Source organism: Luteolibacter sp. Y139 (assembly GCF_038066715.1).
Taxonomy (GTDB): domain Bacteria; phylum Verrucomicrobiota; class Verrucomicrobiia; order Verrucomicrobiales; family Akkermansiaceae; genus Haloferula; species Haloferula soli.
In genome coordinates, this window is record NZ_JBBUKT010000006.1 from 288358 (window position 1) to 344042 (window position 55685).

53 protein-coding genes and 2 tRNA genes (2 of these 55 only partly in view) are annotated in these 55685 nt (G+C 62.0%); 28 read left to right on the forward strand and 27 right to left on the reverse strand.

What is annotated here, in order from left to right:
• Together WKV53_RS16685 and WKV53_RS16690 are read left to right on the forward strand one after the other, a co-directional pair.
• A protein-coding gene (locus tag WKV53_RS16685) for a DEAD/DEAH box helicase (protein WP_341405913.1) crosses the window boundary here: on the forward strand, positions 1 to 1203 show its final stretch. 2292 nt of this gene lie to the left of the window's left edge; 1203 of the gene's 3495 nt are visible here — the last part of the coding sequence; the start codon falls outside the window, past its left edge; the stop codon is at positions 1201 to 1203.
• A gap of 152 nt (positions 1204 to 1355) precedes the next feature.
• On the forward strand, positions 1356 to 1934 hold the full coding sequence (locus tag WKV53_RS16690) for a hypothetical protein (RefSeq protein ID WP_341405914.1): 579 nt from the start codon (positions 1356 to 1358) through the stop codon (positions 1932 to 1934).
• Between the two features lie 35 nt (positions 1935 to 1969).
• Here the strand turns inward: WKV53_RS16690 and WKV53_RS16695 are convergent, their stop codons facing one another.
• A complete protein-coding gene (locus tag WKV53_RS16695) occupies positions 1970 to 2854 on the reverse strand; it encodes a LysR substrate-binding domain-containing protein (RefSeq protein WP_341405915.1) in 885 nt (294 codons plus the stop codon).
• A gap of 71 nt (positions 2855 to 2925) precedes the next feature.
• On the opposite strand from WKV53_RS16695, the gene ilvD reads away from it, so the two are divergent.
• Positions 2926 to 4605 carry a dihydroxy-acid dehydratase gene (gene ilvD / locus WKV53_RS16700; protein ID WP_341405916.1) on the forward strand — a complete coding sequence of 560 codons (1680 nt, stop codon included), beginning with the start codon at positions 2926 to 2928 and terminating at the stop codon, positions 4603 to 4605.
• 1 nt (position 4606) lies between these two features.
• On the opposite strand, the gene WKV53_RS16705 is transcribed toward ilvD, so the two are convergent.
• Positions 4607 to 4885, reverse strand: coding sequence for a beta/alpha barrel domain-containing protein (locus WKV53_RS16705; protein WP_341405917.1), 279 nt, complete (start codon positions 4883 to 4885; stop codon positions 4607 to 4609).
• 99 nt (positions 4886 to 4984) lie between these two features.
• Here WKV53_RS16705 and WKV53_RS16710 point away from each other — a divergent pair, with 99 nt between their 5' ends.
• The 6 genes from WKV53_RS16710 to WKV53_RS16735 all read left to right on the forward strand — a co-directional run bounded on the left by WKV53_RS16710 (position 4985) and on the right by WKV53_RS16735 (position 10253).
• Positions 4985 to 5365, forward strand: a complete 381-nt coding sequence (locus tag WKV53_RS16710) for a YciI family protein (protein WP_341405918.1) — start codon at positions 4985 to 4987, stop codon at positions 5363 to 5365.
• 72 nt (positions 5366 to 5437) lie between these two features.
• Positions 5438 to 6412 carry an alpha/beta hydrolase family protein gene (locus WKV53_RS16715; RefSeq protein WP_341405919.1) on the forward strand — a complete coding sequence of 325 codons (975 nt, stop codon included), beginning with the start codon at positions 5438 to 5440 and terminating at the stop codon, positions 6410 to 6412.
• A gap of 66 nt (positions 6413 to 6478) precedes the next feature.
• Positions 6479 to 6703 carry a hypothetical protein gene (locus tag WKV53_RS16720; RefSeq protein WP_341405920.1) on the forward strand — a complete coding sequence of 75 codons (225 nt, stop codon included), beginning with the start codon at positions 6479 to 6481 and terminating at the stop codon, positions 6701 to 6703.
• Between the two features lie 60 nt (positions 6704 to 6763).
• Positions 6764 to 8371, forward strand: a complete 1608-nt coding sequence (locus WKV53_RS16725) for a c-type cytochrome domain-containing protein (protein WP_341405921.1) — start codon at positions 6764 to 6766, stop codon at positions 8369 to 8371.
• 81 nt (positions 8372 to 8452) lie between these two features.
• Positions 8453 to 9229 carry a hypothetical protein gene (locus WKV53_RS16730; protein WP_341405922.1) on the forward strand — a complete coding sequence of 259 codons (777 nt, stop codon included), beginning with the start codon at positions 8453 to 8455 and terminating at the stop codon, positions 9227 to 9229.
• On the forward strand, positions 9222 to 10253 hold the full coding sequence (locus WKV53_RS16735; protein WP_341405923.1) for a site-2 protease family protein: 1032 nt from the start codon (positions 9222 to 9224) through the stop codon (positions 10251 to 10253). Before WKV53_RS16730 ends, WKV53_RS16735 begins: the two co-directional genes overlap by 8 nt.
• A gap of 4 nt (positions 10254 to 10257) precedes the next feature.
• Here WKV53_RS16735 and ligA read toward each other — a convergent pair whose 3' ends face one another.
• Genes ligA through WKV53_RS16750 form a run of 3 tightly spaced genes read right to left on the reverse strand, consistent with a single transcriptional unit; the run spans position 10258 to position 14169 of the window.
• On the reverse strand, positions 10258 to 12519 hold the full coding sequence (ligA, locus tag WKV53_RS16740) for an NAD-dependent DNA ligase LigA (RefSeq protein WP_341405924.1): 2262 nt from the start codon (positions 12517 to 12519) through the stop codon (positions 10258 to 10260).
• Between the two features lie 55 nt (positions 12520 to 12574).
• Positions 12575 to 13645 (reverse strand): hypothetical protein, encoded by a 1071-nt coding sequence (locus WKV53_RS16745; RefSeq protein ID WP_341405925.1) that lies wholly within the window; start codon positions 13643 to 13645, stop codon positions 12575 to 12577.
• A gap of 26 nt (positions 13646 to 13671) precedes the next feature.
• Positions 13672 to 14169, reverse strand: coding sequence for a hypothetical protein (locus tag WKV53_RS16750; RefSeq protein ID WP_341405926.1), 498 nt, complete (start codon positions 14167 to 14169; stop codon positions 13672 to 13674).
• 158 nt (positions 14170 to 14327) lie between these two features.
• On the opposite strand from WKV53_RS16750, the gene WKV53_RS16755 reads away from it, so the two are divergent.
• Together WKV53_RS16755 and argS are read left to right on the forward strand one after the other, a co-directional pair.
• Positions 14328 to 14807 carry a PTS sugar transporter subunit IIA gene (locus tag WKV53_RS16755; protein ID WP_341405927.1) on the forward strand — a complete coding sequence of 160 codons (480 nt, stop codon included), beginning with the start codon at positions 14328 to 14330 and terminating at the stop codon, positions 14805 to 14807.
• A gap of 156 nt (positions 14808 to 14963) precedes the next feature.
• Positions 14964 to 16706, forward strand: coding sequence for an arginine--tRNA ligase (gene argS, locus WKV53_RS16760; RefSeq protein WP_341405928.1), 1743 nt, complete (start codon positions 14964 to 14966; stop codon positions 16704 to 16706).
• 11 nt (positions 16707 to 16717) lie between these two features.
• Here the strand turns inward: argS and WKV53_RS16765 are convergent, their stop codons facing one another.
• The 4 genes from WKV53_RS16765 to WKV53_RS16780 form a co-directional block, all read right to left on the reverse strand.
• Entirely contained in the window at positions 16718 to 17320 is a 603-nt protein-coding gene (locus WKV53_RS16765; protein ID WP_341405929.1) for a hypothetical protein, read from the reverse strand.
• A gap of 150 nt (positions 17321 to 17470) precedes the next feature.
• Positions 17471 to 17686, reverse strand: coding sequence for a hypothetical protein (locus WKV53_RS16770; protein ID WP_341405930.1), 216 nt, complete (start codon positions 17684 to 17686; stop codon positions 17471 to 17473).
• A gap of 36 nt (positions 17687 to 17722) precedes the next feature.
• On the reverse strand, positions 17723 to 18406 hold the full coding sequence (locus WKV53_RS16775; RefSeq protein WP_341405931.1) for a hypothetical protein: 684 nt from the start codon (positions 18404 to 18406) through the stop codon (positions 17723 to 17725).
• Between the two features lie 81 nt (positions 18407 to 18487).
• Complete coding sequence (locus WKV53_RS16780) at positions 18488 to 18994, reverse strand: hypothetical protein (protein ID WP_341405932.1); 507 nt, start codon at positions 18992 to 18994, stop codon at positions 18488 to 18490.
• A 239-nt stretch (positions 18995 to 19233) separates the two neighbouring features.
• Between WKV53_RS16780 and WKV53_RS16785 the strand changes: the two genes are divergently transcribed.
• Positions 19234 to 20922: a putative manganese-dependent inorganic diphosphatase gene (locus WKV53_RS16785; RefSeq protein ID WP_341405933.1), complete on the forward strand. Its 1689-nt coding sequence runs from the start codon at positions 19234 to 19236 to the stop codon at positions 20920 to 20922.
• A 78-nt stretch (positions 20923 to 21000) separates the two neighbouring features.
• On the opposite strand, the gene WKV53_RS16790 is transcribed toward WKV53_RS16785, so the two are convergent.
• Together WKV53_RS16790 and WKV53_RS16795 are read right to left on the reverse strand one after the other, a co-directional pair.
• Positions 21001 to 21891 carry a metal ABC transporter substrate-binding protein gene (locus WKV53_RS16790; RefSeq protein WP_341405934.1) on the reverse strand — a complete coding sequence of 297 codons (891 nt, stop codon included), beginning with the start codon at positions 21889 to 21891 and terminating at the stop codon, positions 21001 to 21003.
• A 235-nt stretch (positions 21892 to 22126) separates the two neighbouring features.
• Complete coding sequence (locus WKV53_RS16795; RefSeq protein ID WP_341405935.1) at positions 22127 to 22303, reverse strand: hypothetical protein; 177 nt, start codon at positions 22301 to 22303, stop codon at positions 22127 to 22129.
• A gap of 219 nt (positions 22304 to 22522) precedes the next feature.
• Between WKV53_RS16795 and WKV53_RS16800 the strand changes: the two genes are divergently transcribed.
• The 4 genes from WKV53_RS16800 to WKV53_RS16815 all read left to right on the forward strand — a co-directional run bounded on the left by WKV53_RS16800 (position 22523) and on the right by WKV53_RS16815 (position 25966).
• A complete protein-coding gene (locus WKV53_RS16800) occupies positions 22523 to 23692 on the forward strand; it encodes an aminotransferase class I/II-fold pyridoxal phosphate-dependent enzyme (RefSeq protein ID WP_341405936.1) in 1170 nt (389 codons plus the stop codon).
• 26 nt (positions 23693 to 23718) lie between these two features.
• A complete protein-coding gene (locus WKV53_RS16805; protein ID WP_341405937.1) occupies positions 23719 to 24516 on the forward strand; it encodes a CAAX prenyl protease-related protein in 798 nt (265 codons plus the stop codon).
• A 64-nt stretch (positions 24517 to 24580) separates the two neighbouring features.
• Positions 24581 to 25432 (forward strand): rhomboid family intramembrane serine protease, encoded by an 852-nt coding sequence (locus WKV53_RS16810; protein WP_341405938.1) that lies wholly within the window; start codon positions 24581 to 24583, stop codon positions 25430 to 25432.
• 9 nt (positions 25433 to 25441) lie between these two features.
• On the forward strand, positions 25442 to 25966 hold the full coding sequence (locus tag WKV53_RS16815; protein ID WP_341405939.1) for a cob(I)yrinic acid a,c-diamide adenosyltransferase: 525 nt from the start codon (positions 25442 to 25444) through the stop codon (positions 25964 to 25966).
• Here WKV53_RS16815 and WKV53_RS16820 read toward each other — a convergent pair.
• Entirely contained in the window at positions 25920 to 26228 is a 309-nt protein-coding gene (locus WKV53_RS16820) for a Smr/MutS family protein (RefSeq protein WP_341405940.1), read from the reverse strand. The two genes, WKV53_RS16815 and WKV53_RS16820, sit on opposite strands and share 47 nt — an antisense overlap.
• 123 nt (positions 26229 to 26351) lie before the next feature.
• Between WKV53_RS16820 and WKV53_RS16825 the strand changes: the two genes are divergently transcribed.
• Both WKV53_RS16825 and rnc read left to right on the forward strand, forming a co-directional pair.
• Positions 26352 to 26426: transfer RNA gene (locus tag WKV53_RS16825), tRNA-His, on the forward strand.
• 62 nt (positions 26427 to 26488) lie between these two features.
• Positions 26489 to 27175, forward strand: coding sequence for a ribonuclease III (gene rnc, locus WKV53_RS16830; RefSeq protein WP_341405941.1), 687 nt, complete (start codon positions 26489 to 26491; stop codon positions 27173 to 27175).
• A 27-nt stretch (positions 27176 to 27202) separates the two neighbouring features.
• On the opposite strand, the gene WKV53_RS16835 is transcribed toward rnc, so the two are convergent.
• From WKV53_RS16835 to WKV53_RS16865, 7 genes are all read right to left on the reverse strand, one after another.
• The gene (locus WKV53_RS16835) at positions 27203 to 28027 is read right to left on the reverse strand and encodes an LpxI family protein (RefSeq protein ID WP_341405942.1); all 825 of its coding nucleotides are present in this window, start codon (positions 28025 to 28027) and stop codon (positions 27203 to 27205) included.
• Between the two features lie 33 nt (positions 28028 to 28060).
• Positions 28061 to 28140: transfer RNA gene (locus tag WKV53_RS16840), tRNA-Leu, on the reverse strand.
• Positions 28141 to 28196: 56 nt separating this feature from the next.
• Entirely contained in the window at positions 28197 to 29573 is a 1377-nt protein-coding gene (locus WKV53_RS16845) for a DUF1552 domain-containing protein (protein ID WP_341405943.1), read from the reverse strand.
• Between the two features lie 43 nt (positions 29574 to 29616).
• Positions 29617 to 31473: a DUF1592 domain-containing protein gene (locus tag WKV53_RS16850; protein WP_341405944.1), complete on the reverse strand. Its 1857-nt coding sequence runs from the start codon at positions 31471 to 31473 to the stop codon at positions 29617 to 29619.
• A 60-nt stretch (positions 31474 to 31533) separates the two neighbouring features.
• Positions 31534 to 32832, reverse strand: a complete 1299-nt coding sequence (locus tag WKV53_RS16855) for a hypothetical protein (protein WP_341405945.1) — start codon at positions 32830 to 32832, stop codon at positions 31534 to 31536.
• On the reverse strand, positions 32829 to 34877 hold the full coding sequence (locus tag WKV53_RS16860) for an RNA polymerase sigma factor (RefSeq protein ID WP_341405946.1): 2049 nt from the start codon (positions 34875 to 34877) through the stop codon (positions 32829 to 32831). Before WKV53_RS16860 ends, WKV53_RS16855 begins: the two co-directional genes overlap by 4 nt.
• A gap of 66 nt (positions 34878 to 34943) precedes the next feature.
• Entirely contained in the window at positions 34944 to 35768 is an 825-nt protein-coding gene (locus WKV53_RS16865; protein ID WP_341405947.1) for an ABC transporter permease, read from the reverse strand.
• Between the two features lie 138 nt (positions 35769 to 35906).
• Here WKV53_RS16865 and WKV53_RS16870 point away from each other — a divergent pair, with 138 nt between their 5' ends.
• Together WKV53_RS16870 and WKV53_RS16875 are read left to right on the forward strand one after the other, a co-directional pair.
• Positions 35907 to 36749, forward strand: a complete 843-nt coding sequence (locus WKV53_RS16870; RefSeq protein WP_341405948.1) for a sugar phosphate isomerase/epimerase family protein — start codon at positions 35907 to 35909, stop codon at positions 36747 to 36749.
• A gap of 236 nt (positions 36750 to 36985) precedes the next feature.
• Positions 36986 to 39766: a PQQ-dependent sugar dehydrogenase gene (locus WKV53_RS16875; protein WP_341405949.1), complete on the forward strand. Its 2781-nt coding sequence runs from the start codon at positions 36986 to 36988 to the stop codon at positions 39764 to 39766.
• A 9-nt stretch (positions 39767 to 39775) separates the two neighbouring features.
• On the opposite strand, the gene WKV53_RS16880 is transcribed toward WKV53_RS16875, so the two are convergent.
• Positions 39776 to 40525 (reverse strand): ABC transporter ATP-binding protein, encoded by a 750-nt coding sequence (locus WKV53_RS16880; protein ID WP_341405950.1) that lies wholly within the window; start codon positions 40523 to 40525, stop codon positions 39776 to 39778.
• Positions 40526 to 40649: 124 nt separating this feature from the next.
• On the opposite strand from WKV53_RS16880, the gene WKV53_RS16885 reads away from it, so the two are divergent.
• From WKV53_RS16885 to fusA, 5 genes are all read left to right on the forward strand, one after another.
• Complete coding sequence (locus WKV53_RS16885) at positions 40650 to 41480, forward strand: ThuA domain-containing protein (protein WP_341405951.1); 831 nt, start codon at positions 40650 to 40652, stop codon at positions 41478 to 41480.
• An 11-nt stretch (positions 41481 to 41491) separates the two neighbouring features.
• Positions 41492 to 43261 carry a glycoside hydrolase family 9 protein gene (locus WKV53_RS16890; RefSeq protein ID WP_341405952.1) on the forward strand — a complete coding sequence of 590 codons (1770 nt, stop codon included), beginning with the start codon at positions 41492 to 41494 and terminating at the stop codon, positions 43259 to 43261.
• A gap of 16 nt (positions 43262 to 43277) precedes the next feature.
• Positions 43278 to 44042: a ThuA domain-containing protein gene (locus WKV53_RS16895; protein ID WP_341405953.1), complete on the forward strand. Its 765-nt coding sequence runs from the start codon at positions 43278 to 43280 to the stop codon at positions 44040 to 44042.
• A 113-nt stretch (positions 44043 to 44155) separates the two neighbouring features.
• Positions 44156 to 46537: a family 20 glycosylhydrolase gene (locus WKV53_RS16900; RefSeq protein WP_341405954.1), complete on the forward strand. Its 2382-nt coding sequence runs from the start codon at positions 44156 to 44158 to the stop codon at positions 46535 to 46537.
• 131 nt (positions 46538 to 46668) lie between these two features.
• On the forward strand, positions 46669 to 48759 hold the full coding sequence (gene fusA / locus WKV53_RS16905) for an elongation factor G (RefSeq protein ID WP_341405955.1): 2091 nt from the start codon (positions 46669 to 46671) through the stop codon (positions 48757 to 48759).
• 117 nt (positions 48760 to 48876) lie between these two features.
• Here fusA and WKV53_RS16910 read toward each other — a convergent pair whose 3' ends face one another.
• From WKV53_RS16910 to WKV53_RS16940, 7 genes are all read right to left on the reverse strand, one after another.
• Positions 48877 to 49308 (reverse strand): GNAT family N-acetyltransferase, encoded by a 432-nt coding sequence (locus tag WKV53_RS16910; RefSeq protein WP_341405956.1) that lies wholly within the window; start codon positions 49306 to 49308, stop codon positions 48877 to 48879.
• A gap of 15 nt (positions 49309 to 49323) precedes the next feature.
• Positions 49324 to 50370, reverse strand: a complete 1047-nt coding sequence (locus WKV53_RS16915; protein ID WP_341405957.1) for a LacI family DNA-binding transcriptional regulator — start codon at positions 50368 to 50370, stop codon at positions 49324 to 49326.
• Between the two features lie 72 nt (positions 50371 to 50442).
• Positions 50443 to 51009 (reverse strand): PqiC family protein, encoded by a 567-nt coding sequence (locus WKV53_RS16920; protein ID WP_341405958.1) that lies wholly within the window; start codon positions 51007 to 51009, stop codon positions 50443 to 50445.
• Positions 51010 to 51023: 14 nt separating this feature from the next.
• Positions 51024 to 52679, reverse strand: a complete 1656-nt coding sequence (locus WKV53_RS16925; protein ID WP_341405959.1) for a PqiB family protein — start codon at positions 52677 to 52679, stop codon at positions 51024 to 51026.
• Complete coding sequence (locus tag WKV53_RS16930; RefSeq protein WP_341405960.1) at positions 52676 to 53302, reverse strand: paraquat-inducible protein A; 627 nt, start codon at positions 53300 to 53302, stop codon at positions 52676 to 52678. Before WKV53_RS16930 ends, WKV53_RS16925 begins: the two co-directional genes overlap by 4 nt.
• A complete protein-coding gene (locus tag WKV53_RS16935; RefSeq protein WP_341405961.1) occupies positions 53302 to 53961 on the reverse strand; it encodes a paraquat-inducible protein A in 660 nt (219 codons plus the stop codon). Before WKV53_RS16935 ends, WKV53_RS16930 begins: the two co-directional genes overlap by 1 nt.
• Before the next feature lie 26 nt (positions 53962 to 53987).
• Positions 53988 to 54800 carry a hypothetical protein gene (locus WKV53_RS16940; RefSeq protein WP_341405962.1) on the reverse strand — a complete coding sequence of 271 codons (813 nt, stop codon included), beginning with the start codon at positions 54798 to 54800 and terminating at the stop codon, positions 53988 to 53990.
• Here WKV53_RS16940 and WKV53_RS16945 point away from each other — a divergent pair.
• From WKV53_RS16945 to smpB, 3 genes are all read left to right on the forward strand, one after another.
• Complete coding sequence (locus WKV53_RS16945; protein WP_341405963.1) at positions 54781 to 55233, forward strand: DUF3147 family protein; 453 nt, start codon at positions 54781 to 54783, stop codon at positions 55231 to 55233. The two genes, WKV53_RS16940 and WKV53_RS16945, sit on opposite strands and share 20 nt — an antisense overlap.
• Positions 55234 to 55399: 166 nt before the next feature.
• On the forward strand, positions 55400 to 55612 hold the full coding sequence (locus WKV53_RS16950; protein ID WP_341405964.1) for a DNA-directed RNA polymerase subunit omega: 213 nt from the start codon (positions 55400 to 55402) through the stop codon (positions 55610 to 55612).
• 43 nt (positions 55613 to 55655) lie between these two features.
• A protein-coding gene (smpB, locus tag WKV53_RS16955) for an SsrA-binding protein SmpB (RefSeq protein WP_341405965.1) crosses the window boundary here: on the forward strand, positions 55656 to 55685 show its 5' portion. 429 nt of this gene lie beyond the right edge of the window; 30 of the gene's 459 nt are visible here — the first part of the coding sequence; its start codon is at positions 55656 to 55658; the stop codon falls past the right edge of the window.

Below are 55685 nucleotides of genomic sequence, written 5' to 3' on the forward strand. Positions count from 1 at the left end.
GCGAGCGAGGCTCAGAAGTTCGCTCCAGGTGTCCGCGTGAAGGTCCTGCGCAATCGCGAGGATCTCAACGTCAAGGAGACCCAGGAGGACATCGACATGCTGGTGCTGAACTACGCCCAGCTTCGCGTCTGCGGCGACCTGCTCAACGAGATCAAGTGGCTCACCACGATTCTCGACGAAGGCCAGCAGATCAAGAACCCGGACTCGAAGGCAGCCAAGTGCGCCCGCGAGCTGGATTCCGCGAACCGTCTGGTGCTTACCGGTACGCCGATCGAAAACCGCTTGCTCGACATGTGGTCGCTGATGGCTTTCGCCATGCCGGGCGTGCTCGGTAGCCGCGCCTACTTCAAGAAGCGCTTCGACAAGCGGAAAGACCCGCTTTCGCAGAACCGTCTGGCCGCGCGCCTGCGTCCATTCCTGCTCCGCCGCACCAAGCTGCAGGTGGCCCAGGATCTGCCGCCGCGGACGGAAGAGGAGGTCTACTCCAAGATGGAGAATATCCAGCAGGAGCTCTACAAAGCGGAGCTGAAGCGCATCCAGAAGGCCCTGCTCGGCCTCGACTCGGACGAAGCGGTGAAGAAGAACTCCTTCGCCATTCTCCAGGGCCTGATGCGCTTGCGTCAGATCTGCTGTCACCCGGGTCTCATCGATCCGAAGTATTTGAAGGAAGAGTCCGCCAAGATGGAGTCGCTCTTCTACCTCCTGGACCAGCTCCACGAGGAAGGCCACAAGGTGCTCGTCTTCTCGCAGTTCGTCTCGATGCTCGACCTGATCAAGGCTCGCCTCGAACTCGACGCCCGTCCGTTCCACTACCTCACGGGTCAGACGAAGGACCGCAAGGGCGAGATCGAGCGCTTCCAGACGACCAAGGATCCGTCCGTCTTCATGCTCTCGCTGAAGGCCGGTGGTGCCGGTCTGAACCTGACCTCTGCGTCCTATGTTATCCTCTACGATCCGTGGTGGAACCCGGCCGTGGAAAACCAGGCCATCGACCGAACCCACCGTATCGGCCAGAAGAACAAGGTGATCGCGTATCGCCTCCTCACCCGCGACACCGTGGAAGAGAAGATCCGCATCCTGCAGCACCAGAAGACCCAGCTCGTGACGAACGTGCTCGGCGACGAAGGCTTCGCCTCGAACCTGGGACTGGAAGACCTGCAGTTCATCCTCAACCACGGCGGCGAGGACGAGGAGCCGAGCTGATCCTTTCTTTCGTCACAAGACCAAGGTTTCTAACAAGGCGGCTGTCCTGATGGGCAGCCGCCTTTGTCTTTGGTTCCGCGCAGCCGGGTGACATTGCCGTCACGGGGTGCAACTGCCTTGCACCCGTTTGGAGAAGCAGGCTTCCTGAGCCCATGATTGATCCCAGAGAGATCAAGCCGAAAGGCCTGATGATCCTGACCCTTGTTGCCTTGATTGTCATGGCGGTCGTGAGCTATCATTGGCTGACCCAGCCGATCTTGACCGCGGCGGACGTGACGCACTTTACGGGAACGGTGAAGGAAGCGCGGGAGAGCACCGGCAAGCAGCCCTATCTTGAAATTACCTTGGCGGAGCAGCCTCTTCCGTTCCGCTGTTTCTCCTCGCTCTATCCGGAGGCGTTCAAGTTCGATCTACACGGCCGCTTGGGCCCGGGCGATACGGTCACCCTCGGCGTGGCCAGCTCCGAGACCGGCTCTCCCCGGCGCAACTGGCGTCAGAACCAGCAGTTCTTCGAATTCCTCACGATGTCGATCGGCAGCGATGAGGCTCTCGCGCTGGATGCCCACAACAAGGACGTGGAGATGAACCGTCGCATCGGTCCCTGGTTTTGCCTGGCGATGAGCTTTATCTGTGTTCCGATGTTTTTGCTGGGATTCCGTCACCGCGGGTCCTCGGAGCCGATCCTTGAAATCCTGAAGGCAAGGAAGAAGGCCAAGCAGGCCGCCGTTTAAGCAAGCGGTCGTGAGGCTAGCCGTCATTCGCGCCTTCAGCTCTTCTTCAAGACTCCCACGAACGTCCGCATCGTGACGTCGGGCTTGCCTGATCTCCTTGCGAAGTGATGGGTGATCGACGGGCGTTTCTTCAGTGGAATCGCCCGGACTCCGCTGCCTGCCACCTTCGCGAGTGCCGAGGGCAGGATGGCGATGCCGGATCCTGCGGCGACCATCACGGCGACCGCTTGGGCACGCGGCGACTCAAGGATCACGCGTGGACGGAAGCCCGCATCGCCACAGAGACGCCGGACCAGATTCGAGAACGAGGGTGCGGCCCTGTGATCCACAGCGACGAACGGTTCGCCGGCGAGTTCGGCGAGTGCGATACGGCTCCGTTTCGCGAGCGGGTGGTCCTCCGGCACGAAGCACTCGAGTGCCTCCTTGAACCACGGGATGACTTCGATCCCACCTTGGTCGCGTGGTTCCTCGATGCCAACGAAACCTCCATCGAGTTTGCCCTCCATGATGGCCTTCAGCTGGTCGTTCGGTGGCACGTCCTGTAGCAGGATTTGCACTCCGGGCGAGGCGGTGCGGAAGCGGCGGAGCACGGAGAGCACGTCATCACTCATCACCGCACTGACGAAGCCGATGCGCAGCCGAGCGATCTCCCCGGCGGCGGTGCGCTTGGCCGCCTCGCTGGCCCGGGAAAGCTTGCCGGGGATGGTCCGGGTGTCCTCGTAAAATCGATCTCCCGCCGCGGTGAGCGAGACCCCGCGGGTTCCGCGAATGAACAGGTCCGCCCCGATCTTTTCCTCTAGCGTCCGGATGTGCCGGGAAAGGGGGGGCTGGGCGAGATTCAGTCTCTTGGCGGCGCGGGTGAACGACAGCTCCTCCGCAACTGCCAGGAAGCACTCCAGTTCTCGAAATGAGCAATCCATACCGAAAAGGTATCATACTGCGACGAATACAGTCATTCCAATATGAAGTGAAATTGGTGGATCGTTGCTCCATGGCGATCAGCGACACCATCAAGAAGGGAGCCATCCGTGCTCCGCACCGCAGCCTCCTGCGTGCCACCGGGGCAATCCAGTCGGAGGAAGATTGGGACAAGCCGTTCATCGCGGTGGCGAATTCCTTCGTCCAGATCATCCCGGGCCATGCGCATCTGGATGTGGTAGGCCGGAAGGTGAGGGATGCGATCCGGGCGGCTGGGGGCGTGCCGTTCGAGTTCAATTGCATCGGCGTGGATGACGGGATCGCGATGGGTCACGGCGGCATGCGCTACTCGTTGGCATCGCGCGAGATCATCGCGGACAGCATCGAGATCATGCTCCGCGCGCACTGCTTCGATGGGGTGGTGTGCATTCCGAACTGCGACAAGATCGTGCCGGGTATGATGATGGGCGCGGCGCGGGTGAACATCCCGGCGGTATTCGTGTCGGGCGGACCAATGCGCTCCGGCAAGAACCCGCTCACCGGGGACTCGCTCGATCTCGCTTCGGTATTTGAGGCGGTGGGCCGCCTGTCGACGAATGCGATCACCGAGGAGCAACTTGACGCGATCGAACGCAACGCGTGTCCCACCTGTGGCTCGTGCTCCGGGATGTTCACCGCGAATTCGATGAACTGCCTTTGCGAAGCGCTAGGGATCGCATTGCCGGGCAATGCCTCCATCCTCGCGACCGATCCCGCGCGCGACGTTCTCTTCGAGCGAGCCGGCCGGACCATCGTGCGGCTGGTCCGGGATGGGGTGAGGCCGTCCGACATTCTCACGCGTGAGGCCTTCCGGAATGCCATCGCGCTCGACATGGCGATGGGTGGTTCTTCCAACACGATCCTCCACACGCTTGCGGTGGCGAAGGAAGCCGGCGTGCCGCTCAGCATGCGGGACTTCGACGAGATGGCCGGCCAAGTGCCGCATTTGTGCAAGGTGGCACCTTCGGGAAAACACTACATGGAGGATATCGATAGGGCGGGAGGGATCTTTGCGATCCTCAAGACCTTGGCCGGTTTGCCGGGGATTCTTCACGCGGATGCGTTGACCGTGAGCGGGCTGACCATCGGCGAGACACTGTCGGTAGGAGAGGTGAGGGATGCCGACGTCATCCGGCCGCTTGACCGTGCCTATTCATCCAAGGGTGGGCTGGCGGTGCTCCATGGAAACATCGCGCCCAACGGCTGCGTGGTGAAGTCCGCGGGCGTGAGCCCCTCGATGATGAAGTTCACCGGCCCGGCTGTAGTTTTCGAATCCGGCGAAGACGCCACGACAGGCATCCTCACCGGACAAGTGAAGGCCGGGGACGTGGTGGTGATCCGCCACGAAGGGCCGAAGGGTGGTCCGGGCATGCCAGAGATGCTTGCACCCACTTCAGCGATCGTCGGGCGCGGGCTATCCGAATGCGTGGCGCTCATCACCGATGGGCGTTTCTCCGGAGCCACCCGTGGTGGGGCGATTGGCCACGTCTCGCCGGAAGCAGCCGCCGGTGGCCCCATCGCCCTGGTGGAGGCCGGCGACCTCATTGAGATCGATATCCCGAATCGCAGCCTTCAGCTGCTTGTCGCGCACGAGGTGCTCGCGCTACGGCGCCTCCGCTGGCAGCCGCCTGAACCCAAGTCGCGCACTGGCTACCTCGCTCGATACGCAGCCCTCGTCGGCGGTGCAGACCAAGGTGCGGTGTTGTCCGTGTAGCTCAGCAGAACTTCTTGAAGACCGCCCGTTGCGTGGCCTCCGGGCCGGGCAGTTGGTTGCGATAGAAGGTGAAGGAATTCACCGCTGAGAGCCGGCCGTCGTTCTTGGTCGCAGAGCCGACCCATGCTCCGTCGGGAAGACTGCCGACCTTGCGCTTCACGAAGTCCACGTGCGATAGCCCAAAGTCGGCGGTGTAATGCGTGACCTCCTCACCCTGGACGATGATGAGGAAGTAGTAACCTTCACGGATCGGAATTCGAGAGTCAGTGGTCTGGGGCATATCCAGCGGAGATAAGCCCGGTGGGTGGACATGCAAGTGGGCTTTGATCGGGCCCACGAGCTGCTTTCCAAACCGCACGGCTTCTGCTCTAGGAACATCATGTACATCGCCGATCCCCAAAAGCTTCCGTCGGGTGTCTTCCTCTATACGTTGCGCCCGGTCCGGCCCGCCATGCTTGCCGAGGGGCCGACGGCTGAGGAGCAGGCATTGGCCGGAGCGCACTGGCAGTATTCGATCGATCTGCTGAAGCGCGGGGTGGTGGTCTTCGGTGGGCGGACGATGACGCGGGACAGCAGCAGCTTCGCGCCGGTGGTGATCCGGGCGGCTTCCATGGAAGCCGCGCGTGCGATCGTGGAGGGAGATCCCGCTGTTGCCGGCGGGGTGTTCCATGCCGAGATCTTTCCCTTCCAGCCGATGCTGATGGGGGAATGGCCGCAGGAATCGGCGACCGTGACATCGGGCGGTGTATCCTACGATTGAGGTCGGGATTTTGGCCGCTGCGGCGTTCTCGTCACGCAACTCAAGGCGGATCGGCGGGTTGTTTCTGGCATCATGAAATCGATTGCCGCGAGGGTCTTGGCCATGGTCGCCACGATAGGGTTCGCCTCTGCCGAAGCCTATGATCCGCTGAAGGTGCCCGCGGCGGAGATTGTTTCGAAGACCTTCGAGGTGAAGGACGCCGGGCGAGACCGCACGCTGCCGATCCGTGTCTACTTGCCGGAGGGAAAGTCGGCAGCTCCGGTGGTGATCTTTTCCCACGGTCTGGGCGGCTCGCGGGACAACAATCCCTACCTCGGGAATCACTGGGCGCGGCGCGGCTATGCCGTGGTCTTCGTCCAGCATCCCGGCAGCGACGAGAGCGTCTGGAAGGATGCCCCGGGCTTGGAAAAAATGACCGCGCTCAAGGAGGCGGCATCGATCGAAAACTATCTGGCCCGCGCCAAGGATGTGCCGGTGGTCATTGATGCGCTGGCTGCTTGGAACAAGGAGACGGGGCATGCTTTGGCCGGGCGGCTGGATCTGGAGCGTCTCGGGATGTCGGGCCACTCCTTCGGTGCGCAGACGACCCAGGCGCTGGCGGGGCAGGGAGATCGCCCGCGGTTGTCGCTGGTCGAGCCTCGCATCGATGCCGCCGTGATGATGAGCCCGTCCCCGCCCAGGGTCGGCGATCCGGCGAAGGCCTTTGCCAACGTCAAGATTCCCTGTTTGCTGATGACGGGGACGCGCGATGAGAGTCCAATCGGGAATACCACTCCGGAGGACCGGCTGAAGGTTTTCCCGGCTCTCCAACAGGCCCCGGCGTGGGAGGTGGTCTTCGATCAAGCGACCCACATGGACTTCGGCCAGCGGGGAAGAGCGGAAGATACCTCCCGCTATCACAAGGCTATCCTCGCCCTGACGACTGCCTTCTGGGATGCAGAGCTGAAGGGCGATTCTGAAGCCAAGGCGTGGCTCAATGGCGAAGGCGCGAAGTCGGTGCTGGTTGCTGCCGACCGCTGGGAAGCCAATGGGAAGGCGAAGGAGTGAATGAGGGGGCCAGTCGTCGCATCTAATGGTGGTAGAACCGGGGCGTTTTTCGCGTATGATCCCGACGTGAAAAAGACCATCGCCCTGCTTTTCGCCCTGGTTTCGGGCTTCTACGTGTTCTTCGCCTCGTGGATTCCGGATCCTCTGCCGTTCCTCGACGAGGCGACGGCCCTGGTGATTTTCGTGAAGTCGATGAGCGTGCTGGGCTTTGATTTGACGAGATTTGTTCCATTTTTGGGAAAGAAAACGAAGCCCGAGGGTAAAACCGGTGGGCCGGTTGTTGATGTTTGAGAATTCCCGATTTCCTGCGCAATAGCTGTCCCCGCGCCACCGTAGAGCACCCGCCCGCCCATGACCGACTCTGAGACTCCGCGACGTTCCGTTACCGGCCCTATTTTCCTGACCCTCTGCGGGTTGTTGGTGATCGCCGCCCTTGCGTCCGTGCCCTTTGTGGCGGGCCCGCCGCCGGAGGATGGCTTGCCGGACATGGCGAGGTTCCTGGGGCACTTCCATCCGGTTTTCCTGCACTTGCCGATCGGCATGCTGCTGCTGGTGCTGGTGCTGGAGATCGGCCACTTCATCCCGCGGAACCGCGCCGGCTACTCGACGCGGATGGCGATGTTCTTCGCTGCGGCATCCGCCGTGGTTGCCACCATCCTCGGACTCCTGCTTTACTACGGTGCGGGCACTTATCGCGATGAGATCGCCCAGCGCCACCTTTACGGCGGCATCATCTTCTCCTGCGGCATGGTCGCGGCCTTTGTCGTGAAGGTCTGGGTCGACATGGCGGCGGGCAAGGGGACCTGGCTCTACTGGATCCTGCTGCTCGGCAGCACGGGCGTGATGGGATTGGCCGCGCATGACGGGGGTTCACTAACCCACGGTCCTGAATATCTTACCACCTACGCCCCCAATTCCGTCCGCAAGATGATCGGCTTGCCGGAAAAGGCGGAGAAGAAGAGCAAGGGTAAGAAGCCCGAATTGGCTGCCGCTCCTGGCGATGGGGAGAAGCCTACGGCTCCCAAGGCTGCCGCGGTTCAAACCTCCGGAGATCCGGTGGTGTATACCGGTATCATCAACCCGATCCTGGAGCAGAAGTGCTACGGCTGCCACAGCGCCGATCAGAAGGTGAAGGGCAAGTATCGCATGGAGGAATATGACCTCCTCGTGAAGGGCGGTTCGGAAGGCGATGGCATTGTCCATGGCAAGTCCAAGGACAGCAATATCGTCGTCCGCGTCGAACTCCCGATGGACGAGGACGAGCACATGCCGCCCTCGGACAAGAAAGATCTCCAACTCGGTGCGCATGAGATCACACTCATCAAGTGGTGGATCGACAGCGGCGCCTCGAAGGATGCGAAGCTTTCCGAGCTCAAGCCAACCGACGAAATCAAGGCGGCGATCGCGAAGCTGGTGCCACCTGAAGTACTGGCGCAGCAGAAGGCTGCGGCCGAGCAGGAGGTCAAGCAGGCCGCCGAGAAGCGCGACTCCGTGAAGGCCGACGTCGAGCGTCTGCGCAAGGAATTCCCGGCCGCGCTCAACTTCGAATCACAGGCCTCCAGTGGTCTCGTCTTCACCGCGGTCAGCATGCGCAAGGACTTCGGCGACGCTGATCTGGCCAAGCTCCAGCCGGTGATGCCGGCAATGGTATCGCTCGATCTCTCGGCCAGCACAGTGACCGACAACAGCGCGAAGATCATCGCCGGTGCGGCTGAACTGAAGTCGCTGCGTCTAGCCGAGACGGCGGTGACCGATGCGGTGTTGGAATCGGTGGCGAAGCTGCCCAAGCTGGAGTCGCTCAACCTCTACGGCACCCAGGTGACGAACGAGGGGATCCTCAAGCTGGGCGAGCTGAAAAATCTCAAGAAGCTCTACCTGTGGCAGACCAAGGTCGATGCCGCTGGAGTTGAGGCGTTCAAGGCGAAGCTGCCGGGCTGCGAGGTCGTGATGGGACTGTAAGTGCCGACATCCATGAGGTGTCGGCCGGAGAGATGACATCGCTCGACAAGCGGAGATGGCTTGTCTTATCTCCCGCCAGCGATGAACGATCCTCTCCAGTTTGATCATGCAGAACTCGCCAACCCGTCCGCATGTGGCGCCTGCAAGTCGGCTCTCGGCCCGTCCTATTTTCAAGCGGCGGGTCAGATGCTTTGCGGCAATTGCGCCGAAGGATTCCGCAAGGCATTGGCGGGAAATGGATCGCGCGGCGGACGCGTCGTGAAAGCGACTTTGCTGGGATTGCTGGCCGGAGCTGTGGGCGCGGCGATCTACTATGGAGTGCTCGCCTTGACCGGCTACAACGTCGGGCTGGTGGCGATCGTGGTCGGCATGCTGGTCGGCCGCGCGGTGCGTCGTGGTTCGGGAAATCGCGGAGGGCTCGGGTATCAATTCCTCGCTGCGGGCATCACCTATTTCGCAATCGCCGCTACCTACGTGCCGACGGCGCTCAAGGAGATCGCGGAGACGTCGGGATCCGGCCAGGTCGAGGCCGTGTCCGGGACGACCGAAGGGATTACTACCGATGGAAAGGCTGCGAAAGCGCCCGCGACCCAGCCCGAGGCAGCTACTGCTGAAACGAACAAAACCGTTCCCACGGGAGAGGAGGAGATTTCTCCGGTCCTGGCCATCATTGCCTTGGTCGGACTCACGTTGGCCTTGCCGATCCTGGCGGCGTTTGGCGGTGGCGTCATTTCGTTGCTGATCGTCGGCTTTGGCGTGTGGGAGGCTTGGCGACTGAACAAGCGCATCAAGATCGACATCACCGGACCGCACGAATTGGCCTCGCAGCCTCCGTCCCTGCCTGCTGCCCATGGTTGATCCACTCGCACCGACGGCGAATCGATGCGGCGGCTGCGCGAGCGAGGTGGCGACCGGGCTTCTTGCGTGCCCGGGATGTGGCGCGCTGGTTCATGCGGTGGAGCTGAAGAGCCTGGCGGCTGAAGCGTCTTCAGCCGCGACGCCATTGGACGCGCTAACACGCTGGCGGCGTGCGTTGGAGTTGCTGCCCGCGAATACGAGGCAGCATGCCGCCGTGCGGGAGCGGATCGAAGCGCTCACCCGCGAGGTCGACCAAGGGCCTGTGGAGGTGAAGCCGTCTGAGCGATCCACGGCTCCCAGAAAGAAAGGGCTCGCTGGGGTATTGGTCGCGATCGGCGCGGTGCTTCTGAAGTTCAAGTCGCTGCTCATCCTCCTGCTGACGAAGGGCAAGCTGCTGCTGCTCGGGTTGACGAAGGGCAGCACCTTCATTTCGATGTTCGCCGCATTCGGCGTGTATTGGACGATGTTCGGATGGAAGTTCGCGGCCGGTCTCGTGCTCTCGATTTACGTCCACGAGATGGGACACGTGTGGATGCTGAGGAAATTCGGCATCCAGGCCAGTGCGCCGATGTTCATTCCAGGGCTCGGTGCTGTTGTGCGGCTCAAGCAGCAATTGCCAACGGCTCCTGAGGACGCACGCGTTGGCTTGGCCGGACCCGTATGGGGCTTTGCTGCGGCGCTGGTTTGCTGGCTGTTTTCAATCGGGTTTCATTCGCCGCTCTTCGCTGCGCTGGCGCATGTGGGGGCGTGGATCAATCTCTTCAACCTGACGCCGGTATGGCAGCTCGATGGCTCGCGAGCCTTCCGCTCGCTTACCCGGGTGCATCGATGGATCGCCGTCGCGGGAGTGGCTGCTTCGTTCGCGTTCTCGCGTGAGCCTTGGCTGCTGCTGATCCTTGCGGTCGGTGCCTTCCGGGCCTTTGAAAAGGACGTGACCGAGGAGCCTGATACCCAGGCATTGGGAGAATATCTGTTCCTAATCGTGGCGCTCTCCGCGCTGACGATGGTGTCCGCGAACGTGTGATTTCCTAGCCGAGCAAGGCGGCAAGATCCTCCTCGCCGATCACCTTCACGCCGAGCTTCTCCGCCTTGTCGCGCTTCGAGCCGCCACCTTCGCCCGCGAGCACGTAGTCGGTTTTCGCCGAGACCGATCCCGAGACCTTCGCGCCTTTGGATTCGAGGTAGCTCTTCATTTCATCCCGGTCCATCGAGAGCGTTCCGGTGATGACGAAGGTCTTGCCGGTGAGTGGCAGGGAGGAAAGGTCGGCCTCGGCTGGCTTCGGTGCGTAGTTGCCGGAAGCCGGGTGAATGGCGAGTTCCTCCATTTTCTCGATCACGTGCTTGCCCGCCTCGGATGCGAAGAACGAGGTGACGCTTTCCGCAACCACGGTCCCGGCGTCTGGGGACAGGCGATAGGGGGCAAGCTCTCTGGCACCTTCATCAATCCTGGCCTTGAGTTCGTCGTGCTGCTTCTGACGCGCCTGCTTGTCCTCGTCGTCGGCAGGAGGAAGCTCCTTGTTCTTGGGCGACACGATTTTCCGCTCTGACTCCCATCGTGAAATGTCGGCGACTTTCTGGAGGATCGGGCTCGAAGCAACAGCGACGAGATCGGGGTGAAGGCGGGCAAGTTCCTTCGATGCCGATTCTCCGACCTGGCGGATCCCCATGGCGTAGAGCCAGCGATCGAGCGGCTTTTCCTTCGCGCGCTCCAGAGCTTCGATGACCTTGGTGGCGTTCTTCTCACCGAAGCGCCGCGGTTCTTCATCGGTGCCGAGGTTGAGGTTGGCGAGTTGCTCCGCCTCCAGCGCGAAGAGATCGAGGGGCGTGCGGCAGAGGCCGCGATTGACCAACGCATCTGCGACCGTCTCGCCGACACCCTCGATATCGAGCGCCTTGCGGGATGAGAACTGCTTGATCTTCGACCGTGCCTGGGCGGGACACTCGAAGTTCGAGCAGCGCCAGGCGACGAAGCCTTCTTCCTTCGCGACCGGACCGCCGCATGAGGGGCACTTGCCGCCGATGTGATCCAGTAGCGAAAAGGGTTTTGAACCGGGTGAACGCTTCTCCGTTATCACCCTAACAACCGCGGGAATGATCTCGCCGGCCTTCTCCACGATCACCGTGTCGCCGAGGCGGATGTCCTTGCGCTGGATTTCTTCTTCATTGTGCAGGGTCGCCCGGGAAACGGTGGTGCCGGAAACGAAGACCGGCTCCAGTTCCGCGACGGGTGTTAGAACCCCGGTTCGCCCTACCTGCACGGTGATGTCCTTGAGCAGGGTTTCCTTCTGTTCCGGCAGGAACTTGTAGGCAGCGGCCCAGCGCGGCGCGCGGGACGTATAGCCGAGTTTCTCACGTTCAGCGCGGGACAGGACCTTCACCACCGCACCATCCGTGCCGTAGCCGAGGTCGTGGCGCTCGGTATCGATCCGTCGCACGGCGTCCAGCAGGTTCTCCAGCGTTTCCGCGGTTTTGATCGGGTGGTTGCGCGGGATGCCGGTGGCATCGAGCAAGGCATGGAACTCCTGTTCGGTCGCAAGCTCCGGCCCATCATAGGCACCGAGGCCGTGGGCAAGGAACGCAAGCGGGCGATTCGCCACCATCTTCGGATCGAGCTGCTTGAGCGTGCCCGCGGTGGCATTGCGGGGATTGACGAAGGTGGGAAGGCCCGCCTCGTCGCGCTCGGCATTCATTGCGGCGAAGGCTTCATTCGGCATGAAGATCTCGCCGCGCACCTCGAGAAGAGAAGGGAAAGATCCAGCCAGTGTCAGCGGCACGGCGCGGATGGTCCGGACGTTATTCGTGATGTCATCGCCGGTGGTGCCGTCGCCGCGGGTGGCGGCGTAGGCGAGCTTGCCGTCGCGATAGACGAGCGACACTGCCACGCCGTCGATCTTCGGCTCCACGGTCACGGCGACGTGCTCGCGGCCGAGGTTTTTCTGCAGACGTTTGTAAAAGTCGATCAGCTCGGCCTCAGCCACGAAGCCCTCCTGCGGTTCGTCCGTGGGCTTGAGCTCGAAGACGTCATCGATGCTGAGCATCGGCACGAGGTGGCGGACCTGCTGGAAGCTTTCGAGCGGGGCGCCGCCGACGCGACGGGTGGGCGAGTTCTCGTCATCGAACTCAGGGTGCTTGGCTTCAAGAGCCTCCAGTTCGCGGAACAGCTTGTCGTATTCAGCATCGGAGATTTCCGGCGCGGCATCGAGGTAGTAGAGCCGGTTGTGGCGCTCGAGTTCGGTGCGCAGTTCGAGGATGCGGGTTTCCGGGGCGGGCTGGTCGAAGAGGTCGTCCATGGACGGCGGCAAGCTCACTCGATCTTTCCGGCGCGGGAAAGCGGTAAGATTCGGGTCACTTTGATAGCGGCCCGGCGAGCTGGTCATCCAGCGGCTGGTCGCCGAGGGCCCACTCGTCGGAAAGCACGCGGGTGATCTCGAATTGGCGGCGGTCGCTGCCGTCGGTGTGGCGGATCTTCAGGGTCATGCGCTGGAGTCCGCCTTGGGCCCGGCGCTCGGTGCGGTTCATGGTGCTGACCAAGGCGGCGTGCTGCGGCGTGCCGCGCGCGACGTAGCCGAAGATCAGCGTTTCGTGGTCGGGCGAGGGCAGCGCGAAGCAGGCCCATGACTGCTCATCCCGATAGATGCCATTGTAGTAGTTGTCCGGGATGACCTGGACGCGGACGGTGGCTTCTTCCGGAGATCCCTTGAGGATCTGGTCCCACGAGGGATGAACGTAGCGAGCGTAGCCATCGAAGTCGACGCGCCACTGCTGGTTGGCGTCCGGCGAGAGGAAGGCGATGCGGTTGCCACCTTTCGAGAAGGTGACGAGCACGCTTTCCAAGCGGGCCGTGCGGCTGTCGATAGGGCGCAGGTATCGGACCGAGCGGACCTTGCCATCCGCGGCTTCCAGTGCGGCCATCCTGGTGACGATTTCGTCAGGGCTGAGGCTGCTGCTGCGGATCAGCGGATCGAGATCGCGGGGGGTACGAGCGGCCAGAAAGGCGGTCACGGACTTCTCCATTTCCGCCGGCTCGGGAGCCGGCAGATGGGAAGCGGTAACGGGGGTGCCGAATTGGATGGTCTTCGGTCCCTTGGGTCCGCCGCCACCACTGAACCACCACAGCACGGCCGCTGCTGCGGTGGCCCCGATGAACATGCACGTGCAGCCGAAGAAAAAGATCGCTGCCGCGGTGACGTAGCGGATGGGCAGGCGCTCGTCCGTGGTCTTGATCATGCGGCCGACCTGCCCCATCGACGGGGCCGCGCCGATGCCGGTCTCGCGAGCATTCTTCCGCTTGGCCGTCTGAAAGCCCAAGCCCTTCCTCATCTTCGACAGGGACCACGGGCGGAAGCTGCCCGCCGAGGCCTTGGTCTTCACCTTCTGATGGCCGAGTCCGTCGCGAGGGGGCTTATTGCTACTCATGAGGGAGGGGAGGGAAGGTCGGGCGGCTAGCGCGGATACACCGTGATCCGATAGGGATCATAGCGGTCATCCGGCCGGAAGAGCCAGCCTGGATTCCGGTTCACCACCTCGTAGCCGGTCAGCATGAATTCCGGGAGGAATTGGTTGCTGTTCGGGTCGTAGGCCTCCTTGCCGGTGAGGTAGCCATTCAGGCGGTACTCGAAATTCTGGTCGTAGCCGTAGCGCTGGCCGTCCGGGCCATTCTCCGGCAGGCGGTCAGGCTGGCGCTTCTTGTCCTCGCGGACGATGATCAGCTTGGCCTTGTCCCATCCCTGGCGCGGACGTTTCAGATAGCCCCAGAAGCGGGTCTTTTGCACGTAGTAGCGGCGTCCGTAGAAGAAGTCTCCGGTCGGTTCGCTGGCGATTGCCGCCTTGCGTTCCTCAATGGTGGCGGGGCCGCCCATGTTACCGCTGCCCATCGTTCCGCCGCATTGGCAAAGCACTACCGTTCCTAGAACCATCAACGCGCGCAAAGTCCAACTCATGGGCCGGGAGGCTAGGGAACCGGTGGTGGCCTCCGCAAGCGCCAATCCCGCCGCCGCAGTGCTGGAAACCGGCCCGAAAACCGCTTGCAAATCCCTTTCCGGCTCGTTACCTCCGGCGCCCCCCGGGAGAGCGATAGTCTCTACACGAATCGAAACGCATGAAGTTGGCCAACCTGCTTACCCCCGAAAGAATCATCCTAGAGATGACTGCCGGGGAGCATTGGCCCACCATCGTGGAGCTGATTGACCAGCTTGTGTCCTGCTCGGCGCTGCCGGGAGAGATGCGTGAGGAGATTCTCGCCGCGCTGAAGATCCGCGAAGAGCAGGTGAGCACTGGAGTCGGGCACGGCGTTGCCATTCCGCATGCCTTTTCCGAGAAGCTCGACAAGGTGATCACCATCTTCGGGCGTTCCAAGGCGGGCATCGATTTCGAGTCGCTGGACGGCAAGCCGGTCCACTTCGTGATCCTGTTCCTGGTGCCGAAGAAGGACTACCACCTGCACCTGCAGACGCTGGCGGCGATCGCCAAGATGTTCACGAACGCCGAGATCCGACGACGACTTGGCGAGGCTGGCTGCCACCAGGAGATCCTCGATATCTTCGCTGGCAAGCCGCCGAAGGCCGCCGGGATGGCTTGATCGGAGCCGCCGGGTGAGCCAAGCGCCTGCCTTTTGCAGAGGCAGGGAGTCCGCCCGATCTGTCTTTTTGTGGTTATCAGGACCAATGTCCTCTTTCTAAAACACTCTGCACTTGGCGTCCCCGGCGTCTTGGCGGTGAATCCATCCCTCTTTCCCATGACCCTGATCCAGGACCTCGAATCCCGCTTGTCCGCCGCCTTCCAGCAAGTGCTCGGTGAAACCGTTGACGCGCCCGTGGTGGCCGCGGCCGACCTGCGTTTCGGCGACTACCAGAGCAATGCCGCGATGGCGCAGGCCAAGCAGCGCAAGACGAACCCGCGCGCGCTGGCCGAGCAGGTGATTGCGGCCTTGGATCTGGGTGACGTTGGCACCGCTGACATCGCCGGTCCCGGATTCATCAATTTCAAGATCAGCCCCGCGACCTTCGCCGCACGTGCCCAGGCCCAGCTTGCGGACGCCCGGCTCGGCGTGCCGGACATTGGTGCCGGCAAGACGGTAGTCGTTGATTTCTCGGCGCCGAACGTGGCGAAGCCGATGCATGTGGGGCACATCCGGTCGACCATCATCGGTGACTCGCTGGCGCGGATCTCGCGTTTCCTCGGCTTCACGGTCATCACCGATAACCACATCGGGGACTGGGGCACGCAGTTCGGCATGATCCTTCATGGCTGGAAGACGCTGCTCAATGAGGAGGCGCTTGCCACTGATCCGATTGCGGAGTTGCTGCGTGTTTATCGGGATGTCAATGCGACCAAGGAGCAGCCCGGCGTGCTGGATACTTGCAAGGCCGAGCTGGTGAAGCTTCAGGCCGGTGACCCCGAGAACCTCGCGATCTGGCAGCGCTGCATCGATGTCTCGAAGGCTGGCCTACAGAAGATCTACGACCGGCTCGATATCCATTTCGACCACTGGCTCGGTGAGAGCTACTTCAATGACCGCCTGCCAAGCCTAGTCGACGAATTCCTCGAGAAGGGACTCGCTCGCGTGAGCGATGGCGCCGTGTGCGTTTTCTCCGATGAAACGAAGGCTCCGGAGGCCGATCCTTTCAAAGTGCATCGCGAGGAAGGCTGGACCGACAATCCTTCCATCATCCGGAAGGCCGATGGTGGCTTCCTCTATGCCACCACCGACCTCGCCACGCTTGAATATCGCGTGGAGCAATGGAAGGCGGACGAGATCTGGTATGTGGTCGGCGTTCCGCAGCAGCTTCACTTCCGGCAGATCTTCGATGCTGCGCATCGCTGGGGGAAGCAGGGCGAGTTCCGCCACATCGCCTTTGGATCCATCCTCGGTGAGGATCGGAAGTTGATGCGGACTCGCTCGGGTGAAAACGTCGGGCTCATTGAAGTGCTTGGCGAAGCGGTCGAGCGTGCTGCGGCAGCGATCGCGGAGAAGAATCCTGATTTGACTGGTGAGGAGGCGAAGGAAGTTGCCGAGATTGTCGGCATTGGCGCGGTGAAGTTTGCCGAACTCTCGCAGAACCGCCTCACCGACTACGTCTTTGCTTGGGATCGCATGCTTGCCCTGCAAGGCGACACTGCTCCGTATCTTCAATACAGCCACGTCCGGATCCGCTCGATCTTCCGCAAGCTCGATGGACCCTTCGATGCTGCTGGCGTCGCTCTTCATCTGAACGAGGATGCGGAGATCCATCTCTCGCGGCTGCTTGCCCGCTTTGGTGAGATCCTGCCGCAGGTGCTGGATGATCATCGCCCGAACCTGCTTGCGAACTACCTCTTGGAACTGGCGCGCGCCTTCCACTCGTTCTTTGAGGCCTGTCCGGTTCTCAAGGCCGAGGAGCCGGTCCGCTCCAGCCGCCTTGCGCTCTGCGATTTGACCAGCCGTGTGCTCAGTACGGGACTTGGGCTGCTGGGTATCCGCTGTCCAGAGAGGATGTGATCCGTCGCGGCTTAGCGGCTTGTTCTCCTTCTGCGCACCCTTGTGCAGAGGGCGAACGCTGCAGCCATGAATGAAGCCGCCGAAGGTTCAGGAACCGGGATGGCTGCGATCGTGTACATGTTTCCAGTGGTCTGGCTCCCGTTGGCGCCCAGCACGATGGTGCCCGCGGGAAGGGTGCTGGAATAGATGGAATACGGCAGGTTGTTGCCGACAGTGAGGTTGTTGATCCCAATATCCGTGAAGCCAAGTTGCGCGAGCCACGGCATGGAAGCCATGGGCTGGCTGACCCTGTCATCGATGAACAGGAACACCTTCGCCTGAGTGGCAAGGGTGACGGACAATTGGTAGTCCGCTTTCGCGATATCACCGATGTCCGTCTGGATGTAGTCGGCATCCATCAGGTAAGTCGGAAGGGTGCCGTAGGTGAAATTCGTGTTGGCGTTGGCGTAGTAGTGGAAGCCGGGCCTGAGGCTGGCGGCATTCACAATCTCAGAAACCGCAGGATTCAGATCGCCGCCATCAAGGCGCGTGACGGAAGCAATGGTTGCCGAGTTCGCCACTTGGGCCGCGATGAGAGGCGACAGTAGGGTCAGGGCTGTCAGGGTTGTTTTCATCGAAATGGCAGTCTCGGGCTTGTAGGTTGATGCGCGTTCTCCAAAAACGAGGGCGCGCCGGAGCCGGGCGATTCGGAACCGTAAGTGCTTGGTCAACAAGGTGACCACTCCCACACAGGGGTTACTTTGGAAGGCTCGGATGGGGCGTGCCTAAGCCTGATGGAAAACGGGCGCCATTATGTCCGTGGGATGGGAGGCGGAGGCGGTCTCGATGCCGCTGATGGCCTTCTTCTGGAGATGCTCGGCAAAGGCGTCCGCGCCGCACTGATCCCACACGAGCTTCCAGCCTTTCCAGCCTCCGGCGATGCCTTCGAGGAATCCCAAGTAGTCACCTTCCTGGAGCTTCGCCACGGGCGGATCTTCCATCGCTTTCAGTCCTTCGAAATCGGAGCCCAGTCCGTATTAATTCGAGAGATTGTGCGGGGAGCTTGATCCCAGATACCTGTGTGCGAACTCGACCTGTATCCGGTTGAGCTTAACTGCCGGCCGGAGATTCTGGAGAAGTCCGATGCCCTCCTCAATCGTCTCCACCCGCTTGTGGTGGAGCAGCAGGGCAAGGGCGAACAATCCGGTACGGCCGTGTCCTTGGGCGCAGTGGACAAAGGCACGGCCTGCCGCGGCTTGCTCGACCGCGCCTCTCAACTCGGCGAGCGACGGCACTCCTGCATCAAGGATCGGCAGGCAACAGTAGCCCGGGCGAGCGCGAATTGGACGGGGTTCCTCGAATTCGGCGGTGAGGTCGACGTAGTGGTCGAATCCCTCAGGTGCTTCACTCGCCAGAAGACGTCTCCCAATCACCAGATCGTCGTCGATCTGATTGAAGGACGCTTCGCGGCTCAGCAGCCTGCACAGGTGCCAGATCGCCCAAGTGTAAGTGAGATAGGGAAGATTCAGGAGTTTGAGCGGTAAGGAGATCCTCCCGTCGCGGCCCTTCCCGAAGACCCTTGGCCCGATCCCGGCATATCCCAAGGCGACCATGCCGAAGCTCAGCGCCGACCAGAACAGAAGCCAGCGAACCCCTGGATAGAGCATGCTGCTTGCGGCCAAGACGAGGCTCATGACTCCGAAGGCGATCGCGTATTTCATCTGGGAAAGAATGTGTCCGCCTCCTCAATGCCGGCCGGGACGCCCATTGTCTGCGACAGGATGATCCAGGTTGCTTCCGTCTCAAGCCTGGTGGAATACCGCGGGGGCCGTGTCAGGAGGATGGGAGGCGGCGGCTGTCTCGATGCCGCTGATGGCCTTCTTCTGGAGATGCTCGGCAAAGGCGTCCGCGCCGCGCTGATCCCACACGAGTTTCCAGCCTTTCCAGACTCCGGCGATGCCTTCCAAGAATCCCTGGTAGTCACCTTCCTTGAGCTTCGCCACGGACGGATCTTCCATCGCCTTGAGTTCTTCGAAATCGGAGCCCAGTTCTTCATCGCCAAAAATATCTTCGTCGCCATGTGGCATCCCGAACGCGATCGCCAACCGGCTGTCGAAGTCGATCAGGTAGCCCGCTTCGGCGAACGCCCAATCCATCAGTTCCGTGGTCTCGGAATATGTCTTCAATGCCTCGCTGGCGTGCTCCGGTCCGCAGGCGAAGTCGTAGGTGCAGGCCACAGCGGCCCATTGGTCTTCAAAGGCGGTGGCGAGGCCATTCTGGATGACGACGAAGTTGGCGCGATTTCCCATGTCGATGAAGAGTTGTATGAGATGTAATGACGTATCTAACAGAAATGTGAATGGTGTGTCAACGGTGTCGTATGGACCTGTGGCCGGTCGATCCGGGCTCCCAGAAGGAAAGGGCTCAATTCCTCCCGCGCTAGCGACCGTTGGCCAATCCCCCCCGCTTTTCACCCCTAGCGACCCGGCATTGAGGCTTGGCAAGACAAAGTATTCACATAGGTTTCCCGCCCCTCCCCGATCCCTGTATGGAACCGCCTCGTCGCCAGCTCCCGTTTTACGTCATCGGTCACAAGAATCCCGATACGGATGCGATTTGCTCCGCCATCGGGAATGCGGCCCTGCTCCGCATCACCGGTGAGCCGAATGCCATTGCGGCCCGTTGTGGCGAGGTGCCGGCGCGGACGGCTTGGGTGCTGGAAAAGGCGGGGATCGAGACGCCGCCGCTGGTGGCGGACGTCCGCACCTCCGCCGGCATGATCTGCCGCAAGGACGTGGTGCAGGTATCGTCCACGGATACCTTCCTCGTCGCCTATCGCCGGATGCTCGCCAGCGGTGTCCGCTGCGTGCCGGTGGTGGATGGCGATGGCTCGGTCCAAGGCATCTTGCGCTACCTGGATTTGCTGGAGTTGCTGGTTCCCGGTGATGGCAGCGGCCTGCAGGCCCGGACGGTGAATGTTTCCATCGGGAAGATCGCGACGACGCTCCAAGCTGAAAGCGTGGGCGCGGAAATGCCGCCCTGCGATGTGGAGGAGGAGCTGATCCTGCTCGTCGGTGCCTCATCCCAGAACACGGTGGACCGCCGCCTCAAGCAGGCGGGCAAGGAAGGGAATGTCGGCCGCTTTTTCGTGATCTGCGGTGACCGGCCGGTGGTGCAACACTACGCGATCGAAAACGGCGCTCGAGCTTTGCTCGTCACCGGCGGCAATGGCGTCGAGCAGTCCCTGCGCGACCTCGCCCGCAAGCGCGGCGTGATCATCCTGATGTGCTCGCAGGATACCGCGAGCTGCTCCACGCTGATCCGCTGCTCACGCACGGTCCGTCACGTGATGGACAAGGACTTCGCCACGGTCTCGTCAGGCGAGCCGGTCTCACGCATGCGGAAAAGCCTCGCGCAGTTGGAGCAGGATCTTTTCCCAGTCCAGGGCCTGCATGGAGAGATGATCGGAGTGCTCTCGAAGTCCGACCTCATCGACCCGCCGCGCACCCGGCTGGCCTTGGTCGATCACAATGAATTCGCGCAAGCCGTCACCGGTGTGGAGGAGTGCGAGATCGTGGAGGTCATCGACCACCACCGCTTGGCCGGTGACCTCGTCTCACGCGAGCCGATCCGTTTCCTCAATGAGCCGGTGGGCTCCACGTCCACGCTGGTCGCGAGAAAGTTCCGCCATCGCTATCTGGAGCCGGACAAGGGCACGGCGCTGTGCCTGTGTGCGGGGATCATTGCGGACACGCTTTGCCTCACCTCGCCGACCACGGCTGAGCTCGATCATGAAATGCTCGGCTGGCTGAGCGGGCTGGCAGGAATCGATCCTGCGACCTTCAAGTCCGAGTTCTTCGCTGTCGGTTCTCTGCTGGCCACCGGCACTCCGGAGGCGATTCTCAATGCGGACCGCAAGGAATTCGATGACGAGGGGGTGAAGGTGACTATCGCCCAAGTCGAGGAACTCGGCCTGCAAGCGTTCGAGCCCCGCCGCGAGGAGCTGGAGAAGGCACTGAAGACGCTAGCCGCCGAGAACCAGTATGAACTGGCGGTGCTGGTGGTGACCGACATCGCCGAGCACCACAGCGTGGTTCTTGCTGCCGGGAATCCGCGCTTCGTTGCGAACCTGCCGTATGCCCACATCGATGGTAGCCTCTACGATGCTCCCGGTGTGGTCAGCCGGAAGAAGCAGATCTTCCCGGCTGTGTGCCAAGCGCTGAGGAAGGCGGGGTGAGGGGAGTGTAAGCACCCGAACAGCTGGCCGTAACGGACCACTCCGCACTGTCACCAGTGCGCCTACGTTAGATGCATTCTACTTTCCTAGTCCGGCCACGATCGCGGCCACATTGTGGCGCATCATTGCTTCGTAGCTTTCCGCGGTGGAGCCGTCGGCGATGAGTGGCTGGCCGAGCTTGATGCCGGTGTCCTTGGTGAGGGCTTCGAGCATCTTTGGGTTCGATTCCTTCTCCGGGAAAATCGCTCCGACTTGACGCTCCTTGAGTTTGGCTACCAGCGCGGCCAGTTTCTTCGGGTCCGGCATCTGTTCGCGACTCATGCCCTGCACCGACACCGGCTCGAAGCCGTAGTCCTTGCAGAAGTAGCCGAAGGCCGCGTGGGCGGTGGCGAGGTTGCGCTTGTCGCGGGGGATGCGGGCGATTTCCTTGCGGGTCCAGCGCTCCAGTTCATCGAGCTTGGCCCGGTAGGCGGCGGCGTTCTTTGCATAGGTCTCTGCGCCGGCAGGATCGGCCTTGGCGAAGGTGTTCGCCGTGATGGTGGCCGCCCGGCGGAACAAGTCGATGGAGTGCCACCAATGGGGATCGATCTCATGCTCATGCTCGTGGTCATGAGCGGACTCGTGCTCATCATGGTCGTGTTCGCCTTCGATCGAGGGCAGGTCCTTGCCGATCTCGATGACCTGCGCCTTGGCCCCGACGATGCCGCGGAGTGACTCCATGTAGCTCTCCAGGCCCATCCCGGAGGCGAGGTAGAGCTTGGCGTCCCCGGCTTTCTGGAGGTCGGTCGCGACCGGCTCGAAATGATGGGGATCGCCATTCTTCCCGATGAGGTCCACGACCTCGACCCGGTCGCCACCCACTTGCTTCGCCAGATCGCCGATCAGCGGGTGAAGGCTGGCCACCTTCAGATCAGCGGCGGCCAGTGGCAGCGAGAGGAGTCCGGCAAATAGTGCTGTCAGGCGACGCATGGCGGTGACTGTGGAGCGGGGTGGTGTTCATGCAAGAAAATTGCGGTATTGAATCCTTGTGAACAACTTGAGGTTCAATCAAACGATCGTCAGAGTTTTGGAACCATCGCGCTATCGATTGATGTATTCTAAATCAAAGAGATACGAGATTCAATCAGTCGCTCCAATCAAGCGATGGATTCAGCTGTTTCTTGTGAATAACCGGTGAACAACGGTGAATGGAGGTGCCAACAGGCTACTTCTTGTCGTCCACTTTGATGTCGACGTCGCCGCTGGTTTTGTCGCGCTCGACCTTGATCCCGCCGCCGGGAGTCTGGATATCGAGGACTTTTTCCTTCCGGTGGCAGGCGGTAGCTGCAAGCAGGCTAGCGGTGGCGAGAAGCAGGGTGATGGGGCGGATGGGGTTTTTCATGGTGAGGATTTGGATCGTGGGTCGGCGGAAATGTCGCCCTTTCTCATGTTAGACCCGTTTTCGCGATCGCGCCAGTGGTTGAAGAAGATGGGTCCCGGAGGGGTGGCGGGCAGAACAGTACAGGGAGCATGTTTAACCCATCTGAATCTGTTCCCCACCGTTGACGCCGTCGGCTTTCCCCCCTGAAATGCGCGCCCCCGGCAGGATCCGGGTATGTATATGGACTATTCGCAGAAAATCGCCCGTCAGATCGCAGGCATTCCCCGCTCGGGAATCCGCGATTTCTTCGAGCTCGTCCAAGGCCGTGAGGGAGTCATTTCCCTCGGCGTTGGTGAGCCCGACTTTACGACTCCTTGGCATATTCGCGAAGCCGCCATCTACGCCTTGGAGAAGGGCCATACTTCTTACACTTCCAATTTGGGCCTTCCCGCGCTGCGCAAGGCCATCGCCCGCTACGTCTCGGATTTCTTCCACGTGGACTATGACGGTCTCACCGAGGTGCTGGTCACCGTCGGTGTTTCCGAGGCCATCGACATCGCCCTGCGCGCCTTGGTCAATCCGGGCGACGAGGTGATCTACCACGAGCCGTGCTACGTCTCGTACTCGCCCAGTATCGTGATGGCCTATGGCACCGCGGTCGGCGTTCACACCAAGAAGGACGATGGCTTCTCGCTGAAGCCGGAGGCGCTGGCCAAGGTGATCACGCCGAAGAGCCGGGTGCTGATGCTGAATTTCCCGACCAATCCGACCGGCGCGACCGCGAACCGCGAGGATCTGGAGGGCATCGCCAAGCTCTGCATCGAACACGACCTCTTCGTGCTGACGGATGAGATCTACAGCGAGCTGCGCTACGATGCGAATGAGGAGCATGTCTCCATCGCGTCGCTGCCGGGCATGAAGGAGCGCACGGTGCTGCTTCATGGCTTCTCGAAGGCTTTCGCGATGACGGGCTTCCGCCTGGGCTATGCCTGTGCGCCGCAGCCGATCACCGAGGCGATGATGAAGATCCACCAGTACTCGATGCTCTGCGCGCCGATCATGAGCCAGATGGCCGCGATCGAGGCGCTGGAGAATGGAGCGCCGGAAGTTGCGAAGATGCGCGATGCCTACCATCAGCGCCGCGATTTCCTGGTGAAGCGCCTGAACCAGATGGGCCTGAGCTGTCACTCGCCGGGCGGGGCCTTCTACGTCTTCCCGGATATCCGTGAGACGGGGCTTTCCTCGAAGGAATTTGCCATGCGCCTGCTGGAAGAAGAGGGCGTCGCCGCCGTTCCGGGCAGTGCCTTCGGTGTTTCCGGTGAGGGCTTCCTCCGCTGTTGCTACGCGACCGGCTTCGATGACCTGAAGCTGGCGATGGACAAGATGGAGCGCTTCGTCGGACGACTCTAACGAACTTCACCGGGGCCCGATTTCACATGGACGAAAATCCTGATCGGGCCCCGGCTTCCCAGCTTCGGATGGAGAACTCCGATGCCTGGGTGCGGGCCCAGATCGTGCCCTTCGGGGTCTTCATGGGGTTCCTGTTGCTGTTGCAGGTCTTCAGCAGCTTGTTTGGCTGGTCGCATCCCGCGGCGCCATGGTGGAGGCACTGGCCGGAGCAGTGGATCTATCCGCTGCAGACGCTGGTGTGCCTTGTCCTGCTGGCTCGCTGGTGGAAGTACTATGAATTCCGTTGGTCGTGGAAATGGTCGATCGCGGGCGTGATCTTCGGCGCGGTGGGCATTGGGTTCTGGCTGCTGCCGACAGTGATGTATGATCGCCTCGGGCTGACCGGGGAAACGACCGGTTTGCAGAAGTGGCTGGGGCTTGCGGCGCGCACGAAGGGCTTCAATCCCGCGGAGGCGTTTGGTGACGGCACGCCGGTCTTCTGGACGGCGCTGATCATGCGCTTCGTCCGCGCGGTCGTGGTCGTGGCGCTGGTGGAGGAGATCTTGTGGCGCTCTTTCATGATGCGCTTCTCGGTGGATTGGGAAGGGGACTACTGGAAGCGGCCCTTTGGCCAGGCCTCGTGGAAATCGTATGCGATCGTCACCGGGCTGTTCATGGTGGCGCATGCGCCGGTGGATTATGCCGGAGCCTTTGTCTACGGCTCGCTGACCTACCTGCTCTGCATCTGGAGCAAGAACCTCGGCGCCTGTGTGATCATGCACGGAGTGGCGAACCTGCTGATGGGACTGTTCGCGATCGCCTACGGGAAATACGGCCTCTGGTAGGGCCGGTGGCGATGCCCTGAATTCGATTGGCGCGGTGGCGAATCGTGGGGGAGAGTCGCGATAGATGGACGAGAACGCGAGCGAGGAAGAACTGCCGGACCTGGTGCCGGTCGGCGCGTGGCCATCGCTGGGTGAGGCGCAGGAACACGCGCTGGTGGTACTGGCGATGAATCTGGAATGCTGGATTTTTCCTGCCGCTGGCCAGTATGCGTTGCTCGCTCCTCCTGCCGAGGCACCGGGGATTCACCGGGAGTTCGCGCTGTATGAAAGCGAGCAGTCCGATCGGCGGGTGCGTATCGAGCCGCCGGTCTTTCCCGCGGGCATCGAACTCGCCTTGGTGTGGGCGCTTTCGCTGCTGGTCGTTTTCTGGTGGCAGGGGCAGGACCTCTCGCTGGTGGACCGCTTCTGCAATTCTAGCAAAGCGCTCGTCGAAGGTGGGGAGTGGTGGAGGTCTTTCACCTCGCTCTTCCTGCACGCGGATGCCGGACACCTGCTGTCGAACATCGGCATCGGCGGGATCTTCTGCGTGATGGTTGCCCATACGGTTGGCGCCTGGCGTGGATGGGCGCTCATCCTTGCCGGCGGAACGTTAGGAAACTTGGCTAATGCTTGGGCACGCTATCCCACGCCCTTCGAATCGATCGGGGCCTCCAGCGCGACCTTCGCCGCAGTCGGCATCCTGACCGGAGTGGCGACCTTGCGAGCGTGGCGTTTTCATTCATTGCGGGAGCTGCGGCCGTTGATGGTGCCCTTGCTGACCGGCCTGATCGTGCTCGGCTGGTATGGCAGTGGGGGCGACGGCCCGGACGCGGCGAGGACCGACGTCGCCGGGCACGTCGCGGGCTGGACGGGTGGTTTCTTGTTAGGAGCGGCGGTACAGAAATTCGAGCGGACGAAATCCACGGATATGGTCTAAGCTCCGGGCATGAGCATCATTACCGGCCGCGGCGACGATGGCGAAACCGACCTGCTTTTCGGTCGCCGCATTTCGAAGACCTCGCAGCGCATTGAGGTATTGGGGACGGTGGATGAGCTGAATGCCGCCCTTGGTCTGGCGCGTGCCGCGGGGGCGACAGAAGAGGTCGAGGCGATCATCGACCGGGTGCAGGACTTGCTGGTGGCCTTGATGGGGCAGTTCGCCTGCCTGTCGTGCGACGAGGAGCGCTATGTCAGCGCGGGGTATGCGCGGGTGACGGAGGCGGACTTGGAGTGGATCGAGACCACGGCGCGTGATTTCGAGGCACGGGGCATTGTTTTCAAAGGGTGGGCGCGGCCAGGTGTGGAGCATTCGATGGCGAGAGCCGGGATGGACTTCGCGCGGACCATCGCCCGCCGGGCGGAACGGGCGGTGCTGAAGCACCATGATGCGGGCGGGGAGGTGTCGACGATGCTTAGGCTCTTTTTCAACCGGCTGTCGGACCTGCTGTGGATTCTGGCGCGGGCGGCCTGAGGACAACCCACGTCGCGCCCCAGCCGCCGTCGGCTGCTGGATAGTGGAATTCTGCCACCTCCGGCAACCGTCGCAGCAGGGCATGGACGCCTTCCCGGAGAGTGCCGGTGCCTTTTCCATGGATCACCCGGACGCCGTGGATCCCGAGGCGCAGGCACTCCGAGAAATACTCCGGCAGCAGGTCCCGGATCTCGGACGGGCGGAAGGTGTGCAGGTCCAGCTCATTCGTCACCGGGACCGGATGGGGTTCATCATCATCCATGGGCCCGGGATTCTCAGCTCTACCGTGCAAAATGGCGAAGGGCGAAAGACGGCATGTAAGAGCAATTTTTACCTTTGCAAGCTAGGGGGGCTTCGCGTAGTTCTCCGGCCCGCCGGTGAAATGGTGGCCGTAGTTCAATGGTAGAGCCCCAGATTGTGATTCTGGTTGTTGCGGGTTCGAGTCCCGTCGGTCACCCCACCTCTTTCTTCGGGAGCCAAGCGGCTCCGGTTTGAAGAGGCGGAAACGGGTGGTTAAGCCGTATGGAAAGCCTCGAGAGTCGCCTCGGATACAAGTTTCGTAACTCGCTTCTACTAGCCGAGGCGATGACCCATCCGAGCCTCGCTTACGAGTCTCAACGGCCCCACTTCGATAACCAGCGCTTGGAGTTCCTCGGCGATGCCGTGCTCCAGCTGATCCTCACGGAGGACCTTTACCGGATGTTCCCGGATTTCCCGGAAGGACGTCTGACCAAGCTGCGGTCGCAGCTCGTTTCACGCCGGGCGCTCGCACGCTTCGCGCTGAGCATCGACCTCGGCAGCTATGTCCTGCTCGGCAAGGGCGAGGAAGCCACGGGTGGCCGTCGCCGGATGTCCACGCTGGCGGATGGCTTCGAGGCCCTGATCGGTGCCGTCTATCTGGACATCGGCTATACCGGTGCCCGTGATCTGGTGCTGCGGCTTTTCCAATCCGAGATCGAAGCACTGGCCGGCAGCCCGGAGGAGCGGAATCCCAAGGGCGAGCTTCAGGAGTGCCTGCAGGCGATCCATCCGCAGGCCCCCAGCTACCGCATGCTCGGCGAGAGCGGTCCGGACCATCGCAAGGTTTTCCAAGCCGAGGTTTCGTGGCGTGGCTTGGTGCTCGCGGTGGGGAAAGGGAAGAGCAAGAAGGAAGCAGAAGCCCGTGCGGCCGGAGAGGCGTTGCGGACGAGGCTGTGGGAGAAGGCTTGATTTGGAAGTGCCGATCCCGGCAATCCTTCAGACTTCCTCCATCGCGTGGATGGTGATCGCGTGCTCTTGGCAAAGCCGGAAGACGGTATCCCGCTCTAACAGCAAGGTCTTGTTCGCTTCCACGGTGATCGAACCCACGCTGGCTTCGATGCAGGTTTCGATCGTGAGCGGACCCACCACGGGAACGTCGAAACGGAAATCCTGGCTGGGCTTGGAGACCTTCACGAGCATCACGTCCTTGCCGCGGCCGAGTTCGCCGCCGCGCTTGATGCAGGCATTGGTGCCTTCGAAGGCCTCGACTGCGAGCACGGTGCCGTGGCGGACGACCACGGTCTGTCCGATGTCGAGGCGGCTGGTTTCCTTGGCGATCTTGAAGCCGTAGGTGGCGTCCTCGAGCTGGCGCTTTTTGAGGACCGGGCCGCAGACGTGACCGGCCTTTGGCAGCAGGTCTTCGAGGAAGGTGGTGGCCGGGAGCAGGTGGATGTGGTCCTTGGCCAGCTCGTCGGCGATCCCGCCGAAAAGCGACTCGGCATTCCGCTGCTTCAGGCGGGCCAGCAGCATCAGGGTCCTCAGGTCGGGGCGGAGGTCGAAGAGGTTCTTCGGCGCGATCTGGCCGACCATGATCGCCTCGGTCGCCTTCTGGGACTTGAAAAACTTGATCAGCTTGCCGAGCTGGCCGACGCGGAACCAACCGGAGGCGTCGACGAGGTCGAGGAATTCGGGCTTGGTTTCGCCCTCGAAAGCGGCGGCCACCAGACGGATATCCGGGCACTTCGCGCGCGCCGCGCGGGCGAAAGTCTCGGGGTATACGCCGTTACCTGCGATAATACCAATAGTGCGTGTCTCCGCCATGCCTCGAAAAAAAGGGGGTCCGGAGAGCACCCGTAGCGGCTGTGGGACTCGAACCCACACTCGTTAGAACTCGATTTTGAGTCGAGCGCGTCTACCAATTCCGCCAAGCCGCCCTTCGGTGTGCCGGGGAGAAAAGCGTGCCTGCCGCCGTGGCGCAAGCGGCAAGTTTTCAGGAAAGGCCGCGAAGGCCGTCCTTGGCGTCGCCGAGTTCGTGGGCTTGGACCCCGGCGGATTCCAGCATGTTGATCCAGAGTCCGCAGAGCGGGGTGCCGGGGTCGTAGACGACGTGCTTGCCGGTCTTCAGCCCGGCCTTGCTGCCGCCGGCGACGACGATCGGGACGTTTTTCGGGTCGTGGGAATTCCCGTCGCGGATGGGGGAGCCGAAGGCGACCATGGAGTGGTCGAGGAGGGTGGCGTCGCCTTCCTTGATCTCCTTCATGCGGTCGAGCATGTAGCTGTACTGCTCGACGTGCCAGCGATTGATCTTCTCGTACTGGTCGAGCTTCTTGATGTCGTTGCTGTGGTGGGAGAGGTCATGGTGGCCGCCATTGACGCCTTCGAGGAAGGAGAAGTTCCGGCCGGTGACGTCGTTGCCAAACATGAAGGACGAGACGCGGGTCGAGTCGGACCAGAAGGCGAGGACCATGAGGTCCATCATGATGCGGCAGTGTTCGCCGTGGTCGAAGCGGGTGATCGCGTTGAGTTCGTCCTCGCGGCTGGCCTTGCCCATGGCGTTTGAGATCCGCTTGTCGAGTGCGTCCATTTTCTTGAGCAGCTCGGGCGGGAGGTTTTCGCCAGCGCCGAGTGAGGCGGCTTCGGCTTCGATGCGGCGTTCCACTTCACGGACGGATTCGAGATATTGCTCCAGCTTCGCCTTGTCGGAGCTGCCGAGCTTCGACTGCAAGCGCTTGGCGTCCTGGCTGACCAGATCGAGCACCGACTTGTCATCGGCGGCTTGCTTCTCGCCGCCCTTCGAGCGGGTGCGGAAGAGACGGTCGAAGGCGACGCGGGGATTGATCTCGCAGGGCAGGGGGACGGTGGAGGTCTTCCAGGAGATGTGGGAAGCGTAGAGGCGGGTGTAGTTGACGTTCGTGTCGATGCCCGTGGCGACCGGTTCCGTGCCGAGTTCCAGTGAGGGGAGCTTGGTGTCCTTCCCGATCTGTTGGGCCGCGATCTGGTCCATCGAAGTGGCACCCGCGGCAATGTCGGAGCCGGTGGTCTTGGTGATGGTGGTGCCGGTCAGCCAGCCGCCGGTCTTCACGTAGTGACCGTCGCCGCTGAAGGACGCCTTGTTTTGAAGGCCGGTGAGGATGAGTAGGTCCTCGCGGTGTTTCTCGATGGGCGAGAGGATGGGAGAGAGCTTGAACTTGGAACCTTCACCCTCCGGCGTCCAGCGGTCCGCGCGCACGCCGTTCGGCATGTAGAGCAGCGCGATCCGGATTGGCAGCGAGCCTGACGTGCCCGCTGCCATCAGGGGGCGCATGGCATCGAGGAATGGCAATGCAAGCGTGGCCCCGGCGCCGCGTAGGAAGCTGCGGCGAGGCATGAGCCATTTGTGGGATTGGATATTCGCCATGGGGGAATCGTGGTTAGCGTTTCGCGCTGCGGTTCTGGAAAGGATAGGACTCGATGACGGAAAGAATCAGCGTCTGCATCTTGAGGTCATCCTGGCGGAGTTTGGCGACGAGGTCGGTGATGACCGGCTCGTCGTAATATTCCAGCGGACGCCCCAAGGCGTAGGCTAGCATCTTGCGGCAGAGGTTGCGGAGGAAAAGTTCGTCCGAGGAGAGCAGGAGCTGCTTGAGTTCCTTTGGGGTTGAGAAGGAGACGTTGCCGGGCAGGGTGGCCTTGGAGTCGATGGGGTTGCCGTTCGGGTCCTTGGTGCGCCAGCGGCCGATGGCATCGAAGTTCTCCAGCCCGAAGCCGAGGGGATCGATCTTCTCGTGGCAGCCGGCGCAGGAGGCTTTGGTTCGATGCACTTCCAGGGTCTCACGGAAGGAAAGTCCTTCGGTGGATTTGTCGTCTCCGGGAAGCACGCCGGCATCGGGTGGCGGAGGTGGAGGCGGTGTTCCTAACAAGGTGTCGAGGATCCACTTGCCGCGCTTTACCGGGCTGGTGCGCAGCGGCATGGAGGTGGCGGTGAGGATGGCGGCCTGGCCGATCACGCCGCCGCGATTTGGATCTGTTAGGGTGACGCGCTGGAATTGGGAACCGGAGACGTCGGGGATGCCGTAGTGCTTGGCAAGTTCGGCATTCGCGAAGGTGTAATCCGCATTCAGGAGTTCCGACGCGGGGCGATTGGCGTGGACGAGGTAATTGAAGAACTCAACTGACTCCCGATACATCGCCACGCGCAGGCTTGGGGTGAAGGTGGGGAAGCGGGTCGCATCGGGAGCGGAGACTTCACGCAGGTCATCGAAACCGAGCCACTGTCCGGCGAAGTGGCGGGAGATCGTTTCCGAGCGCTTGTCCTCTAACATCCGCAGTGCCTCGGCTCGCAAAGTGGCGGGATCGGAGAGCTTGCCTTCGTCGGCGAGCTTGAGCAGGCGGCGGTCGGGCATCGAGGCCCACAGGAAATAAGAGAGACGCGTGGCGAGTTCGAAGTCATCGATCTTCCACTCGGTCTTGTCCGGTTGATCGGCTTCGATGCGGAACAGGAACGATGGATGAATGAGCAGCGCTTGGAGCGATGGCTTGAGCGCTTCCTCGTAGGTTGCTCCGGCAGCGAGCTTCTTCTCGAACAGCGCCAACATTGGCGCGAGGTCTTCATCGCTCACGCGACGGCGGAAGGCGAGTGAGGCATGGCTGAGCAGCACGGTTCGCGCCGCCTTGGCGGGAGGCAGCTTGTCACTGGGCTTTGCGATCAGCACGCGGTCGAGTTGCTTGGGATCTTCGTAGATGGCGGTGACGATCCGCTTTGCCGCGCTGAGATACTTTTCCATCAGCGCGGGCTGCACGAACATCGCGTCGCCGACATTATCGAAGCCCTCGCCGCCCGCGCCATCGGCCGGGAAGTCCTTGCCCGGTTGGAAGTCGATGCCGACCAAGTCGCGGACGGTGTAATTGTACTCGTTGCGATTGAGCCGGCGCACCGTTGGCCGTCCGGGATTGCGGGGGAAATCGCCGGCATCGAGTTTCTTCAGTGTGCCGCGGATCTGATCCACGAGCAGCTTGCGCTCGGCGTCGGAGGGGAGGACGTCCTCGTCATCGGGAGGCATGTCGCCGGACTCGACTTGCTTGGCAATATTTTCGAGAAAGCGATGGTTCCGGAAGGCCGCTTCGGTGGAGGTCAGGTGATGGGTCTCGACCCCGCCCTTCTGCTTCTTCTCGCCGTGGCACTCGAAGCAGTATTTGGAAAGCAACGGCGTCGCCTTGTCCGCGAACTCGTCGGCAAGGGCCGGCGAACACAGGGCAAACAGCAACGCGAGGGAGCGACGGACGGGCATGAGGCAGTCCGACAACGTGGCCGCACAGCCCGGACTTTCAGCAGGATTGTCCCGGGTGCATCACGGTGTCCCGAGCTTCGTCAAAGCCACGAGGTCCGACCACGTCTGCCGCCGCGATTCGCTCCAGCCGGAGAAGTCCGGTTGGCTCTCCGGGTTCGCTTTCAGCCAAATATCGAAGGCTTGGACAAGGTATTCGCCGCGCCGCTCCGGGTCGAAGCGATCCACCCAATCCAGGGTCTCAGTCAGGGATGAAGCTGCCTGGCCCCGGACATACTCGCTGGTGGCCCAGCTCGCGTCTTTGCCTGACAAGGACTCGATCCAGGCACGGCAGGCGGCAGGATCGGTAGTGGCCCATTCTTTCGCGATGATGGTCGCGGACGAAGGTCTCTGTCTTTCCGACACCGACGCGAGTTTCTCTTGAGCGGCCTTTTCGCGCTGATCTGCCGGAACTTCCGCCCATTCCTTGGCCGTGATCGTGACCGCTTCGAAGGAATTTTCCGGCAGGTAGCTGACGTAGCTGGAATTCCGGAAGCCGTCCGGGTCCAGCTTCCTCCAGAGCCGGAGCAAGGTCTGGGCGTGGGTCTCCGGGCCTAGTGTGAAAGGCTTGGTCGCGTCGCGGGTTTTGAGCACCTCGATCATCTCCGGGGGGAAGGCCTGCATGGCTCGTTCGACCAGCCGCGGGTCGGTGAGGGTGTCTTCCCAACGATCGTCGTGTGAGGAGAAGCCACCGCGTTTCAGGAAAACCTCCATGCCGAGCTTGGGGTCTTCCCGGAGCAGCCACCCGGAGATCAGGTTGAGGTCGGCGAATTTCAAGCCGGGTGCGTCGAGATTCTTCGCCTGCTCGATGGAATAGTCATCGAAGAAATCTTTCCCCCGATCCGGAGGGCGGGCTTCCAACTGGGCAAGCGTCCATGCCTTGAGCCCTTCGGGATCCCGCCATGCCCATGCCGGACCGATTTGTTGGAAGGCCGTTTTCCATGCCGGCTTCGACCGGAACTCCTGCCATGCCCAAGCGATCGCCGCTTCGGGATCCTGGGATGCCCAGCGAATGAGCAGGGCCTTGGCGGATAGGGTCAGCTCTCCATCGCGAGTGGTCTGGATGGATGAGAGGGCGGAGAGAATTTCGGTGGATGGAATCCTTTCGAGACGCAGGGCCGCCTGTAGCTTCTCTCCGTCCGACTTCGCGTTCTCGATGGCTGCGACGAGGGCATCCAGTTCGTCTCGTCGCCATGGCTTCGCGGCGGGTTCAGGGACTGCGGCGGCGACGGGCTCCGCTGGCGTGCCCGGCCAAAGCACGATCCAGCCAATGGCGGTCACCGCGCAGGTGGCCAGGAAGACCGCTGCGGATTTCGCTCTCATGGGGTGGTCTTCGCGAGCTGTTGGAGTTCTTCGCGAATTGCCGCCGGGAGATCCTTGCGCTCCAGGATGCCGGGCACGTCGCCGGGGATTTGACATTGCAGGCGGCGGAAGGCGCCGCGGCAGATTTCCCTGGCAGATTCCTGGTCGCTCAGGCGCGAGGCCAATTCGATGATCCGGGCGTAGGGCGTATCGCCGACGACCCATCCGGTCACCGGGCCGGCGTATTTGCCGAGCCTTTCGTGCAGAAGATCGTCGAAAGAGGTCTCGGTCTGGTGGTCGTCGATCCACGCGAAGGCCCGCTTGAGGTCTCTTTGGTCGAGAAGCGCGGTGGCGACGGCATTCAGCACCTCGCCGCGCGAGAGGCCGGCGGCGATGCCGGATTCGATGAGTTGTCGTTCGTTCAGCGCCAAGGGTTCGACGGGTTCGGAATGGCTGGTGTAGCCGCCGCCTGCCATGGGGGTATTGTGGGTATGCCGATGGCGCACTCCGAGTTCTCCCAGTTCGCGGGCGAAGTGGTCGGCGGGTGTCATCATGGACTCCAGTTGCGCGGCCTTCTCCGGCTGGTCTTCGAGGGTCTTTTGCCAGATGATGGCGGCAATGGAGCATCCGAACGCCCGGTCGTTCAGCTTTTGGGTCTCGCGGAGCATTTCATTGAGCCGCGTGGGATCAATATTGTGCCACGCGTTCATGTAGGGATTAGCACCTGTTAGAGCGATCAAGGCGCGCCGTCTCATGGCTTCGTCGGGCAACGAGGCGATGAAGGAAAAGGCAGCGTTCGCGCTTTCGTGGAGGAGCACTTCATCGGCAATGCTCATCGCCAGGAACTCACCGAGAGTGGAGTCAAAGGCTTCTTTCCGCAGGGCCGCGGCTTGCCAATGGTCCACCAGCCATGCGCGGGATGCGGAAAGATCGGCATACATCCACCGATCGAAGATGTTGTTGATCAGGTTGGTGCCTCGCGCCTTGTCCACGTCATCCCATAGCGGATGCTCGATCATGAAGGTCAGCGCGGCGTCCGGGTCTGACTGAACCCACCGCTCGAGCAGCAGGTTGAAGCAAACTGCTTGCTCGGCGGTGGTCAGCTTGTCATGGGCTAGGGAAAAGAAAGCGGGGAGCTCGGTAATCGATATCCGCTCCAGGGTCGCACGTAGTTTCAGCGTCGTGAGCGAGTGCTTCGGGCCGGCTTGGATCCGCTTGATCTCGGCGATCAGGTCTTCGTTGTTAGTTGGCTGTGAGGCTGGGCGAGGTACCGCTTTCGTGGCCAGAGATGGCGAAGCGGGCGGGGGAGAGGCTTGATCCCGGATCGCCAAGGCAGTGCCGGCGATCAATGAGGTGGCGAGCACTCCGCTGATAACCGGTATCAGCCAGTCCGCTTTCCATGAGGCTCCCGTGAGAGGGGCGGATTGGAACGCGTGAGTGGCGACTTGGGTCACCAGCGAGGCGGGAACGGGTGTGGTTCCAAAGCTCGCCATGGTGGTGCCGAGCGAGGCGCTGCCGACGGCGATGCCGCGCTTCCGCAGGGTGGCGGCGAGTTGGTCGAGGGCGCGGGTGACACGCTTGCGAGCTGCTTCTTCGGTGGTGCCGAGGGCTGAGCCGAGTTTCCGGAAATCGTGCCCTTCGAAGAAGCGGAGCACGAGGGCGTCGCGGGCTGGGGAGGGCAGGGAAAGCATCGCCGCGTCGACTTCACCGCTGAGGGCTTCGCTCGCGAAGGATGTTTCGGTTTGTGACGGGTCCATCATGCTGGCGGCGACGAGTTCCCGCTGGCGGCGGCGGCTTTCGGTTCGGGCGTGGTTCGCGGCACGCCGGCAGGTTTGCCGGTAGAGCCAGGCGGACAGGATGACATCGCCAAGACTGCCTGCTTTCCTCGCCAGCAGTGTGAAGACTTCCTGCATCACATCCTGCGCCGCGGCACGGTCACCGCCGAGCATCCGCAGTGCGGTGCCGTAGACGACCGGCGAGTGCAGGCGGACCAGCTCACGGAAGGCCCGTTCCGAGCGTTCGCGGGCGAATTCACCCAATAGCCGTTTCGTCTCATCCGCCATCATCGCCTGAAAGACACCGCAGGTGGGCGGGACCGGACAGGAAATTTTCGGCGGGGTCGAAGCGTTCGGTCAGCTCGAGCTTGTCTTCACCAGCAGGCCCTTTTCCCGGGCGGTGCGCAGGACCGAGGCAAAGATCCAGCCAGCGAGGGAAAGGTAAACGGCATTCAATCCGAGGCCGATGAGGAAATGTCGAAGGTCGAAGCCGCCGTGCCCGATCGCGCCGCGCATGCCTTCGAAAACATGCGAGGGCGGGAAGAGCGAGGCGATCGCCTGCATCCAGCCGGGCAGTGCGCTCATGGGGTAGAAAACGCAGGCGAAGGGCTGGATCATGAAGGGCAGGGCCCATGCCAAGGACTCCGCGCCATGGCCCCAGCGCAGGATCAGGGCGATCGAGAGAATTCCGAGCGCCCAGCCGAAGATCATCAGGTTCGCGTAGTAGGCGATCACCCCGAATTTGAACTGGAGCAGGTTGAACGAGTAGGCGGAGTAAGCCACGATCGTGAGGACGATGGCGGTGATGCCGACGCGCAGCAGTCCCACGCCGAAGGTGGCGGCGATGTAGTCCGTCATCCGGACCGGGGCGGCGAAGATATTGAGCAGGTTGCGGGTCCAGACGTCTTCCAGGAAGGAAATCGAGACCCCCTGTTGGGCCCGGAACAGGGCATCCCACAGCATGATGCCGCCGATGAGGAAGGTGATGTAGTGCGGGAAACTTTTCCCGCTGGCTGCCATTTGCCCGCCGCTGCCGGCCTCCTGCAGGAACTTCGTGACGAAGCCCCAGACCAGCAGCTGTACCAGCGGCCAGAAGAACAGCTCGAAGGCCCGCATCGGGTTCTTCGCGTAGAGGAGCACGTAGCGGGTCAGCAGGGCTCGGATGACGGACGGGCGGAACATGGGGCGCGGGGCGGCGCAATGTGTGCCTGCGGAACCGTATGACGCCAATGGAAAAGCCGCGGGGCGTTCTTTCGATAAGATCGAACTTGTCTCCCCGTAGATCGCCCGCTCCGATTGGAAGCCTAGACCTAATTACCCATGAAATTCATCCGCCCGCTCGCGCTCCTTTCCCTTTCCCTGGCATCTGCCGTTCATGCGGATCCCATCCCTGAAAATCTCCGCCAGGCAGGCTGGTTTATCGGTGCCCAAGCCTACACGTTCAAGGAGTTCTCTGCCTTTGAAGCGATTGCGAAGACCAAGGAAGCCGGCGGGAACATGATCGAATTCTTCCCGGGCCAGACCATGAAGCCGGGCTCGGACGTGAAGGTCGGCCACACGATGCCGGAGGCGGCGATGAAGGAACTGCTCGCCGAGTGCGAGCGCCAGGGCGTCAAGCCCGTGAATTACGGCGTGGTCGGTGCCGGGAATGCCGAGGAGGTCAAGGCCATCATGACTTTTGCCAAGAAGATGGGCCTGTACTCGATCTGCACCGAGTCGACCGAGCAGGTCGCCGCCTGGGAAGCCGCCGCCAAGGAGTTCGACATCAAGGTCGCCTTCCACGAGCACGGCGGCTCGATGAGCAACCCGAAATACAAGGTCTGGAATCCGCTCTATATCCGCGGGGTGGTCGAAAGCCGGGATCCTCGCGTCGGTGCCTGCGCTGACCTGGGACACTGGTGCACCTCCAATCTCAAGCCGGTCGAGTGCCTGAAAATTCTCGAGGGCCACATCGTCAGCGTCCACCTCAAGGACAAGGAAAAGAATGGCAATGCCCAGGTCGTGGTCGCGGGCAAGGGCGTCGTGGACGTCGCCGCCTGCCTGGAAGAGCTCAAGAGACAGAAATTCGACGGTCACATTTCCGTGGAACACGAAGCCGACTGGAAGGACAGCGTGCCGCAGGTGAAGGCCGACATCGACTTCGTGAAGTCCCATCCGAAATAGGATCCGCGCCCGGAAGGGAAGCCAGACGCCGCCGGTGGATGGCCGGAATGTTTCAGGAGGAGGCCCGCCGAGGGTCTCCTCTTCGTCTTGTACTCGTTGGTCCCGTGGCGCTGGCGAGCGTCGTGGGAATGCTTGGCCGGGTATGTGCACCCTACTCATTCGTGGCAGGGAAATTCCTCGCGGCCCTTTGAGGCCCCGGATAGATCGCAAGGCGCTCCTTCGTTCCGATTCGCCACATGATCCGTCCTTCGACCCTCCTGCCAGCTTCCCTGTGCGGCTCGTTTTCCCTGCTGCTCGCGGCTACCTCGATGGCGGCGACGTTGCCGCCTGGATTTGCCGAGACCAAGGTGGCCGATGGGCTCAACCCGACGACGATGACCTTCGCGCCGGACGGGCGGCTGTTTCTCTGTGAAAAGCACGGGAAACTGCGGGTGATCGAGGATCAGAAGCTGTTGCCGGAGCCCGCGCTGGACATCAGTTCCCAGATCGATGCCTGGAACGAACGAGGGTTGCTGAGCGTGTGCTTCGATCCGGACTTCGCCCGGAACGGCTGGATCTACGTTTACTACACCCACAACCGCGAGCCGGAGAAGAAGGATCACACCGCCAGCAACAACCGCGTGAGCCGCTTCACCCTCAAGGGGAATGTGGCGGACGTACGGAGCGAAAAGGTGATTTGGGAACTCAACAACCTTTCCAAGACCGGCTGGCACAATGGCGGCGGCCTGGTCTTCGGCAAGGACGGCAAGCTCTACTTGAGCACCGGCGAGAACGCCAAGGATGCGAACGCCCAGGACGGCACCAACCTGCTCGGCAAGCTGCAGCGGATCAACAAGGACGGCTCCATCCCCGAGGACAATCCTTACTACAAGGAGTTCGAGGGGAACAACCGTGCGATCGTCGCACTCGGGCTGCGCAATCCCTTCAGCCTCTCCGTGCAGCCCACGACCGGCCTGATCTATGTGAGCGATGTCGGCGCGACCTACGAGCAGATCGAGGGATACGACAGCAGCGTGGCACCAGTTGCCGTGAACTACGGCTGGCCGGGCATCGACGGACGGTCGAAGAACCAGAACAAGCCGAAGGGATACCGGGAGCCAGTTTATCCGTATGATCATGGTCGCGACGATGGTCTGGCCCTGTGTTCCGGGGGATTTTACAATCCAGCCAAGCCCGGTGCGGGAGCGTTTCCCAAGGAATACACCGGCAAGTTCTTCTTCGGTGATTACAAGGGCTGGATCAAACTGATCGATCCCGCGAAGCCGGAGGTGCGGGAGGATTTTGCCAAGGATATCAATCGTGCGTTGGACGTGGAGGCTGCTCCGGATGGGACGCTCTGGTACATCTCCCGCGGGGGAATTCCGGGTGGTTCGGACGAGGCGAATAGCGCCAGCACCAATGGCTCGCTGTGGCGCGTGCAGTGGACCGGCGGAGGCCAAGCGGCCAAACTCGCGGTGATCCAACAGCCGGCGAATGCGAATCTGGGAGCGCCGCTCGGAGTGGTGAAAGTCGCGATCCAGGACTCGACCGGCAAGACGATCGAGACGGCCAATGACACGGTCACCCTGACGCTCGATGGGGGAGTGCTCACCGGCGCTACCAAGATCGCGGCGGTGAACGGGGTGGCGACGTTTCCAGCGCTGGCAATTGGCAAGCCGGGGCGTGGCTACACGCTGCGAGCGAGCAGCGGCAGTCTGGCTGCGGCGAGCAGCAGCACGTTCGATATCGCGGATCAACTCGCCGCTCCGGCGATTGCACCAGCCAGTGGCAAGTTCACCGGGCCGGTGTGGGTGCGGATGTCGAATTCCACGCCTGGGACGACGATCCGGTTCACCACTGACGGGAGTGCTCCGGGGGCGAGTTCGCCGGCTTATACCGAGCCTTTCCAAGTCAGCTCCGGCACAACGACGATCAAGGCCATCGTTCAGAGGCCCGGTCTAACCGATAGCTCAGTGACCAGTTCGAGCATCGCGATCTCTGGCAACACGGCTTATGGCCTCGACCTGCGTCCGCCTGTTAGTGGACTGAAGCTGCCGGCTACCGCAGGGGAAGGACTACCGCCGACGCTTTCGGCCACCGGCATCTTCTCAGACAAGAATCTTACTCCCAAGGCGGGAGTGGTTCCGTATTCGCTCAATAGTCCTGCATGGGCCGATGGCGCGGAAACACAGCACTGGGTGATCCTGCCGGAAGCGGGGAAGATCGGTTTTGCTCCCACCGGGGAATTCAAGTGGCCGGGTGGCACGATCTTCCTCCAGCACTTCGAGATCGTGACCAACCAGGCGACCAAGGCACGTCGCCGGCTTGAGACGCGGGTGCTGGTTTTGGATGCGACTGGCAGCTTCGGCTATGGAGCGACCTATCGCTGGCGACCGGATCAAAGCGACGCGGATCTGGTCGATGCCGCAGGCAAGGACGAGGTGCTGAAGATCACCGATGCCTCGGGCCAGACCAAAGAGCAGGCTTGGAGCTATCCTGGCAGCGGATTGTGCTTCATGTGCCACACGCCGAATGCGGGTTTCGTGCTCGGTCCCAAGGCTCGCCAGCTGAATGGCGAGCATGCCTATCCGGGTGGTCGGAAGGACAACCAGCTCCGCACGTGGAGCTACCTGCAGATGTTCACGGAGGCCTTGGATGAAAGTGCGATCGCAGGGTATGCGCGCACCTGTCGTGTCGATGACAAAAGCGCTTCGTTGGAGGATCGGGTTCGGTCCTACATTGATGGCAACTGCGCGCAGTGCCATCGGCCTAACGGAACCGGTGCACTATGGGATGCGCGTTTCGATACGCCGCTTGCGAAGCAAGGTCTGATTAATGGCGAGGTGCGCAACACTTTCGGCATCGAGAACGGAAAGGTGGTCACTCCCGGCGACTTGGAGAAGTCACTGCTTCATCGCCGGGTGAGTTCCACCTCGCTGGCAGAGCAGATGCCGCCGCCACCGGTGGCGAGGAAAGTGGTGGATAGTGTGGCGGCCGATGTGATTGCCGAGTGGATCCGCTCGCAGGACTCCAAGTAAGGAGTTTGGTCACTGCACGGGCCCGCCGCGGGCGATCTTGATGAAGACGTCTTCCAAGTCGTCTTCCTGGAAGTGCCTGGTGATCTCATCAGGCGTTCCTGCTGCCAGGATTTTGCCGGCGTGGAGGAAGAGCACGCGGTCGCAGACTTCCTCGATGTCCCGCATGTTGTGCGAGGTGTAGAGGATGGCCGGGTGGCGTTCCTTTTGGACGTGACGGACCAGCTTTCGGACCTTGTCGGCGATGTCCGGGTCGAGCGAGGCGGTCGGCTCGTCCAGGAGAAGTAGATCGGGATCGTTGAGCAGGGCCTTGGCGAGATTGACGCGGGTGGATTCACCGGCGCTGAGCTGGCCGGTGGGTTTCTCGGCGAGCTTTGAGATTTCGAGCAGTTCCAGCAGCTCGGTGACCTTCTGTTTCGGCTTCGGCACCGAGTAGAGGCGGGCGAAGATCTCCAGATTGTGACGGACCTTCACGTTGCCCGGCAGGGTGGCGTAGGTGGTGCAGAAATTCGCGCGCTGGAGAATTTCCAGCCGGTGCTTCTGGAGGTCCATGCCGAAGGCCCGGATCGCCCCGCCGGTTGGGGTGATGAGGCCGAGGATCATGTTCATCAGGGTGGTCTTGCCGGCGCCGTTCACGCCCAACAGGCCGACGGTTTCCCCGGCGCAGACCTTGAAGGAAACGCCGTCCACCGCGGTGAAGTCGTCGAACTTCTTCACCACTGCATCGACATCCAGAATCACTTCGGCCACGGGCCGGAGCATCGGGCGGATTTTTTCGGCGTCCAGCATTCTCCGATGGGGGAGAATCATTGCACAAAGATGCAATATTTTGCGGAAAGGCTGCTCTTATCGGCCACGTTTTTGTTCATCGGAGATGAAACCCAAGATGCTCCTCAAAGTCCTATTGTTTCTAACGGCGATCGCCGTGTGCCCTTCCTTTGCTCGAGCCCAGGAAGCTGCGAAGCCTTTCAAGGTCGCGGCTTTCTACACCGGCAAGGAGGATCAGGCGCACATCAGCTTCATGAAGGAGGCGAACGAGTGGTTTCCGGCGATGGCCAAGGAACACGGTTTTACTTATGAAACGACGAACGATTGGAAGAAGCTGAACGCCGGTTACCTCGCCGATTGCAAGGTGGTGGTTTTCCTCGATACGCGGCCGGAAGGTGCGGAGCAGAGGCAGGCTTTCCAAGAGTATATGGAGAAGGGTGGGGCGTGGATGGGGTTTCATTTCGCGGCCTTCGCGTTGAAGGACTCCGCGGTGAAGCCTGATTGGAGTTGGTATCACGATACCTTCCTCGGCTCTGGCGAATATGGGAGCAACACGTGGCGACCGACTTCCGCGGTGTTGAAGGTGGAAGCGCAGGATCACCCGGCGCTGAAGGGCTTGCCGGGGACTTTCAAGTCGGCACCCAACGAGTGGTATCGCTGGAAGAAGAACCTGCGCGAGAATCCGGACATCACTGTGCTGCTTTCGATCGATCCCTCCAGCTTCCCGCTTGGCACCGGTCCGAAGCCGCATGAGATCTGGCACGAGGGCGACTACCCGGTGGTATGGACGAACAAGAAGTACCGCATGGTCTATTTCAACATGGGCCACAACGACATCGACTACGAGGGCAAGACCAACAAGGAACTGTCCTTTACGTTCAAGAATGAGGTCCAGAACCAGCTCGTGCTGAATAGCCTGCTTTGGCTTGGCGGGAGGACTGAGAAGTAATGATCACTCCCATGCGCCTCTACGCCTCAACACTACTCGGGATCCTGCTGATTTCTCATACGCTGGCTGCGGATGAAAAGGAGCCGCGCTCGACCGTGGAGCCAGTAGCGATCCACGCGAACCAAGTGGTGTATGATCAGAAGGCTCCGAAGGTCGCGGTGGTGGAGGCTGCGGAACCTTTCGCGGAGGGCGCGCGTTTCCGGATCGTGGGGGAAAAGGGGAAGGTTTTTGAAGGGCCTCTCGCGGGCGGGGTGAAGTGTGAGGACTGGTTCGCGGGGCGGAATTTCTACCGGGTGGATTTTTCGGTTCTAACAGAAGTGGGGAAGTTTCACATCGAGATCGAAGACAAGAGCAAGAGCTGGAGGTCGGCGGATTTCGAAGTCGGTGAGCAGGCGCTGGCGAAGCTTGCGATTCCGGCGGTGACCGGGTTTTTCAAGCACCAGCGAGCGGACTCGAAGGAGGAGTTGGAGGCGGACAAGCAGCTGCTGCTTCATGGCAGCGACAAGCGCGTGGATCTGCGTGGCGGTTGGTGCGATGCCTCGGGCGATGTCAGCAAGTATTTCTCCCACCTCGCCTACACGCACTACATGTGCCCGCAGCAGACGCCGATGGTCGTATGGTCGATGGTGAACACGTTGGAGACGGCGGGGCCTTTGTTAGAGAAGATCGGTGCGAAGGATGCCCTTCAAGAGGAGGCACTGTATGGGGCGGAATACCTGCTGCGCTCGCTTTCGCCCGAGGGTTATTTCTACATGACCGTCTTCAGCTACTTCAAGAAGGACGCTGCGGAGCGTCGTGTGGTGGGCCTGTTGGCGGATAGCAAGACGACGAACGATTACCAGTGCGCTTTCCGTGATGGCGGGGGGATGGGTATCGCGGCCTTGGCTCGCGTTTCGAAGTGGAAGAAGGATGCGGGCTATCTGGAAGCGGCGGAGCGGGCCTTCGCTCACTTGCAGGTGAACAACCTGAAGTACGCCGACGACCATAAGGAGAACATCATCGACGACCACTGTGCGCTGATGGCGGCCACCGAATTGTGGATCGCCACGGACAAGCCGGAGTATCGCGATGCGGCGCGGGATCGCGCTGGCAAACTGATCAAGCGTCAGAGCCCCGACGGCTACTTCATCGCCGATGGGGGCAAGCGTCCTTATTGGCACGCTTCGGATGCCGGACTGCCGGTGCTCGCGCTTATCCGCTATCTGGACAAGGAGACGGACAGCGGAGCCTGTGAACAGGCGCTCGCGGCCATTCGCGGTTTCCTCGACTACCAGCTCCGCGTCACCGGCAAGACGGCGAATCCTTTCGGTTATGCGCGGCAGTCCTTCCTTTTCCGGAACGAGGTGAAGGATGGCTTCTTCATCCCGCACGAGAATGAGAGCGGGTGGTGGTGGCAGGGGGAGAATGCCCGGCTCTCGTCACTCGCTGCTGCGGCGATCACCGGCGGCCGGCTGGTTTATCCTGACAAGGCGGCGCCCTATGGCGTGAAGCCGGAGCTGGGACGTTTCGCGGCGGATCAGGTGGCGTGGATTCTCGGCGGGAATCCCTACGATGTCTGCTTCATGTATCAGTATGGGAAGACCAACGTGCCCTACATGAAGGCGATGTTTGGCCACGGTTCCGGGCGAGGGGGGATTTCCAACGGGGCCACTGGCAAAAATGCCGATGGCTCAGGCATCGAGTTCCATTTCCACGCCAACGGCAATGAGTGGCGCTGGACCGAGCAGTGGATTCCGCACTCCGCGTGGTTCCTGCAGGCCGTCACTGCCATGTCCAACTGACCAAGCTCAAAGATCCATGAAGACCCTTCTCACTGCCGCAGCGCTTTTCCTCACCTCATTGCTTCCCACCGCCCGGGCGGAGGAGACGCCCCGATTCCGTGCCGTGGTCATCGCGGAGAAGGACGGGAACCACGGACCTTTAGTCACCGCAGCACTGGAGTGGCTGAAGGTTACCGCTGAGAAGGAGCATTTCGCCTTCGATGTGTTCGAGGAGCCCAAGGGCTTCAACAAGGAGTTCTTGGCCAAGTATCAGGTCTTCATCCAGCTGAACTATCCACCCTATCGCTGGAGCGATGAGGCCAAGGCCGCGTTCCAAGACTACATCGAGAACGGCCGCGGTGGCTGGGTGGGGCTGCACCATGCGACCCTGCTTGGCGAGTTCGACGGTTACCCGATGTGGCAGTGGTTTTCCGACTTCATGGGCGGGATCCGCTTCAAATCTTACATCGCCAAGCGCGCCTCCGGCACGGTCGAGGTGGAGGCGGGGGATCATCCTTGTTTCAAGGGGCTGCCCAAGACCTTCACCATCGATGAGGAGGAATGGTACACTTACGACAAGAATCCCCGGCCCAATGTCCAGATTTTGGCCAAGGTGGACGAGGCCTCCTACAAACCGGATTCCGAGATCAAGATGGGCGACCATCCCGTGGTTTGGTCGAACCCGAAGATGAAGGCCCGGAATGTGTACATCCTCATGGGCCACCACCCGACGCTGATCCAGAACGAGAACTATACCGCGCTGCTGAGGAATTCGATTTTGTGGGCGGCCGGTCAGAAGTGAGAAGTCTTCGATAGACAGTTGAGCACGGTCCGGTATTCACCGGTGTGCACTTTTTTAGGTATTTCCTGTTGTTGATGCTTGTTTTGAGGCTGGGGGCAGCTGATCTCCCTGTCGTGCCGGCGGTTCACGAGTGGGTGCCGGGACAGGGTGTTTTGGCGGTGTCGGCGTTCACGCTTGATGTCGCTCCTGACCAAGCCGCCGCCCTGAAGTCGACGGCGGCTGCGATCCGCGAGGACCTCGCCGCTCTTCATGCGGAGGCCGGGCAGGGGCAGAAGCCGGTCACGCTGCTGCTCGCGCTGGACGGAGGGGATTCCAAGAATCCGGAGAGGCACACGATCGAGATTTCTGACAAGGTGGTCGTCCGCGGGGCGTCTCCCGCCGCGGTTTTCCTTGGCTCACGGACCGTGTTACAGCTGCTACGGCAGTCTCAGGAGTTGCCGAAGGGCGTCATTACCGATTGGCCGGACTACAAGGGCCGGATGCTGATGCTGGATGTCGGCCGCAAGCCTTATCCGATTTCCGCGCTCAAGGACTTCATCCGGCTGATGGCCTGGTACAAGATGAACGAGCTGCACCTGCACCTCAGTGACGAGGCCTTCGGCGGCGGCTATGCGGCGTTCCGGGTGGAGAGCAAGACCTTCCCCGGGTTGGCGGCAAAGGACGTCTTCTACACCGCGGCGGACCTGCGCGATTTGCAGGACTTTGCCAAGGCGCGTGGGATCATCATCACGCCGGAAATCGACATGCCGGGCCACGCGCGCTGTTTCACGAACTACTGGCCGGAGATCACGCTCAAGGACTACCCGAACTACATGGACGTCACCAACCCGAAGACGATCGAGGTGATGAAGAAGCTGCTGGATGAAATGATCCCGCTGTTCGATGCGCCGGATTTCCACATCGGCACCGACGAATACCGGGTCAGCGGTCCGCGGAAGGAGGAGCTGCACGAAGGCTTCCGCCAATTCATCAACACGATGAACGCCCATGTCCGTTCGCGTGGGAAGAATTGCCGCATCTGGTCGGGATTCGAACACATGGGCGGCACCACGGAGATTGACCCGACGGTGATCATCGACATGTGGGAGACGGACGATGCCAAGGGCCAGATCGCGAAGGGGCACTCGATCATCAATTCCAATCACGGCCGCACCTACATCGTGCCCGGCGCCCACTACTACGGGATCAATCGGGCGGGGATCTATCAGGGTTGGGAGCCTTGGATGGTGAGTGGAGATCTGGCGAAGAACCCGACGAAGGACGATCCGAAGCTGCTCGGCGGAAAGCTCCACGTCTGGTCCGACCAAGGGCCGACGGGATGGACCATGACGGAGATCGCGGAGACGACGCTGACTGGCATGCAGGCGTTTTCCGAAAAGCTGTGGGGCACCAAGGGCTCGCCGGACTATCCCGCTTTCACGAAGCGCGTGGAGAAGACGCTGCCGGTGCCGGCGGTCAGGGTGCTCGACCGTCTCGCTGGCGGGAAGGATGGCGTGCTGCTCGATTTGCCGCGCGAGGTGGAATTGAAGGATGAGTCGTCGGTATTCCCCCTGCCGTTGGCCAAGGCGGAGCGCGCCGATCTGGAGTCGCCCTGGACGCTGACAATGGAGGTCCGCCGCCATGGGACAACCAAGGGCCGCGGGGTGCTGCTGTCCTCCGGTCTTGCCGAGATCTGCGCGAACTACTCGCGGCAGGAAGAGATCACGGTCACCGATCCGAACGGCAGCACGCGCAAGGACAAGCTGTCTTTCCAAGGGATCTCGACGCTCCGCGCCGCGGGCACCTTCGAAGGCGATGGCACGCCGGGCAAATCCCGGGTGGGGCATGACACCGCCAAGTCCTCCGGCAAGCTACTTCCCGACGGGGAATGGGCGACGCTCACGGTGGTCGGCGAGGCCGGACGCAACACGATCTGGCTGAATGGCGAGAAGATCGCCGAGTCGGGAAACCAGCTGGTTTGCCCGCTGCGTCAGCTGGGTGGGGGAGCCGGCGAATCCTTCGTGGGGACCGTCCGGAAGCTCCGGGTGGTCAATCGAGCCCTGTCGGCGAAGGAAATCGGCCGGGCGGCCGGGCTCGATATTCCGGAGAATCTTGCGGCAGGGGCCAAGGTCACCGCGAGTGCCTCGGATACCGAACACGGCTTCACGCCTGAGCTGGCAACCGACGACGATCCGAAGAGCCGGTGGTCATCCGGTCCTACCCAGGCCGAGCACTCGGTGACACTCGACCTCGGAAAAGCGGCGACTTTCAACACCGTGGCAATCGATTGGGAGGCCGCCGTGCCCGGCGAATACCGGGTGGAAATCTCGCGTGACGCCAAGGCGTGGAAGCCGGTCTTCACCGGTGAAGCCAAGCCCGGCCGCACGACTGCGACCTTCCCGAACGTCACCGCCGGCCAGGTGCGCATCACGATGAGTAAACCGCGGACCCCGTGGGGTTACTCGATCTTTAACGTGGAAGTCCTTTTGGCCAAAGCGCCAGCAACGAGGCGGTGACGGCGGGGAGCAGGGTCAGAGACGGAAATGGGCTCAAAATCCGAGAGTCCGGGGTTGCCATTCTGCGACTTCCGACTATGGAAGTCGCCCCGGCGCGTTCCGGCTGCCCCAACCACATCACACTCAAGAGCATGAAGGACCTCACCAAATACCGCAACATAGGCATTTTCGCTCACGTGGATGCGGGCAAGACCACCACCACCGAGCGTATTCTCAAGCTCACCGGCAAGATCCACAAGATCGGTGAGGTTCACGACGGCGCTTCCACCATGGACTTCATGGAACAGGAAGCCGAGCGCGGCATCACCATCCAGTCCGCCGCCACCACCTGCTTCTGGAAGGGTCACCAATTCAACGTCATCGACACCCCGGGCCACGTTGACTTCACCATCGAAGTCTATCGCTCGCTGAAGGTTCTCGACGGCGGCGTCGGCGTATTCTGCGGATCCGGCGGCGTGGAGCCCCAGTCCGAGACGAACTGGCGCTACGCAAACGATTCCAAGGTTTCCCGCGTTATCTACGTCAACAAGCTCGACCGTATCGGTGCCGACTTCTACCGGGTGATCGCCCAGGTGAAGAAGATCCTCGGTGCGACTCCGCTCGTCATGGTCCTGCCGATCGGCACGGAGAGCGATTTCATCGGCGTGGTCGACCTTCTCACGATGAAGGCCCACATCTGGGACGAATCCGGCCAGCCGGAAAACTTCAAGATCGAGGAAATCCCCGCCGACCTGGTGGACAAGGCCAATGAATACCGTGCCCAGCTCATCGAGACTGCCGTCGAGCAGGACGACGTGCTGATGGAAGCCTATCTGGAAGGCAACGAGCCCTCCATCGAGGACATCAAGAAGTGCATCCGCAAGGGCACCATCGATCTCGCGTTCTTCCCGACCTACTGCGGTTCCTCCTTCAAGAACAAGGGTCTCCAACTCGTGCTCGATGCCGTGGTGGACTACCTTCCCGCGCCGACCGATGTGCGTCCACTTCCCGAAGTGGACGAAGAAGGCAATGAAACCGGCAAGTTCGCCATCATCGACCCGACCGCTCCTTTCCGTGGTCTGGCCTTCAAGATCATGGACGACAAGTTCGGCGCGCTGACCTTCACCCGCATCTACTCGGGCACGATCAAGAAGGGCGACACCGTTCTGAATTCCTTCACTGGCAAGACCGAGCGCATCAGCCGCATGGTCGAAATGCACGCCGACGACCGCAAGGAAATCGAGTCTGCCCAAGCCGGTGACATCGTCGCCCTGGTCGGTCTCAAGAACGTGCAGACCGGCCACACCCTTTGTGACGAGAAGAACCCGGCCACGCTCGAGCCGATGGTGTTCCCGGATCCCGTGATCTCGATCGCTGTCGCTCCGAAGGACAAGGCCAACGCCGAGAAGCTGGCCAACGCTGTTGGCAAGATGATCCAGGAAGACCCGTCTTTCCGCGTCGAAACAGACGAGGAGACCAATGAGATGATCCTCAAGGGAATGGGTGAGCTCCACCTCGACATCAAGATCGACATCCTCAAGCGCACCCACAAGGTCGAGGTCACCGTGGGCGCCCCTCAGGTCGCCTACCGCGAAACCATCACCAAGGCGGTCTCCGACAGCTACACCCACAAGAAGCAGTCCGGTGGTTCCGGTCAGTACGCGAAGATCGACTACACCATCGAGCCCGGCGAACCTGGCACCGGCTTCATCTTCGAATCGAAGGTCGTCGGCGGCAGCATTCCGAAGGAGTTCATCCCGGCTGTCGACAAGGGCTTCAAGACCTCCGTCGACAAGGGACCGCTTGCCGGCTACCCGTGCTTGGACTTCAAGGTCACGCTCAACGAAGGTGGTTTCCACGCCGTGGACTCCAGCAACATCGCGTTCGAAATCGCTGCCAAGGCTGCCTATCGCCAGACCATGCCGAAGTGCGCGCCGCAGATCCTCGAGCCGATGATGAAGCTCGATGTGTTCGCTCCGGAAGAGAAGGTGGGTGATGTGATCGGCGACCTCAACCGTCGCCGGGGCATGATCCAAGGCCAGGAGCCGACCCCGGGTGGTGTCCGCGTGAAGGCGGAAGCTCCGCTTTCCGCGATGTTCGGCTACATCGGTGACCTGCGCACCATGACCTCCGGTCGTGGCCAGTTCTCGATGGAGTTCAGCCACTACGCTCCTTGCCCGAAGAACGTCTCCGACGAGGTCATCAAGGCCGCCAAGGAGCGCGAAGAGGCGAAGCGGAAGTAATTCGCGAGCCGTTGTTTTACCAAAGGCCCGCCATCCGCAAGGGTGGCGGGCTTTTTTGTGATGTAGCGGCGATTATGGACGCGCCGCTACATGAGAGGGATGTCCCGGAACGGCTTCTCAGCCCAGTCGCTTCTCCATCCGCACGTGCGGGATGCCGACTTCGGTGAAGGTCTCGCCGACGACGTGATAGCCGCTATTCTGATAGAAGCCGGTCGCTCCCTCGCGGGCGTTCAGCGCGAGATGGTGTATGCCTTCCGCCAAGAGGCGCCGCTCGACTTCTTCTAACAGCGCACGGCCACAGCCCTGTCCACGAAGGCTGGGATCGACCCACATCTGGCGGAGTTTTGCGGTGTCCGTCCGGGTTGGATTCGCGATTAGCCCGCCGAGGATGACTTCATTCCAAAGCAGGGCGAAGTGGCGCTGTGTTTCTTCACCGGCGAGATCCTCTTCGCTCATTCGCAAGCCGATCGGCTGGCGCAGATGCAGGTCGCGCAGCCGCACGAGTTCAAGATAGCCGGGGCTGCCATGAGGGATCTCAACGATGGCCATGCCCGGTGTCATGACTCAGGCCTCGGCTGGCCCCACGCTTTCCCGGGGCGTGTAGACGGTGGCGAATACTTCCTGACGCGGTGGCAGTGCGGTAGGATCGGCTGCTTCGATGCGCGAGATCAAGAGGTCCGCCGCGGTGCGGGTGATCTTCTTGTAGCGCTGGCGGATCGAAGTGAGCGTGATCGGCAGGTAGGAGCAGAGCGGCACGTCATCGACGCCGACGATGGAGAGGTCGGCGGGAATCGAAAGACCGGCCTCGATAGCGGCGCGCATAGCTCCGATGGCGGCGAGGTCGTTCATGGCGAACAACGCGGTCGGCCGCTTGTCGGGGCGCTTCTTCAGGAAACCGGCAAAGGTCTCGCAGGCGCTCTCGACCGTGTGACCGGTGCGGAGGATATCGATATTACCGGCAGGAATGCCGCGGGCTGCGAGCATCTCTTGGAAGAGGCGCGGGCGCTGGCCGTCGGCTTGGCCTTCCGCAAGTGCGCTGACAAAGGCGAATCGCTTGTGGCCGAGCTGGCAGAGGGCTTCGACGGCATCGGTCAGGCCCTGGGTGAAGTCGGAGAGCACGGCATCGACCGGGATCGGTTTCTCGGGGATGCCGTTGCCGAGGACGACCACGGGCTGTTTCGCCTCGGCGATGGTGGCGAGCTCGGGGCGGAAGACTTCGTTGTCGGAAAGCCACAGCACGCTGCCGTCGACTTCTAAGTCTTCGAGATCGGCGAAGAGGTGCTTCTCGCGGACGAGCGAGGAGCGGCAGTTTTCCACGAGCAGGTCGTAGCCGCGTTCCTCGACGGCGGCTTCAAGCTCGTCCGCCAGAGTCGAGAAGAAGGGGTTGGTGAGGTCCTGAATGAGCAGACCGATCGTGTGATAGCGGCCGGAGCGCAGCGCGCGCGCTGTCTTGGATGGCCGGTAGCCGAGCTCGCGTGCTGCTTGGAAAACACGGGCTTCGGTCTCCTTCGACGCCCAGGAATTGGGCCGGCGATTGAGAATGGTGGAGGCCGTGTTGACGGCCACACCGGCGCGCTCGGCGACATCTTTGAGGCGAATCCGCTTATTCATGCAGGAACAGTTCCTATCCGGTGATTCCGGTGTAGGAACTGATTCGTGGCAAGAGGATTCCGGGACACGCTGCTACTTCAGCGTCGCAGCGATCTCGCCGGCGAGTTGGCCTAGCAGGCGGCTTTGTGCCGCGGCCATCTCGTCGTAGCCGTCCTTCTTCATCGGCTCGCTGCCGGACCAGCTCTTCGAGGTGATCATGCGGCGGTCGGGCAGGGAATAGACGCGCCATGCGGCGTCGAGCACGGCTTCACCATTGGAGGTGCCATGGAGCTGGCGGATATCGATGCTGACCTGATAGCGGATCTCGCCATCGCTGCCCCATGGGTAGACGCGGACATTGCCGGTGCCGAGACGGCGGCCGAGGTTGGTCGCGGTGACGCGGGCAATGTTCTCCTCGAGGTCACCGGCCCAGCGATGGGACTCGGCGACGGCCATGCGGTTGCCGCTCTCCTGATAGACGAGATTGGCGCGATCAAGATAACCGGCGAGGGAAATGGGGCCAACCCCGACACCCATGCCACCTCCAGAAGGCGGTGGGCCTTCCGGGGTGAGGACGTAGAAGGACTTGGCGGGGGCGCAGGAGAAAAGCTGCATCGCCAGGGCGCCAATGATGCCGAGTTTGAAGAGGGAGCGGAGCATGGCTGGAAAGGGTGTTATCGCTTTGCGCGCGGCTTTGGATCTCCGGAGCCTTCGCGACCGAAGAGCAGGGAGTTCGGCTTTTCTTCGATGGAGTCGGAGAGGACCTTGAAGGAGCGGAGAGCGGCGCGGAGTTCGTCGAGGGTGCGGGCGAGGTCGCCTTGCATCGCGCCATTCGGCCCGAGGCTGTCGACGCTGCTGCGGACTTGCTTGAGCGTGGCTTGCAGCTCGGCGGTTAGATTCTGGGTCTCGTCCTTGGCGAGCAGCTTCTTGGCTTGGGCGAGCGCGCCTTCGGCTTCATCGAGCGTGCCACGGACATCCTTGACGGTGATGGCGATTTCGTCGGCGGCGGTGCCGAACTTGTTCAAGGTCTCGTCCAGCGGAAGGGCTTCGATCTTGGCGAGGATGGCATTGACCTTGTCCTGGAGCTGGGCGAGGCCGGAGGCATCAGCGGTCGGGATTACGTCGTATTCGCCGAGCTTGACCAGTTCGGCCGGAGCGACGCCAGGTACGAAGTCGAAATCCACATAGAGTGCACCGGTAAGCAGCGAGCCGGTGCTGAGCTTGGCGCGCAGGCCACGGCGGACACATTCGGCAAGGGTGTCGGTCGGTGCCTGGATGTTCTCGACGGCTTTCCGGAGGGTCTCGGAATCAATTTCGACTACTACCGGCACACGCGAGTCGCCGGGCGGCGAGTGCCTGAAGCTGATCTCGGATACCCGGCCGAGATGGATGCCGCGGAATTCGACCGGAGCTCCAATCGAAAGGCCGCGGACCGATTGGTCGAAGAACAGGAGGACGCGACGATCCGGCTTGAAGATGGATTTCTCCGCGGCTTCCTGATCCGGATAGAGCTGGAAGACCGCGCCGTCCTGCACTGGTGCGCCGGGGTCACCGCCTTTCGGCACGGAAAAGACCGCGCCGCCAGAAAGCATGGCCTGGAACGATGGCGTGCTAACCTTCACGCCATCGGCACCGGCCGTGACATCGATGCCGCTGGTGTTCCAGAAGCAGGTGCCTTGGCTGACGAGCGAGGAGTATTCGTCCTTCAGGAAGATATCAAAGCGGATCCGGCGGTTGGCGATGTCTAGCGTGCGGCGCTCCACGCGGCCGACTTCGAAGCCGCGGTAGTAGATGGGCGCGCCAACCGCCAAGGAACCGGCGTCTTCCGAGATCAGAGTGAGGCGCAAGCCTGGCACGCTCGCGGGAGTGACCGGGGGCTCCTCCAGACCATCGTAGTGATTCACCGTCTGGTTTCCGTCGCCGGGCTCGAGTTCAAGGTAGGCGCCTTCGATGAGCGTGCTCGCGCCGGAAAGGGAGCCGGCGGAAAGGCGTGCCTTCACCACCCAGAAGCGGGTGCCCTGGCGTAGCAGATGGGCCGAGCCGGGGTCCATGCGAACTTCCGCGACCACGGAGAGGAGATCGTCGGCCAGGTCGATCTTCTCCAGCATGCCGACCCGGACGGAACGGCAGCGAACCTCGGTGGCGCCTGCCTTGATGCTGTCGGCAGTCTCGAAGCGGACGTAGGCAAGCGGTCCGCGCCCGGCGTAGTGCTTCCACACCAGGCTGCCTGCTACGATGAGGGCAAGCAAGGGCACCACCCACACGCTGCTCCAGCGGCGGCGGTGGCGGACGATGGCGCGCGGTTCGTGCTCGGGCGTCTCTTCGGTCATGGGGTATCGGATAGGTCACGACCCAGGTGCTGGTCCCACAGCAGGCGGGGGTCGAAGCTGATGGCGGCGAACATGGTCAGAATGACGACCGCTGCAAAGGAAAGGATCGCCGGACCGGGCAAGACATTAGAAAGCGCGCCGACCTGCACCAGCGCCACCAGGATGGAGACGACAAAGACGTCCACCATCGACCAGCGGCCGACGAGCTCGGTGATGTGATAGAGCCGGGTGAGGTTTTTCGGCGAGGTGTGGGTCTTTCCCGCAGCGGCGAAGCAGAGCCAGCAAAGGGCGATCATCTTCAGCACCGGGATCATGATGCTGGCGGAGAAGATGATGACGGCCACGAGGAAGTCGCCCTTCTTCCAGAAATTCAGCACGCCGGACATGATCGTATCGTGCGAGGCGCCGCCGATCGTGCCAACCGACATGATCGGAAGCATGTTGGCGGGGAAATAGAGGGCGATCGAAGCGACGAGGAAGCACCAGGTGCGCTCCAGGCTATGGGGTTTTCGCAGGTGCAAGGGGCTATGGCAGCGCGGGCAGTGGCCGAGTTCGACGGGGCTCACCTTCCCGCACAGGTGGCAGGAGGCGAGTCCTTCGGCGGCAGCGCTGCGAATCTCCATCAGTCGTGCTTGTGAAGGGCGATTTCCAGCCGGTCCCACAGTTCCAAGCGGTCGATTCCCGCAACTGCGCAAGCGGTGCAGATCACGAGGCCGGTCATGGCCCACATGCCGGTGCCGAGATGAATGTCGCCGATCGCGCCGAGCTTCAGCAGGGCGATGAGGATACCGAACAAGAAGACCTCCAGCATGCTCCAAGGCTCACAAAGCTGGAACCAGCGGGTCACCACCTTGGCACCGGGGAGGGCGATCCCGAAACGCAGTGGGGCGGACACGTAGAGCAGCCCACCGACCAGCACCAAGGGGGCGACCATCGTGAAGAAGACGGTGCCCACGGCGATCAGCGGATTGCCTTCCCTCAGCATGGCATTGGCAGCCTGGAGGATGGTCAGCTCGTGCCGCACGCTGCCGGAATCGACGGTCACGCTGGGAAAGATGTGGACCAGCACCATGAAGATCAGTGCCGCGGACGAGAAGGCGGTGGCCCGGGCCAGCGAGCGCGGCCGGTTTTGATAGAGCATCTCGCCACAACGGCAGCAGTGCGCGGCATCGCCCTCGTGCAGGCGCGGCGCTTCCTGCAGCGCATCGCAGAAATGGCACGCCACCTGGATGGGTCCCTCTTCGATGCGGGGCCAGGAAAGTCCGGGTGCGAGGCGTTTCATGTGGGGAGACTCGAAATGACCCGGCCTCAAAGAGGCCGCGCATAGGTGCTGCAGCGATTGAGCCAGCCTTCCTTCCAGCGGGCTTCGCCGCGGGCGGGCGGGGAGTTTTCAATGCGGCGGGTCAGCATGCGCTTGGCACTGGCGGAGAATTCGGCGGCGGCGGGTTGGCCGGCGGGGACATCCTTCATGCTGCCGAGCACTTGGAGCAGGCCCCAGCCTTTGCCGTTGTAGCGCTCGCTGGCCTGGATGCCCTCGCCCTTGAAATTCACGTAGTCGATCAGGGCGTAGGTGCCGTTCGCGGTGCTGGCGACCTTGTAGTAGTTCGCCTGAAGGCGGCCGCGGTCGCTGGCAGGAGCGGCGGCGAGCACCTTCGGCAGGGCCGCGCGGGAGCGAGCGATGATGAAGTCGGTCTGGAGCGGCACGGTGCTCGCCAGCCACTGGCGGAGCTGGTCGACCTGCGGGCCGCGGAATTCAGCCTTGGACTTCCATGGGGCGTGGCGCTGGAGGGCGACCGCTGGCGGGTTCGCGCCCTGCTGGCGGGCGAAGGCGACGAATTGCGGCCAGCTTTCCTCAAAGCGGCCGTTGAAGCCCTCGGGATACCAGATGAAGTGGCCGATTCCCAGAGACGGGAATTCCTCGCCAGCATTCCAGGTGGTCAGGCCGGCGACGGTGCCGCCGCATTCGTTTTGCCAGATTTTCTTCCCGATGGCCGCCTTCTGGGCCCCGGTCAGATTCGTCGCGGCAGCGGCGGGCGCGGCGGAGGCGGTGCCGGGCAGGGCGACCGGTCCGCAGGCGGCCACGGCGAGCACGAGGGGGAGGATGAAACGGAAAGGTTGCACGGGGGCGTATTTCCGCGAGTTTCGCCCCGACCGCAAGCAGGACATGGACAAGACCGAACTAATCAACGCGCTCAAGATGACCCCGAAGGATGTGGTGAAGCTCATCATCACTGCCTTCATCATTCTGGTGGTCACCAAGGTGCAGGTGGTGAATGACCGGCTTTCCGCCCTTCTGATCGCGCTGCCCTTCACCTCGCTAATTGCGATGGTCTGGATGCAGGCGGAGAAGCAGGGGAGCCAGCGGATCGCGAATCACTCGGAGGGAACCTTCTGGTTCGTGCTGCCGACCCTGCCGATGTTCCTGATCCTGCCGTGGATGCTCCGCAATGGCTGGGGTTTCTGGGCGGCGCTGGGGGTGAACTGCCTGCTCACGGTTGGCTTTTTCTGGCTCACGGTGGTGATTTTGCGTCGCTTCGGACTGAATCTTATGTGAATTTCACGGGATTTCCGATTTTGCCCTTGTCATTGTAGTAGTGATTTGGTCTCTCCCGCCTTCCGGCCGTCCATGGCCGGTGAGGAATATACGACCCGGCATGTCTGAAGAGAATATCGTCCCCTTCGAGCAGCCGAAGTCTCATTCCCGGTTTCCAGGAACACCCATGAAAAGCGATCTTGTCGAGAAGGCGTCCGAGATTATCAGTGATCCGCTGGTCCTTATCAACATGGTCTCGAAGCGTGTCCGCCAGTTGAACAGCGGCCGCTCGCCGCTGATCCCGACTCGCCCGAGCATGGGCGCGGCTGACATCGCTTTGACCGAAATCATTGAAGGCAAGATCAAGCTCGCAGACCCGGCGCCAGCCGCCGAGGCCTGAGATTGATCGAGCGATTCCGCGCCCGAAGGTGGCGTGAACATCTGTGAGTGCGGAGATTTCCAGTAACCGCAAG

Bases quoted from the DNA above. Each gene is read 5' to 3' on its own strand.
- WKV53_RS16690 (WP_341405914.1), top strand. From the start codon at position 1,356: ATGATTGATCCCAGAGAGATCAAGCCGAAAGGCCTGATGATCCTGACC.
- WKV53_RS16695 (WP_341405915.1), bottom strand. From the start codon at position 2,854: ATGGATTGCTCATTTCGAGAACTGGAGTGCTTCCTGGCAGTTGCGGAG.
- ilvD (WP_341405916.1), top strand. From the start codon at position 2,926: ATGGCGATCAGCGACACCATCAAGAAGGGAGCCATCCGTGCTCCGCAC.
- WKV53_RS16705 (WP_341405917.1), bottom strand. From the start codon at position 4,885: ATGCCCCAGACCACTGACTCTCGAATTCCGATCCGTGAAGGTTACTAC.
- WKV53_RS16710 (WP_341405918.1), top strand. From the start codon at position 4,985: ATGTACATCGCCGATCCCCAAAAGCTTCCGTCGGGTGTCTTCCTCTAT.
- WKV53_RS16715 (WP_341405919.1), top strand. From the start codon at position 5,438: ATGAAATCGATTGCCGCGAGGGTCTTGGCCATGGTCGCCACGATAGGG.
- WKV53_RS16725 (WP_341405921.1), top strand. From the start codon at position 6,764: ATGACCGACTCTGAGACTCCGCGACGTTCCGTTACCGGCCCTATTTTC.
- WKV53_RS16730 (WP_341405922.1), top strand. From the start codon at position 8,453: ATGAACGATCCTCTCCAGTTTGATCATGCAGAACTCGCCAACCCGTCC.
- WKV53_RS16735 (WP_341405923.1), top strand. From the start codon at position 9,222: ATGGTTGATCCACTCGCACCGACGGCGAATCGATGCGGCGGCTGCGCG.
- ligA (WP_341405924.1), bottom strand. From the start codon at position 12,519: ATGGACGACCTCTTCGACCAGCCCGCCCCGGAAACCCGCATCCTCGAA.
- WKV53_RS16745 (WP_341405925.1), bottom strand. From the start codon at position 13,645: ATGAGTAGCAATAAGCCCCCTCGCGACGGACTCGGCCATCAGAAGGTG.
- WKV53_RS16750 (WP_341405926.1), bottom strand. From the start codon at position 14,169: ATGAGTTGGACTTTGCGCGCGTTGATGGTTCTAGGAACGGTAGTGCTT.
- WKV53_RS16755 (WP_341405927.1), top strand. From the start codon at position 14,328: ATGAAGTTGGCCAACCTGCTTACCCCCGAAAGAATCATCCTAGAGATG.
- argS (WP_341405928.1), top strand. From the start codon at position 14,964: ATGACCCTGATCCAGGACCTCGAATCCCGCTTGTCCGCCGCCTTCCAG.
- WKV53_RS16765 (WP_341405929.1), bottom strand. From the start codon at position 17,320: ATGAAAACAACCCTGACAGCCCTGACCCTACTGTCGCCTCTCATCGCG.
- WKV53_RS16770 (WP_341405930.1), bottom strand. From the start codon at position 17,686: ATGGAAGATCCGCCCGTGGCGAAGCTCCAGGAAGGTGACTACTTGGGA.
- WKV53_RS16775 (WP_341405931.1), bottom strand. From the start codon at position 18,406: ATGAAATACGCGATCGCCTTCGGAGTCATGAGCCTCGTCTTGGCCGCA.
- WKV53_RS16780 (WP_341405932.1), bottom strand. From the start codon at position 18,994: ATGGGAAATCGCGCCAACTTCGTCGTCATCCAGAATGGCCTCGCCACC.
- WKV53_RS16785 (WP_341405933.1), top strand. From the start codon at position 19,234: ATGGAACCGCCTCGTCGCCAGCTCCCGTTTTACGTCATCGGTCACAAG.
- WKV53_RS16790 (WP_341405934.1), bottom strand. From the start codon at position 21,891: ATGCGTCGCCTGACAGCACTATTTGCCGGACTCCTCTCGCTGCCACTG.
- WKV53_RS16795 (WP_341405935.1), bottom strand. From the start codon at position 22,303: ATGAAAAACCCCATCCGCCCCATCACCCTGCTTCTCGCCACCGCTAGC.
- WKV53_RS16800 (WP_341405936.1), top strand. From the start codon at position 22,523: ATGGACTATTCGCAGAAAATCGCCCGTCAGATCGCAGGCATTCCCCGC.
- WKV53_RS16805 (WP_341405937.1), top strand. From the start codon at position 23,719: ATGGACGAAAATCCTGATCGGGCCCCGGCTTCCCAGCTTCGGATGGAG.
- WKV53_RS16810 (WP_341405938.1), top strand. From the start codon at position 24,581: ATGGACGAGAACGCGAGCGAGGAAGAACTGCCGGACCTGGTGCCGGTC.
- WKV53_RS16815 (WP_341405939.1), top strand. From the start codon at position 25,442: ATGAGCATCATTACCGGCCGCGGCGACGATGGCGAAACCGACCTGCTT.
- WKV53_RS16820 (WP_341405940.1), bottom strand. From the start codon at position 26,228: ATGGATGATGATGAACCCCATCCGGTCCCGGTGACGAATGAGCTGGAC.
- rnc (WP_341405941.1), top strand. From the start codon at position 26,489: ATGGAAAGCCTCGAGAGTCGCCTCGGATACAAGTTTCGTAACTCGCTT.
- WKV53_RS16835 (WP_341405942.1), bottom strand. From the start codon at position 28,027: ATGGCGGAGACACGCACTATTGGTATTATCGCAGGTAACGGCGTATAC.
- WKV53_RS16845 (WP_341405943.1), bottom strand. From the start codon at position 29,573: ATGCCTCGCCGCAGCTTCCTACGCGGCGCCGGGGCCACGCTTGCATTG.
- WKV53_RS16850 (WP_341405944.1), bottom strand. From the start codon at position 31,473: ATGCCCGTCCGTCGCTCCCTCGCGTTGCTGTTTGCCCTGTGTTCGCCG.
- WKV53_RS16855 (WP_341405945.1), bottom strand. From the start codon at position 32,832: ATGAGAGCGAAATCCGCAGCGGTCTTCCTGGCCACCTGCGCGGTGACC.
- WKV53_RS16860 (WP_341405946.1), bottom strand. From the start codon at position 34,877: ATGATGGCGGATGAGACGAAACGGCTATTGGGTGAATTCGCCCGCGAA.
- WKV53_RS16865 (WP_341405947.1), bottom strand. From the start codon at position 35,768: ATGTTCCGCCCGTCCGTCATCCGAGCCCTGCTGACCCGCTACGTGCTC.
- WKV53_RS16870 (WP_341405948.1), top strand. From the start codon at position 35,907: ATGAAATTCATCCGCCCGCTCGCGCTCCTTTCCCTTTCCCTGGCATCT.
- WKV53_RS16875 (WP_341405949.1), top strand. From the start codon at position 36,986: ATGATCCGTCCTTCGACCCTCCTGCCAGCTTCCCTGTGCGGCTCGTTT.
- WKV53_RS16880 (WP_341405950.1), bottom strand. From the start codon at position 40,525: ATGCTCCGGCCCGTGGCCGAAGTGATTCTGGATGTCGATGCAGTGGTG.
- WKV53_RS16885 (WP_341405951.1), top strand. From the start codon at position 40,650: ATGCTCCTCAAAGTCCTATTGTTTCTAACGGCGATCGCCGTGTGCCCT.
- WKV53_RS16890 (WP_341405952.1), top strand. From the start codon at position 41,492: ATGCGCCTCTACGCCTCAACACTACTCGGGATCCTGCTGATTTCTCAT.
- WKV53_RS16895 (WP_341405953.1), top strand. From the start codon at position 43,278: ATGAAGACCCTTCTCACTGCCGCAGCGCTTTTCCTCACCTCATTGCTT.
- fusA (WP_341405955.1), top strand. From the start codon at position 46,669: ATGAAGGACCTCACCAAATACCGCAACATAGGCATTTTCGCTCACGTG.
- WKV53_RS16910 (WP_341405956.1), bottom strand. From the start codon at position 49,308: ATGGCCATCGTTGAGATCCCTCATGGCAGCCCCGGCTATCTTGAACTC.
- WKV53_RS16915 (WP_341405957.1), bottom strand. From the start codon at position 50,370: ATGAATAAGCGGATTCGCCTCAAAGATGTCGCCGAGCGCGCCGGTGTG.
- WKV53_RS16920 (WP_341405958.1), bottom strand. From the start codon at position 51,009: ATGCTCCGCTCCCTCTTCAAACTCGGCATCATTGGCGCCCTGGCGATG.
- WKV53_RS16925 (WP_341405959.1), bottom strand. From the start codon at position 52,679: ATGACCGAAGAGACGCCCGAGCACGAACCGCGCGCCATCGTCCGCCAC.
- WKV53_RS16930 (WP_341405960.1), bottom strand. From the start codon at position 53,302: ATGGAGATTCGCAGCGCTGCCGCCGAAGGACTCGCCTCCTGCCACCTG.
- WKV53_RS16935 (WP_341405961.1), bottom strand. From the start codon at position 53,961: ATGAAACGCCTCGCACCCGGACTTTCCTGGCCCCGCATCGAAGAGGGA.
- WKV53_RS16945 (WP_341405963.1), top strand. From the start codon at position 54,781: ATGAAACGGAAAGGTTGCACGGGGGCGTATTTCCGCGAGTTTCGCCCC.
- WKV53_RS16950 (WP_341405964.1), top strand. From the start codon at position 55,400: ATGAAAAGCGATCTTGTCGAGAAGGCGTCCGAGATTATCAGTGATCCG.